Annotated in this window: 54 protein-coding genes and 4 tRNA genes (1 of these 58 cut by a window edge); 40 read left to right on the top strand and 18 right to left on the bottom strand. The window is 66.4% G+C overall.

The annotated features are described in order from the left end of the window. The 14 genes from ABIC51_RS33260 to nagZ form a co-directional block, all read left to right on the top strand. On the top strand, positions 1-17 hold the final stretch of the coding sequence (locus tag ABIC51_RS33260) for a hypothetical protein (protein WP_048022972.1). It extends 448 nt beyond the left edge of the window; the window shows 17 of its 465 coding nt (coding positions 449-465); its start codon lies beyond the left edge, outside the window; it ends in the stop codon at positions 15-17. Positions 18-108: 91 nt separating this feature from the next. Further along, on the top strand, positions 109-708 hold the full coding sequence (rpoE, locus tag ABIC51_RS33255) for an RNA polymerase sigma factor RpoE (protein WP_006490873.1): 600 nt from the start codon (positions 109-111) through the stop codon (positions 706-708). Between the two features lie 86 nt (positions 709-794). Next, a complete protein-coding gene (locus ABIC51_RS33250; protein ID WP_027788009.1) occupies positions 795-1412 on the top strand; it encodes a sigma-E factor negative regulatory protein in 618 nt (205 codons plus the stop codon). Positions 1413-1417: 5 nt separating this feature from the next. After that, a complete protein-coding gene (locus ABIC51_RS33245) occupies positions 1418-2470 on the top strand; it encodes a MucB/RseB C-terminal domain-containing protein (RefSeq protein ID WP_124534484.1) in 1053 nt (350 codons plus the stop codon). A gap of 16 nt (positions 2471-2486) precedes the next feature. Continuing rightward, complete coding sequence (locus ABIC51_RS33240; RefSeq protein ID WP_146253473.1) at positions 2487-3977, top strand: DegQ family serine endoprotease; 1491 nt, start codon at positions 2487-2489, stop codon at positions 3975-3977. 7 nt (positions 3978-3984) lie between these two features. Then, the gene (locus tag ABIC51_RS33235) at positions 3985-4221 is read left to right on the top strand and encodes a glutaredoxin family protein (RefSeq protein WP_027788006.1); all 237 of its coding nucleotides are present in this window, start codon (positions 3985-3987) and stop codon (positions 4219-4221) included. Between the two features lie 199 nt (positions 4222-4420). After that, positions 4421-6214: a translation elongation factor 4 gene (gene lepA, locus ABIC51_RS33230; RefSeq protein WP_021159691.1), complete on the top strand. Its 1794-nt coding sequence runs from the start codon at positions 4421-4423 to the stop codon at positions 6212-6214. A gap of 16 nt (positions 6215-6230) precedes the next feature. Next, complete coding sequence (lepB, locus tag ABIC51_RS33225) at positions 6231-7124, top strand: signal peptidase I (protein WP_027788005.1); 894 nt, start codon at positions 6231-6233, stop codon at positions 7122-7124. Positions 7125-7277: 153 nt separating this feature from the next. Beyond that, positions 7278-8525: a ribonuclease III gene (gene rnc / locus ABIC51_RS33220; protein ID WP_175897843.1), complete on the top strand. Its 1248-nt coding sequence runs from the start codon at positions 7278-7280 to the stop codon at positions 8523-8525. Positions 8526-8585: 60 nt separating this feature from the next. Then, a complete protein-coding gene (gene era, locus ABIC51_RS33215; RefSeq protein WP_027788003.1) occupies positions 8586-9485 on the top strand; it encodes a GTPase Era in 900 nt (299 codons plus the stop codon). After that, a complete protein-coding gene (gene recO / locus ABIC51_RS33210; RefSeq protein ID WP_021159687.1) occupies positions 9472-10308 on the top strand; it encodes a DNA repair protein RecO in 837 nt (278 codons plus the stop codon). The genes era and recO overlap by 14 nt, the downstream gene beginning before the upstream one ends. Next, complete coding sequence (gene pdxJ, locus ABIC51_RS33205; RefSeq protein ID WP_021159686.1) at positions 10305-11081, top strand: pyridoxine 5'-phosphate synthase; 777 nt, start codon at positions 10305-10307, stop codon at positions 11079-11081. The genes recO and pdxJ overlap by 4 nt, the downstream gene beginning before the upstream one ends. 72 nt (positions 11082-11153) lie before the next feature. Beyond that, positions 11154-11582, top strand: a complete 429-nt coding sequence (gene acpS, locus ABIC51_RS33200) for a holo-ACP synthase (protein WP_175897842.1) — start codon at positions 11154-11156, stop codon at positions 11580-11582. A 16-nt stretch (positions 11583-11598) separates the two neighbouring features. Further along, positions 11599-12627: a beta-N-acetylhexosaminidase gene (gene nagZ / locus ABIC51_RS33195; RefSeq protein WP_021159684.1), complete on the top strand. Its 1029-nt coding sequence runs from the start codon at positions 11599-11601 to the stop codon at positions 12625-12627. Between the two features lie 193 nt (positions 12628-12820). On the opposite strand, the gene ABIC51_RS33190 is transcribed toward nagZ, so the two are convergent. From ABIC51_RS33190 to earP, 3 genes are all read right to left on the bottom strand, one after another. Beyond that, entirely contained in the window at positions 12821-14206 is a 1386-nt protein-coding gene (locus ABIC51_RS33190; protein ID WP_027788001.1) for a sigma-54-dependent transcriptional regulator, read from the bottom strand. 269 nt (positions 14207-14475) lie between these two features. After that, positions 14476-15033 (bottom strand): elongation factor P, encoded by a 558-nt coding sequence (gene efp / locus ABIC51_RS33185; protein WP_011351421.1) that lies wholly within the window; start codon positions 15031-15033, stop codon positions 14476-14478. Between the two features lie 128 nt (positions 15034-15161). After that, complete coding sequence (earP, locus tag ABIC51_RS33180) at positions 15162-16346, bottom strand: elongation factor P maturation arginine rhamnosyltransferase EarP (RefSeq protein WP_146253476.1); 1185 nt, start codon at positions 16344-16346, stop codon at positions 15162-15164. A 76-nt stretch (positions 16347-16422) separates the two neighbouring features. On the opposite strand from earP, the gene uvrC reads away from it, so the two are divergent. From uvrC to ABIC51_RS33145, 7 genes are all read left to right on the top strand, one after another. Next, positions 16423-18456, top strand: a complete 2034-nt coding sequence (uvrC, locus tag ABIC51_RS33175) for an excinuclease ABC subunit UvrC (RefSeq protein ID WP_175897841.1) — start codon at positions 16423-16425, stop codon at positions 18454-18456. Between the two features lie 90 nt (positions 18457-18546). Next, positions 18547-19134, top strand: a complete 588-nt coding sequence (gene pgsA, locus ABIC51_RS33170) for a CDP-diacylglycerol--glycerol-3-phosphate 3-phosphatidyltransferase (RefSeq protein ID WP_021163085.1) — start codon at positions 18547-18549, stop codon at positions 19132-19134. Between the two features lie 145 nt (positions 19135-19279). Further along, a tRNA-Gly gene (locus ABIC51_RS33165) sits at positions 19280-19355 on the top strand. A gap of 53 nt (positions 19356-19408) precedes the next feature. Continuing rightward, positions 19409-19484, top strand: a tRNA-Gly gene (locus ABIC51_RS33160). Positions 19485-19535: 51 nt separating this feature from the next. Continuing rightward, positions 19536-19611 (top strand) — tRNA-Gly (locus tag ABIC51_RS33155). Positions 19612-19711: 100 nt separating this feature from the next. Next, positions 19712-19785 (top strand) — tRNA-Cys (locus ABIC51_RS33150). A 172-nt stretch (positions 19786-19957) separates the two neighbouring features. Beyond that, entirely contained in the window at positions 19958-20401 is a 444-nt protein-coding gene (locus ABIC51_RS33145) for a GNAT family N-acetyltransferase (protein ID WP_060196099.1), read from the top strand. A 115-nt stretch (positions 20402-20516) separates the two neighbouring features. Here ABIC51_RS33145 and ABIC51_RS33140 read toward each other — a convergent pair whose 3' ends face one another. After that, entirely contained in the window at positions 20517-21065 is a 549-nt protein-coding gene (locus ABIC51_RS33140) for a GNAT family N-acetyltransferase (RefSeq protein ID WP_059695459.1), read from the bottom strand. Positions 21066-21123: 58 nt separating this feature from the next. Further along, positions 21124-21744, bottom strand: coding sequence for a helix-turn-helix domain-containing protein (locus ABIC51_RS33135; protein WP_059695460.1), 621 nt, complete (start codon positions 21742-21744; stop codon positions 21124-21126). Between the two features lie 153 nt (positions 21745-21897). Between ABIC51_RS33135 and ABIC51_RS33130 the strand changes: the two genes are divergently transcribed. Then, positions 21898-22134: a ParD-like family protein gene (locus tag ABIC51_RS33130; RefSeq protein ID WP_027787995.1), complete on the top strand. Its 237-nt coding sequence runs from the start codon at positions 21898-21900 to the stop codon at positions 22132-22134. Continuing rightward, positions 22134-22940, top strand: a complete 807-nt coding sequence (gene map / locus ABIC51_RS33125; RefSeq protein WP_175897802.1) for a type I methionyl aminopeptidase — start codon at positions 22134-22136, stop codon at positions 22938-22940. Before ABIC51_RS33130 ends, map begins: the two co-directional genes overlap by 1 nt. Before the next feature lie 154 nt (positions 22941-23094). Here the strand turns inward: map and msrC are convergent, their stop codons facing one another. Both msrC and ABIC51_RS33115 read right to left on the bottom strand, forming a co-directional pair. Beyond that, positions 23095-23598: a free L-methionine (R)-S-oxide reductase MsrC gene (gene msrC, locus ABIC51_RS33120; RefSeq protein ID WP_021163091.1), complete on the bottom strand. Its 504-nt coding sequence runs from the start codon at positions 23596-23598 to the stop codon at positions 23095-23097. Between the two features lie 102 nt (positions 23599-23700). Further along, complete coding sequence (locus tag ABIC51_RS33115) at positions 23701-24618, bottom strand: LysR family transcriptional regulator (protein WP_021163092.1); 918 nt, start codon at positions 24616-24618, stop codon at positions 23701-23703. Between the two features lie 109 nt (positions 24619-24727). Between ABIC51_RS33115 and ABIC51_RS33110 the strand changes: the two genes are divergently transcribed. Both ABIC51_RS33110 and ABIC51_RS33105 read left to right on the top strand, forming a co-directional pair. Further along, positions 24728-25600 carry a pirin family protein gene (locus ABIC51_RS33110; protein ID WP_027787992.1) on the top strand — a complete coding sequence of 291 codons (873 nt, stop codon included), beginning with the start codon at positions 24728-24730 and terminating at the stop codon, positions 25598-25600. 127 nt (positions 25601-25727) lie between these two features. Further along, positions 25728-26213 (top strand): GNAT family N-acetyltransferase, encoded by a 486-nt coding sequence (locus ABIC51_RS33105; protein ID WP_027787991.1) that lies wholly within the window; start codon positions 25728-25730, stop codon positions 26211-26213. A 22-nt stretch (positions 26214-26235) separates the two neighbouring features. On the opposite strand, the gene ABIC51_RS33100 is transcribed toward ABIC51_RS33105, so the two are convergent. Genes ABIC51_RS33100 through ABIC51_RS33090 form a run of 3 tightly spaced genes read right to left on the bottom strand, consistent with a single transcriptional unit; the run spans position 26236 to position 28212 of the window. Further along, positions 26236-27105: a cytochrome c oxidase assembly protein gene (locus ABIC51_RS33100; protein ID WP_021163095.1), complete on the bottom strand. Its 870-nt coding sequence runs from the start codon at positions 27103-27105 to the stop codon at positions 26236-26238. A 10-nt stretch (positions 27106-27115) separates the two neighbouring features. Continuing rightward, positions 27116-27562 (bottom strand): copper chaperone PCu(A)C, encoded by a 447-nt coding sequence (locus tag ABIC51_RS33095; protein ID WP_027787990.1) that lies wholly within the window; start codon positions 27560-27562, stop codon positions 27116-27118. 14 nt (positions 27563-27576) lie between these two features. Then, positions 27577-28212, bottom strand: a complete 636-nt coding sequence (locus tag ABIC51_RS33090) for an SCO family protein (protein ID WP_060196109.1) — start codon at positions 28210-28212, stop codon at positions 27577-27579. Between the two features lie 282 nt (positions 28213-28494). Between ABIC51_RS33090 and otsB the strand changes: the two genes are divergently transcribed. Continuing rightward, the gene (gene otsB / locus ABIC51_RS33085; RefSeq protein ID WP_027787988.1) at positions 28495-29247 is read left to right on the top strand and encodes a trehalose-phosphatase; all 753 of its coding nucleotides are present in this window, start codon (positions 28495-28497) and stop codon (positions 29245-29247) included. After that, positions 29244-30623: an alpha,alpha-trehalose-phosphate synthase (UDP-forming) gene (gene otsA / locus ABIC51_RS33080; protein ID WP_027787987.1), complete on the top strand. Its 1380-nt coding sequence runs from the start codon at positions 29244-29246 to the stop codon at positions 30621-30623. The genes otsB and otsA overlap by 4 nt, the downstream gene beginning before the upstream one ends. Positions 30624-30701: 78 nt before the next feature. Here the strand turns inward: otsA and ABIC51_RS33075 are convergent, their stop codons facing one another. Further along, the gene (locus ABIC51_RS33075) at positions 30702-32534 is read right to left on the bottom strand and encodes an ABC transporter ATP-binding protein (RefSeq protein WP_027787986.1); all 1833 of its coding nucleotides are present in this window, start codon (positions 32532-32534) and stop codon (positions 30702-30704) included. A 564-nt stretch (positions 32535-33098) separates the two neighbouring features. Here ABIC51_RS33075 and ABIC51_RS33070 point away from each other — a divergent pair. Both ABIC51_RS33070 and ABIC51_RS33065 read left to right on the top strand, forming a co-directional pair. Continuing rightward, positions 33099-34163: a glycosyltransferase family 4 protein gene (locus tag ABIC51_RS33070; RefSeq protein ID WP_027787985.1), complete on the top strand. Its 1065-nt coding sequence runs from the start codon at positions 33099-33101 to the stop codon at positions 34161-34163. Between the two features lie 234 nt (positions 34164-34397). Then, complete coding sequence (locus ABIC51_RS33065) at positions 34398-35204, top strand: hypothetical protein (RefSeq protein WP_021163102.1); 807 nt, start codon at positions 34398-34400, stop codon at positions 35202-35204. Positions 35205-35443: 239 nt separating this feature from the next. On the opposite strand, the gene gudD is transcribed toward ABIC51_RS33065, so the two are convergent. Next, positions 35444-36796 carry a glucarate dehydratase gene (gene gudD / locus ABIC51_RS33060; RefSeq protein WP_027787984.1) on the bottom strand — a complete coding sequence of 451 codons (1353 nt, stop codon included), beginning with the start codon at positions 36794-36796 and terminating at the stop codon, positions 35444-35446. Positions 36797-37155: 359 nt separating this feature from the next. On the opposite strand from gudD, the gene ABIC51_RS33055 reads away from it, so the two are divergent. Beyond that, positions 37156-37917 carry a FadR/GntR family transcriptional regulator gene (locus ABIC51_RS33055; protein ID WP_027787983.1) on the top strand — a complete coding sequence of 254 codons (762 nt, stop codon included), beginning with the start codon at positions 37156-37158 and terminating at the stop codon, positions 37915-37917. Positions 37918-38041: 124 nt separating this feature from the next. Here ABIC51_RS33055 and ABIC51_RS33050 read toward each other — a convergent pair whose 3' ends face one another. The 3 genes from ABIC51_RS33050 to pdxY all read right to left on the bottom strand — a co-directional run bounded on the left by ABIC51_RS33050 (position 38042) and on the right by pdxY (position 42884). Further along, on the bottom strand, positions 38042-39190 hold the full coding sequence (locus ABIC51_RS33050) for a branched-chain amino acid ABC transporter substrate-binding protein (protein WP_027787982.1): 1149 nt from the start codon (positions 39188-39190) through the stop codon (positions 38042-38044). Positions 39191-39567: 377 nt separating this feature from the next. Further along, entirely contained in the window at positions 39568-41712 is a 2145-nt protein-coding gene (locus tag ABIC51_RS33045; RefSeq protein WP_027787981.1) for a phosphocholine-specific phospholipase C, read from the bottom strand. Between the two features lie 311 nt (positions 41713-42023). Beyond that, positions 42024-42884, bottom strand: coding sequence for a pyridoxal kinase PdxY (pdxY, locus tag ABIC51_RS33040; RefSeq protein WP_027787980.1), 861 nt, complete (start codon positions 42882-42884; stop codon positions 42024-42026). 173 nt (positions 42885-43057) lie between these two features. Between pdxY and ABIC51_RS33035 the strand changes: the two genes are divergently transcribed. After that, the gene (locus ABIC51_RS33035) at positions 43058-44119 is read left to right on the top strand and encodes an alpha/beta fold hydrolase (RefSeq protein ID WP_027787979.1); all 1062 of its coding nucleotides are present in this window, start codon (positions 43058-43060) and stop codon (positions 44117-44119) included. A gap of 27 nt (positions 44120-44146) precedes the next feature. Here ABIC51_RS33035 and ABIC51_RS33030 read toward each other — a convergent pair whose 3' ends face one another. After that, a complete protein-coding gene (locus tag ABIC51_RS33030) occupies positions 44147-45145 on the bottom strand; it encodes an LLM class flavin-dependent oxidoreductase (RefSeq protein ID WP_027787978.1) in 999 nt (332 codons plus the stop codon). 641 nt (positions 45146-45786) lie between these two features. On the opposite strand from ABIC51_RS33030, the gene hpnI reads away from it, so the two are divergent. The 9 genes from hpnI (at position 45787) to ABIC51_RS32985 (ending at position 54671) form a co-directional block, all read left to right on the top strand. Continuing rightward, a complete protein-coding gene (hpnI, locus tag ABIC51_RS33025) occupies positions 45787-46962 on the top strand; it encodes a bacteriohopanetetrol glucosamine biosynthesis glycosyltransferase HpnI (protein ID WP_027787977.1) in 1176 nt (391 codons plus the stop codon). Positions 46963-47119: 157 nt separating this feature from the next. Beyond that, entirely contained in the window at positions 47120-48541 is a 1422-nt protein-coding gene (gene hpnJ / locus ABIC51_RS33020; protein ID WP_027787976.1) for a hopanoid biosynthesis associated radical SAM protein HpnJ, read from the top strand. 3 nt (positions 48542-48544) lie between these two features. Further along, positions 48545-49429, top strand: coding sequence for a hopanoid biosynthesis-associated protein HpnK (hpnK, locus tag ABIC51_RS33015; protein ID WP_027787975.1), 885 nt, complete (start codon positions 48545-48547; stop codon positions 49427-49429). Next, a complete protein-coding gene (locus ABIC51_RS33010; RefSeq protein ID WP_354006827.1) occupies positions 49426-50469 on the top strand; it encodes a lysylphosphatidylglycerol synthase domain-containing protein in 1044 nt (347 codons plus the stop codon). The genes hpnK and ABIC51_RS33010 overlap by 4 nt, the downstream gene beginning before the upstream one ends. 87 nt (positions 50470-50556) lie before the next feature. Continuing rightward, positions 50557-51114: a lipoprotein gene (locus tag ABIC51_RS33005; RefSeq protein WP_021163189.1), complete on the top strand. Its 558-nt coding sequence runs from the start codon at positions 50557-50559 to the stop codon at positions 51112-51114. 273 nt (positions 51115-51387) lie between these two features. Further along, positions 51388-52077 (top strand): ABC transporter permease, encoded by a 690-nt coding sequence (locus tag ABIC51_RS33000; protein ID WP_021163190.1) that lies wholly within the window; start codon positions 51388-51390, stop codon positions 52075-52077. Continuing rightward, complete coding sequence (locus ABIC51_RS32995; protein ID WP_011351456.1) at positions 52074-52787, top strand: ABC transporter permease; 714 nt, start codon at positions 52074-52076, stop codon at positions 52785-52787. The genes ABIC51_RS33000 and ABIC51_RS32995 overlap by 4 nt, the downstream gene beginning before the upstream one ends. Before the next feature lie 20 nt (positions 52788-52807). Next, positions 52808-53608: an ABC transporter ATP-binding protein gene (locus ABIC51_RS32990; protein WP_021163192.1), complete on the top strand. Its 801-nt coding sequence runs from the start codon at positions 52808-52810 to the stop codon at positions 53606-53608. 22 nt (positions 53609-53630) lie between these two features. Continuing rightward, entirely contained in the window at positions 53631-54671 is a 1041-nt protein-coding gene (locus tag ABIC51_RS32985) for a GlxA family transcriptional regulator (RefSeq protein WP_027787973.1), read from the top strand. 413 nt (positions 54672-55084) lie between these two features. On the opposite strand, the gene ABIC51_RS32980 is transcribed toward ABIC51_RS32985, so the two are convergent. Both ABIC51_RS32980 and ABIC51_RS32975 read right to left on the bottom strand, forming a co-directional pair. Then, on the bottom strand, positions 55085-55420 hold the full coding sequence (locus tag ABIC51_RS32980; RefSeq protein WP_027787972.1) for a hypothetical protein: 336 nt from the start codon (positions 55418-55420) through the stop codon (positions 55085-55087). Continuing rightward, positions 55417-56034 (bottom strand): type VI secretion system amidase effector protein Tae4, encoded by a 618-nt coding sequence (locus tag ABIC51_RS32975; protein ID WP_027787971.1) that lies wholly within the window; start codon positions 56032-56034, stop codon positions 55417-55419. Before ABIC51_RS32975 ends, ABIC51_RS32980 begins: the two co-directional genes overlap by 4 nt. Positions 56035-56143: the final 109 nt, after the last annotated feature.

The raw sequence follows: 56143 nt of genomic DNA, 5'->3' as shown, positions 1-56143 counted from the left end.
CGGTGGGGCGGGCATGACGGCGGCGCGGTTACGTACCGTAACCAGCGTCCGGCGCGGGAACGTTACAATGACGCTCCGCGTTGCATCCCTAGTTAACGGATTTGTCAGGTGAGTGAAAAAGAAATCGATCAGGCTCTGGTCGAACGCGTACAGAAGGGCGACAAGGCGGCGTTCGAACTCCTGGTCTCCAAATACCACCGCAAGATCATTCGGCTGATCTCGCGCCTCGTGCGGGATCCCGCCGAGGTCGAGGATGTGGCCCAGGACGCGTTCATCAAGGCGTATCGTGCGCTGCCGCAATTCCGCGGCGAATCGGCGTTCTATACGTGGTTGTACCGAATTGCCGTCAACACGGCGAAGAACTACCTTGCGACGCAAGGCCGCCGGGCGCCGACCTCGACCGAGGCCGATGCGGAGGAAGCGGAAACTTTCTCCGACGCAGACCAACTAAGGGATATCAACACGCCTGAGTCGATGTTGATGAGCAAGCAGATTGCCGAGACGGTCAACGCTGCCATGGCTCTGCTGCCCGAGGAACTGCGCCAGGCAATTACGCTGCGCGAGATCGAGGGCCTGAGCTACGAAGAGATCGCGGAAATGATGGGCTGTCCGATCGGGACGGTCCGGTCGCGGATCTTCCGTGCACGCGAGGCAATCGCTGCCAAATTGCGTCCGCTGCTCGATACGCCCGAAGGCAAGCGCTGGTAAGCGCGACAGGCGGAGCGACGCGGGTCGGGGTCTAGTTACGGTTAGAGTCGTGAAGTCACGACGGGGTGTGCAAGATGGGGAGCATCATGGGGTCGGTCAATACGCAGTCGCAAGCGTGCTCGCGCGGCGAGCGCCTTTCCGCGCTGGTCGACGGCGAAATGTTCGATGGCCCGGACAACGGGCAGTTTCTGGCTGAGCTCAACCGCGCGGATCGCGCTGCGTGGGCCCATTACCACCTGATCGGCGATGCGCTGCGCTCGGACGAACTGGCGCTGTCGCCCGCGCTGAGCGTCGCGTTCACCGCGCGCATGTCGGCTGCGCTCGAAAGCGAGCCGCACCTGCTCGCGCCGGCGGCAGCGCCCGTCGCGCGCAAGCTGCTGTCGCTGCGCCGGCGCGTCGTGCCCGCGTTCGCGGTTGCCGCCGCGGCGGCCACGCTGACGTGGATCGTCGTCCCGCAAATGCAGACGGCCGGTGCCCCGGGCGCCGTCCAGGTCGCGTCGGCCGGTGCGCCGCAAGGCGGCAACCTGCAGCGCGTGACGGTTGCGCAGGCATCGGCCCAGCCGGGGCTGCAGGACGTCAACATCATCCGCGACGCCAGCCTCGACCAATACCTTGAAGCGCACCAGCAATTCGCGCAGCAGCCCGTCGTCACGGGTTCGATGCCGCTGATCCGCGCTGCCGTGACCACCACGCCAGGCCAATAAACCCGATGCGGACATTGCAGTTGAATCAAGCCATCTCCGGATGGAAGCGGCTGCCGGCCCTCCTGCTTTGCGCAGCCGCCCTGTTGTCCGTTCAATCCCTTCCTGCCAGCGCCCAGCAACCGGACGATCCCGTCGCGACCCGCAAGGGTGCCGCGGACTGGCTCGACCGCGTCCAGCAAGCGGCGCAGCAGCAGAGCTACGAAGGCACGTTCGTCTATCAGCGCGGCGGGTATGTGCAGTCGTCGCGCATTGCGCACGTCGCGTCCCGCGACGGCGAGTTCGAACGCATCGAGACGCTCGACGGCAAGCCGCGCAAGCTGCTGCGCCACAACGACGAGCTGTACACGTTCGTACCCGAGCGCAAGCTGTGCGTGGTCGAGCGCCGTCAGACGCGCGACTCGTTCCCCGCGCTGCTCGGCGCGAGCGGCGAGCACGTGATGTCCGTCTACGACGCGAAGTCGCTCGGCAAGGATCGTGTCGCGGGGATCGACGCGCAGGTCGTCGAGCTCGTGCCGAAGGACGCATACCGCTTCACGTACAAGCTGTGGGCCGATGCGCGCACGGGGCTGCTGCTGCGTTCGCAGACGCTCGATGCGAACGATCACGTGCTCGAGCAGATCGCGTTCTCGCAATTGCAGACGGGCGGCGCAAACGGCGACAAGGCCGCGATCGCGGCCGGCATGCGCAACCTGAGCGGCTGGACGGTCGTACGTCCGCCGGTCGCGACGGTCGACATGGAAGCGCAGGGCTGGCAACTCGCACCGAGTGTCGCCGGTTTCCAGAAGATTCGTGAGGTGCGCCGGCCGATGGCCGCGCGCGACGCGGGTGAGCCGCCGATTCCGGTCGATCAGGCCGTCTTCACCGATGGTCTCGCGACGATCTCGGTTTTCATCGAGCCGGCCGAAAAGAATACGCGCAAGGAAGGCGCGGGCAGCACCGGTGCAACGAACGTTCTCGTGAAGCGCCGCGGCGACTACTGGATCACCGTGCTCGGCGAAGTGCCGCCGGCTACGTTGCAGCAGTTCGCGTCTGCCATAGAATACAAGGCTTCCAAGTAACGCTACGGCTTCCGACATGATGAAACTCACGCTGCGCAAATGGCTCGCGGCGGCGGCGCTGTCTGCCTGCCTGCCGCTCGTGCCACATACCGCGGTCGCGGTGACGGCTCCCGCTGCCAGCCTGCCCGACTTCGCCGATCTGGTCGAAAAGGTCGGGCCGGCCGTCGTGAACATCCGGACCACCGCCAACGTGCCGACGAGCAGCGGCCCGCGCGGGATGCTCCCGCCGGGCTTCGACAACGGCGACATGTCGGAATTCTTCCGGCGCTTCTTCGGCATTCCGCTGCCGCAGGCGCCCGGCAATGGTGGCGGCAACCCGAAGAACGCGCCGGCGCCGGACAATCCGCCCGACACCGAACAGAATCGCGGCGTCGGCTCGGGTTTCATCGTGTCGGCCGACGGTTACGTGATGACCAATGCGCACGTCGTCGACGATGCGGACACCATCTACGTGACGCTGACCGACAAGCGCGAATTCAAGGCGAAGCTGATCGGCGTCGACGATCGCACGGACGTCGCGGTCGTCAAGATCCAGGCGTCGAACCTGCCGGTCGTCGCGATCGGCGATTCGAACAAGGTGCGTGTCGGCGAGTGGGTCGTCGCGATCGGTTCGCCGTTCGGCCTCGACAACACGGTGACGGCCGGCATCGTCAGCTCGAAGAGCCGCAACACGGGCGACTACCTGCCGTTCATCCAGACCGACGTCGCCGTGAACCCCGGCAACTCGGGCGGCCCGCTGATCAACATGCAGGGCGAGGTGATCGGCATCAACTCGCAGATCTACAGCCGTACCGGCGGCTTCATGGGCATCTCGTTCGCGATTCCGATCGACGAGGCGATGCGCGTGGCCGACCAGCTGAAGGCGACGGGCAAGGTCACGCGCGGCCGGATCGCGGTGGCGATCGGCGAAGTGACGAAGGACGTGGCCGACTCGATCGGGCTGCCGAAGGCGGAGGGCGCGCTCGTCAGCAGCGTCGAGCCGGGCGGTCCGGCCGACAAGGCGGGCATCCAGCCGGGCGACATCATCCTGAAGTTCAATGGCCGTTCGGTCGACACGGCGTCGGATCTGCCGCGCATGGTCGGCGACACGAAGCCGGGCACGAAGGCGACGGTCAGCTTGTGGCGCAAGGGTCAGGCACGCGATCTGCCGATCACGATCGCGGAAACCCCGGCCGAATCGACGGCGAAGGCCGAGCAGCGCAAGAACGCGCCGCAGAAGCCGCGCCAGGCCAACTCGCTCGGTCTGACGGTCAGCGACCTGACGGCGGAGCAGATGAAGACGCTGAAGCTGAAGAACGGCGTGCAGATCGACGGCGTCGACGGCCCGGCCGCCCGTGCGGGCTTGCAGCGCGGCGACATCGTGCTGCGTGTCGGCGACACCGACATCACGAACGCGAAGCAGTTCGCCGAAGTGACCGCGCAGCTCGATCCGCAGAAGGCGGTCGCGGTACTCGTGCGGCGCGGCGACAATACGCAGTTCGTGCCCGTGCGGCCGCGCCAGAAATAACGCGCCGATGTTCACGCTCTACGGCCGCGGCTGGTGCCACCTGTGCGACGACATGCGCGACGCCCTGGCGCCGGTGGCGGCCGAATTCGGTGTTGCGGTCGATTACATCGACATCGATACCGATGCGGCACTCGTCGCCCGCTACGACGAGGACGTGCCCGTGCTGCTGCTGGACGGTGCGGAAGTGTGCCGCCACCGGTTCGACGCCGCGAAGGTGCACGACGCGCTCGCGGCCCGGCGCTGAAGCCGGGCTGCTGCCTAGCGGCGGCGCCTGGCACCGGGCTTTGCCCGGCGGGCGGCCCCGGTAGGGTGCCGCGCGGGCCGGCGTCGGAAATACCGCCCGGCGAAGGCCTTTTCGGCTAAAATAAGCCGTTTTTTCACCGACTTACACAAGGCGTGCTCAGCGGTCGTCGAGCGCGCCTTTTTCGCTTGATCGGCACTGAATGGATCATATTCGCAATTTCTCGATCATCGCGCACATCGACCATGGCAAGTCGACGCTCGCGGATCGCATCATCCAGGTATGCGGCGGCCTCGCCGACCGTGAAATGGAAGCGCAGGTGCTCGACTCGATGGATATCGAGCGCGAGCGCGGCATCACGATCAAGGCGCAGACAGCCGCGCTGTCCTATCGCGCGCGCGACGGCAAGGTCTACAACCTGAACCTGATCGACACGCCGGGGCACGTCGACTTCTCGTACGAAGTCAGCCGTTCGCTGTCCGCGTGCGAAGGCGCGCTGCTGGTCGTCGATGCGAGCCAGGGCGTCGAGGCGCAGACGGTCGCGAACTGCTATACGGCGATCGAGCTCGGCGTCGAGGTCGTTCCCGTGCTGAACAAGATCGACCTGCCGGCCGCGAACCCCGAGAACGCGATCGAGGAGATCGAGGACGTGATCGGCATCGACGCGACCGACGCGACGCGCTGCAGCGCGAAGACGGGCCTCGGCGTCGAGGACGTCCTCGAAGCGCTGATCGCGAAGGTGCCGCCGCCGAAGGGCGATCCGGCCGCGCCGCTGCAGGCGCTGATCATCGACTCGTGGTTCGACAACTACGTCGGCGTCGTGATGCTGGTGCGCATCGTCAACGGCACGCTGCGTCCGAAGGACAAGATCAAGATGATGGCGACCGGCGCGCAGTATCCGGTCGAGCACGTCGGCGTGTTCACGCCGAAATCGCGCAATCTCGAATCGCTGTCGGCGGGGCAGGTCGGCTTCATCATCGCCGGCATCAAGGAACTGACGGCCGCGAAGGTCGGCGATACCGTCACGCATGCGACCAAGGCTGCCGCCGAGCCGCTGCCGGGCTTCAAGGAAGTGAAGCCGCAGGTGTTCGCGGGGCTGTATCCGGTTGAAGCGAACCAGTACGACGCGCTGCGCGAATCGCTCGAGAAGCTGAAGCTGAACGACGCGTCGCTGCAGTACGAGCCGGAAGTGTCGCAGGCACTCGGTTTCGGTTTCCGCTGCGGCTTCCTCGGGCTGCTGCACATGGAAATCGTGCAGGAGCGGCTCGAGCGCGAGTTCGACATGGATCTCATCACGACCGCACCGACGGTCGTCTACGAGGTCGTGCAGAGCGACGGCTCGACGATCATGGTCGAGAACCCGGCGAAGATGCCGGAGCCCGGCCGCATCGCCGAAGTGCGCGAGCCGATCGTCACCGTGAACCTGTACATGCCGCAGGACTACGTGGGCTCGGTGATCACGCTGTGCGAGCAGAAGCGCGGCTCGCAGATCAACATGCAGTATCACGGCCGCCAGGTACAGCTCACGTACGAGATCCCGATGGCCGAGATCGTGCTCGATTTCTTCGATCGCCTGAAGTCGGTGTCGCGCGGCTACGCGTCGATGGACTACGAGTTCAAGGAATACCGTTCGTCGGACGTCGTGAAGGTCGACATGCTGATCAACGGCGACAAGGTCGATGCGCTGTCGATCATCGTGCACCGCTCGCAGTCGCAATACCGCGGCCGCGAAGTGGCCGCGAAGATGCGCGAGATCATCCCGCGCCAGATGTACGACGTGGCGATCCAGGCCGCGATCGGCGCGCACATCGTTGCGCGCGAGAACATCAAGGCGCTGCGCAAGAACGTGCTTGCGAAGTGCTACGGCGGCGACATCACGCGAAAGAAGAAGCTGCTCGAAAAGCAGAAGGAAGGCAAGAAACGGATGAAGCAGGTGGGTTCGGTCGAGATCCCGCAGGAAGCGTTCCTTGCGATCTTGCGCGTCGAAGACAAATAACAGGACTGTTCCTTTTATGAATTTTGCGCTGATTCTTTTTGTGCTCGTCATCTTGACGGGCGTAGCGTGGGTGCTGGACAAACTGGTGTTCCTGCCGCAGCGACGCAAGGCGGCCGACTCGGCGATCGAGGAGTTCGATCGCCAGCAGTCGCGCATCGACAAGCGTTTCGCGGATGAAAACGCGGTGCAGACGCGTTCGAAGCTGCGCGACGAAAAGCTGCGCCAGCCATGGTGGCTCGAGTACACCGCGAGCTTCTTCCCGGTGATCCTGGCGGTGTTCGTCGTGCGTTCGTTCGTCGTCGAGCCGTTCAAGATTCCGTCGGGCTCGATGGTGCCGACGCTGCTCGTCGGCGACTTCATCCTCGTCAACAAGTTCGAATACGGGCTGCGCCTGCCGGTGACGAACACGAAGATCACGCAGGGCAGCCCGCTGTCGCGCGGCGACGTCGTCGTGTTCCGCTATCCGAAGGATGAGTCGGTCGACTACATCAAGCGCGTGATCGGCCTGCCGGGCGACACCGTCGCATATCAGGACAAGCAGCTCACGATCAACGGCCAGCCGGTGCCCGAAACGCCGCTGCCCGATTTCTTCGACGACGAGCGCCAGAATTACGCGAAGCAGTTCGAGGAAACGATCGGCAACAAGAAGAACGCGATCCTCAACAACCCGGCCGTGCCGCCGTTCGTGATGGGCGCATACGACTATCCGTTTCGCGACAACTGCACGTACAACAGCCGCGGCGTGATCTGCAAGGTGCCGCCCGGTCACTACTTCATGATGGGCGACAACCGCGACAACAGTGCGGACAGCCGCTACTGGGGTTTCGTGCCGGACCAGAACATCGTCGGCCGCGCGTTCTTCATCTGGATGAACTTCAGCGACCTCAAGCGCATCGGTTCCTTCAACTGATCGCATCCGGGTCACTCGCAATACGCGACGCACGGGCCGCGTCGCGTATTGCCGAACTACTTTAAGAACCGGCGGTAACACCGCCTCGTCACGCCTTTTCGCGTCCGGCCGTGCCGTTTCGGCCCGACCGGCGCCCGCGTTATACTCCTGCACATGCCCCTATCCCAGTTGGAAAGCCGGCTGCGCTACGAATTTCGCAATGCGGAATTGTTGCGCCAGGCTTTGACCCATCGTAGTCACAGTGCCACGCACAACGAACGGCTCGAGTTTCTCGGCGATTCCGTTCTGAATTGCGCGGTGGCTGCCCTTTTGTTCCAGCGTTTCAGCAAGCTGGACGAAGGCGATCTGTCGCGCGTACGCGCCAACCTCGTCAAACAGCAGTCGCTGTACGAAATTGCTCAGGCCCTGAATATCTCGGACGGGCTGCGGCTCGGCGAGGGGGAGTTGCGCAGCGGCGGGTTCCGCCGCCCGTCGATCCTCGCGGACGCGTTCGAAGCCATCATCGGGGCGGTGTTCCTCGATGGCGGCTTCGAAGCCGCCCAAGGGGTCATCAAGCGCCTCTATATCCCGATTCTCGACCACATCGATCCGCGCACGCTCGGCAAGGACGCGAAGACGCTGCTGCAGGAATACCTGCAGGGGCACAAGATCGCGCTGCCGACCTACACGGTGGTCGCGACGCATGGTGCGGCGCACAATCAGCAATTCGAAGTCGAATGCACGGTGCCGAAGCTCGACGTGAAGGTGTCGGGCTCCGGGGCGAGCCGGCGCGCGGCCGAGCAGGCCGCCGCGAAGAAGGCGCTCGACGAGGTGATGGCGGCCGCGCCGATGCTGGCCGCCAAGCCGAAGCGCTCGAAAAACGCACGCGGGTCGAAGCATGTCGAGCCCGAAATCGTACCGGGCGTGAAGGGCGTGCAGGAAGCACTCGACCTGCGCTCGCCGGAGCGCAAGGAACGCGCGGCGGCGCGCGAGGCGAGGGCGGCTGGTGCAGCGCCCGCGGCAACCGCGGCGGCCGCAGCGACCGGTAATGAGCCGGCCGCGGCGCCGATGGCCGCGATTCGCGCGGCGCATGTCGACGCATCTGCCGAGAAGGGTGAGCGGGCGGCGAAGCCGGCGGTCGACAAGGCTGCTGAAAAGCCGGCCGAGAAGCCGGCCGAGCGACCCGACAAGTCCGCGGAGAAGCCCGCTGAAGCCGTGCCCGCCGCACGCGCAGCCGACAAGCCGGCTGCGCAGGCCGCCGATCCGGCCCCCGCGTCTGCCGACAAGACTTCCGCCGGTACCGACTCCGCTTCGCGCACGGCTGCGCGCACGCGCGACACGGCGGCACCGGATTCCGAGACGCCGCCGGGCGGCGTGAGCCTCGCTGCCGCGCAGGCGCGCGTGGCCGATGCCGACCACTGAATTGCCCATCGATCGTGCCGCGCGCCGCGCGGCCGTTTCCGAACCTGTCTCCCAAACGATATGAACACTCCCGCTCCTACCGGTTTCCGTTGCGGCATGATCGCGATCGTGGGCCGCCCGAACGTCGGCAAGTCGACGTTGATGAACGCACTCGTCGGCCAGAAGATCAGCATCACGTCGCGCAAGGCGCAGACGACCCGCCACCGCATCACCGGCATCAATACGTTCGACGACGCGCAATTCGTGTTCGTCGACACGCCGGGCTTCCAGACCCGCCACAGCACCGCGCTGAACCGTTCGCTGAACCGCGCGGTCACGTCGACGCTCACGTCGGTCGACGTGATCCTGTTCGTGATCGAGGCCGGCCGTTTCGGGCCCGACGACCAGAAGGTGCTCGACCTGATCCCGCCGGGCATGCCGACGCTGCTGATCGCGAACAAGATCGACCGCGTGACCGACAAGGCGTCGCTGTTCCCGTTCATGCAGCAGATGAGCACGCTGCGCGAATTCACCGAACTCGTGCCGCTGTCGGCGCAGCGTCCGGAAGACATCAAGCGCCTGCTGGACACGATCAAGCCGTACCTGCCGGAAGGCGAGCCGATCTACGGCGAGGACGAGCTGACCGACCGCAGCTCGCGTTTCCTCGCCGCCGAAATCCTGCGCGAGAAGGTGTTCCGCTGGACCGGCGACGAACTGCCGTACACGAGCACCGTGCTGATCGACAAGTTCGAGGAGGAAGGGCGCCTGAAGCGCATCTTCGCGACGATCCTCGTCGAGCGCGATTCGCACAAGGCGATGGTGATCGGCAAGAAGGGCGAGAAGCTCAAGCAGATCAGCACCGAGGCGCGGATGGACATGGAGAAGCTGTTCGACGGCCCCGTGTACCTCGAGACCTTCGTGAAGGTGAAGAGCGGCTGGGCCGACAACGAGGCAGGGCTGCGCGCCTATGGGTACGAATGACGCACTGACGTCGACCGAAGACGCGGTGACGGCCGGCGCGAACGACGCGCCGCTGCCGGCACCGCCCGAACCGCCGCGCAAGGCGCGGCGCGCGACGTCTCGCACGTCCGATTTCCGCGTCGCCGAGCAGCCGGCGTTCGTGCTGCACAGTTACCCGTATCGTGAAACGAGCCTGATCGTCGACGTGCTGACGCGCGATCACGGCCGGCTCGCGCTCGTCGCGAAGGGCGCGAAGCGCCCGCACTCCGCGCTGCGCGGCGTACTGCAGACTTTCCAGCCGCTGCTGCTGTCGTGGTCGGGCAAATCCGAGGTGCGCACGCTCACGGGCGCCGAGTGGGTCGGCGGGATGCTGCCGCTCGGCGGCGACGGGCTGCTGTGCGGCTTCTACGCGAACGAGCTGCTCGTGAAATTCTGCGCGCGCGAGGATCCCCAGCCGCCGCTCTTCAACCACTACGTGCTGACCCTCACGCGCCTTGCCCACGGCGAGCCCGCGGTGCAGGTACTGCGCTCGTTCGAGCGCGTGCTGTTGCGCGAGACCGGCTACGCGATGGCGCTGAACCGCACGGTCGCGCGCCGCGCGGTCGAGCCCGACCGCCGCTACGTGTTCGATCCCGAGCGCGGCGTGCGCAACGCGGACGACGAAGTTCCGTCGCACTGGCCGGTCATTTCCGGGCAGACGTTGCTCGACATGGAGCAGGACGATTACCATCGAGCCCAGACGGTTGCGCAAAGCAAGACGCTGATGCGCTTCCTGCTGAACACCTATCTCGGCGGTACGCCGCTTGCCACGCGTCAGATCCTGATCGACCTGCAAAACCTATGAGCTTCTTCCTGACAACGCCCACCGCCATCGACCTCGGCGTGAACATCGACCACGTCGCGACGCTGCGCAATGCGCGCGGCACGACCTATCCCGATCCGATCCGCGCCGCGCTCGCCGCCGAGGAAGCCGGCGCCGACGCGATCACGCTGCATCTGCGCGAGGATCGTCGCCACATCGTCGATGCGGATGTGCGCAAGCTGCGCCCGCTGCTGAAGACGCGCATGAATCTCGAATGCGCGGTGACGGCCGAGATGCTCGATATCGCCTGCGAAGTGCGCCCGCACGACGCGTGCCTCGTGCCCGAAAAGCGCGAGGAACTGACGACCGAAGGCGGTCTCGATGTCGCCGGCCGCTTCGAGGCCGTGCGTGCGGCGTGCAAGCAGCTTGCCGACGTGGGCGTGCGCGTGTCGCTGTTCATCGACCCGGACGAGACGCAGATCCGTGCCGCGCACGAAGCAGGCGCGCCGGTGATCGAGCTGCATACGGGCCGTTATGCCGAAGCGCACGACGAAGCCGAGCAGCAGCGCGAATACGAGCGCATCGTCGCGGGCGTACAGGCCGGTGCGCAGCTTGGCCTGAAGGTCAATGCCGGTCACGGGCTGCACTACACGAACGTGCAGCAGATCGCCGCGATCGACGGCATCGTCGAGCTGAACATCGGCCATGCGATCGTCGCGCACGCGATTTTCGCGGGCTGGGACAATGCGGTGCGCGAAATGAAGGCGATCATGGTCGCCGCACGCGTTGCCGCGCTGCATGGCGGCGCGCGTTGAAGATGAAAGGCCGCTGCGCATCGCGCGTCATGCCTGACCCGGCTCAGCCGGGCCACACCGGCGCGTACTGACATGGCGATCTACGGTATCGGTACCGACATCGCACAGGTGAGCCGCGTCGCGGCCGTGCTCGAACGCACGGGCGGCCGGTTTGCCGAGAAGGTGCTGGGCCCCGACGAACTGCGCGTGTTCCATGCGCGCCGCGCCCGCTCCGAGGCGCGCGGCATCGCGTTCCTCGCGACGCGCTTTTCCGCGAAGGAAGCGTTCTCGAAGGCGATCGGGCTCGGCATGCACTGGCCGATGACGTGGCGTGCGCTGCAGACCCTCAATCACCCGAGCGGCGAGCCGTACGTGGTCGCGTCGGGCGAGCTGGCCGACTGGCTTGCCGCCCGCGGCATCACGGCACGCGTGACGGTCAGCGACGAGCGCGACTACGCGGTGTCGTTCGTGATCGCCGAGACGGACGCCGTGCCTGCCCCTGTTTCCCGAACCTCCTCCTGACGGAATTCCCGATTCGATGAAAACGACTCCCGGCCCGGTCATGCTCGACGTCGTTGGCACGGCCCTGTCGCGCGACGATGCGCGGCGCCTCGCGCATCCGAATACCGGCGGCGTGATCCTGTTCGCGCGGCACTTCCAGAACCGTGCGCAACTGACCGCGCTGACCGACTCGATCCGCGCGGTGCGCGAAGACATCCTGATCGCTGTCGATCACGAAGGCGGGCGCGTGCAGCGTTTCCGCACCGACGGCTTCACCGTGCTGCCCGCGATGCGGCGTCTCGGCGAGCTGTGGGATCGCGACGTGCTGCTCGCGACGAAGGTCGCGACGGCCGTCGGCTATATCCTGGCCGCGGAATTGCGCGCATGCGGGATCGACATGAGTTTCACCCCCGTGCTCGACCTCGATTACGGGCACTCGAAAGTGATCGGCGATCGCGCGTTTCATCGCGATGCGCGCGTCGTCACGCTGCTCGCGAAGAGCCTGAACCACGGGCTGTCGCTCGCCGGGATGGCGAACTGCGGCAAGCATTTCCCGGGGCACGGCTTCGCGGAGGCCGACTCGCACGTCGCGCTGCCGACCGACGACCGCACGCTCGATGCGATCCTCAAGCAGGACGTCGCGCCTTACGACTGGCTCGGCTTGTCGCTGTCCGCGGTGATTCCCGCGCACGTGATCTACACGCAGGTCGACAAGCGGCCGGCCGGTTTTTCGCGCGTGTGGCTGCAGGACATCCTGCGCGGGCGGCTCGGCTTCACCGGCGCGATCTTCAGCGACGACCTGTCGATGGAAGCCGCGCGCGAAGGCGGCACGCTCACGCAGGCGGCCGACGCCGCGCTCGCTGCCGGTTGCGACATGGTGCTCGTCTGCAACCAGCCGGACGCGGCCGAGGTCGTGCTGAACGGGTTGAAAGCGCGGGCAACGGACGAGTCGGTGCGACGCCTCAAGCGGATGCGCGCGCGCGGCAAGGCACCCAAGTGGGACAAGCTGATCGCGCAGCCCGAATACCTGCAGGCGCAGGCGCTGTTGAGCAGCGCACTGGCATGAGCGGGGAGGGGATGGCGCGACGTGTGCCATTCCCCGGTCGCCGAAACAAAAAGCCGCGCAGTTGCGCGGCTTTTTCATGAGTTACTGCAGGTGCGAACCGGGTAGCGTCACGAGTCAAGCGGGCGGGGACGGTGATTCTCTTGGCGCAACTAACGGTCTGATTCCGCCAGTGCCTGCAAGCATCGACGCCCGCTCAGTTCACCTTCATCCGCTGCAGCTTGTTGTACAGCGTCTTCGGGCTGATGCCGAGCAGCGTGGCCGCGCGGTGGCGCGTACCGCCGACCGCATCGAGGGTCGCGCGGATCAGCAGATCCTCGACGTCGGACAGCGGCGTGCCGACCTTGATCTGCACGCTGCTGCCGTTCAGCGCGGCGCCGGCCGAGAAACTCGGCTCGCCCGCGCGCAGCGTCTCGATGAAATCGCCCGATGCGTCGTACGCGAAGCGCACGCGTTCCTGCAGTTCGCGCACGTTGCCCGGCCATTCGTAGGACAGGCATTCGCGCACGAAGCCCGGTGCCGCGCGTTTGTCGGTCGTGCTGCGGCCGGTTGCGCGCGCTTCGCGGTTCAGCTCGTCGATCAGCGCGTCGCCGATCGCGAGTGCATCGCCGTCGCGCTCGCGCAGCGGCGGCATCGTGATCGACGCCGCGTCGAGGCGCAACCACAGATCCTCGCGCAGCGTACCGTTCGCGACCGCTTCGCGCGCCGGGCGGCGGGTGGTCGCGATCAGCCGGAAATCGCTCGTGATCGAACTCGTGCCGCCGATCCGCATGAAGTTCTGCGAATCGAGTGCATGCAGCAGCGCTTCTTGCAGCACGAGCGGCAGCGCGGTGATTTCGTCGAGGAACAGCGTGCCGCCGCCGGCCTGCTCGAACAGGCCCGATTCGCGGCGCTCGGCGCCGTCGAACGCGCCGCGCTCATGGCCGAACAGTACGCTGTCGAGCGATGCGCCGTGCCGACCGGCCTGCGCGATCGTCCTGCAGTCGAACGACACGAACGGCCCCTTGCGGCGCCGGCTCAGGTCGTGCAGCGTGCGCGCGGCCAGCTTCTTGCCGGTACCGGCTTCGCCGGAGAACAGGACGGCCGTTTCGGTGCGCGCGTTGTGCTCGATCATGTCGTACACGTGCTGCATCGCGTCGCTGCGGCCGACCAGTGCGCCGAAGCGGCCGAGATGGCGCAGCGATGCGCGCAACGACTGCACTTCGTCGATCAGTTCGTAGGGGCGGGGAATCCGCGCGAGCAGACTGCGCAGGCGCGGAATGTTGATCGGCTTCAGCAGGTAGTCCCAGATGCCGTGACGCAGGCCCTCGATGGCGCTCTCGACCGTCGCATTGCCCGTCAGCACGATGACGGGCAGCGAGCCGTTCGGCTGTTGCTGCGGCAGGTGCTGGAGCAGGTCGAACCCGCTGCCGTCCGGCAGGTTCAGGTCGACGAGCACGACATCGGGAATCGAACGGCCGAGCGCCGTGCGCGCTTCGGCGAGCGACGTGGCCGTGTCGACCGAGAAGCCGTCCGCGGCGAGCAGCGCGGTGAGGCCGGACAGACTGTTGGGATCGTCTTCGACAATCAGGGCGTGTGGCATGGTGGACGCGAGTCGAGTCAAGAGAGGCGGGCTGTCGGTCATCGGGGCCGCAGCCGCATGTCAGATTAAAGACTGATTTTATGCCCCGCTGAACGCGTAACGAGCATTATTTCTCCGGCGCTATAAAACAGTTACCGATGATACAAATTGAATATCTTTACCGGTGGCTTTTGTGCTTTACATGAGCCTGGCCCGCGCTCGCTTGTTGGCGCCGGACAAACAAAAAGCGCCCCGAAGGGCGCTTTGTTCGATGCGGGCATCGCCGGCGATTACGCGCGGCTGCGGTATTCGTTCGTGCGCGTATCGATTTCGATCTTGTCGCCGGTGTTGCAGAACAGCGGCACTTGCAGTTCGAAGCCCGTTGCGAGCTTGGCGTTCTTCAGCACCTTGCCCGACGACGTGTCGCCCTTGACTGCCGGTTCCGTGTAGGTGATCTCGCGAACGAGGACCGTCGGCAGTTCGACCGAGATCGCCTTCTCGTTGTAGAACACGACTTCGCAAGCCATGCCGTCTTCGAGGTAGTTCAGCGCTTCGCCCATCATTTCGGCTTCGACTTCGAACTGGTTGTAGTCGGCGTCCATGAACACGTACATCGGGTCGGCGAAGTACGAGTACGTCACTTCCTTGCGGTCGAGCACGACGACGTCGAACTTGTCGTCAGCCTTGTAGACCGCTTCCTGGCCTGCATTCGTCAGCAGGTTCTTCATCTTCATCTTGACGACGGCGGAGTTACGGCCCGACTTGTTGTATTCAGCCTTGGCGATGACCCATGCGTCGCTGCCGATCTGCACGACGTTGCCTACGCGGAGTTCCTGTGCGGTTTTCATAAAAAACTGTCCTGATCAAATCAAATAAATAGGTGCCTGAGCGTTGCACAACGGGTGAGGCGCCAAGCAGACGCGTTCCGGTGGGCGCCAAAAGCAAGCGCTTGCGCGGTCGGCCGTCGGATAACCGATTATTTTAACTGAGATTTTGCGTAATCCGCCAGCTTTCCCGTGAGATCGCCGACGGCCGCGAGCGCATCGGCCCAGCGGGCCGCGTTGGCGTCCAGTGCGGCGCGGTGCTGCCAGAAATCCGCCCAGTCGGGCGTGCCGGCGCCGTTCCAGGCATGCCAGAACCGCTCGAGCGCCGCGCGCGGCGCGTCGGCGAGGCCGGCCGACAGGTGCGCGAGCGCGGCGTCGAGCTTCGGCAGGTGCACGTCGTCGGCCTGCGGATAGATGTGCCACACGAACGGCTTGCGTGCCCACTGCGCGCGGACGAACGAATCCTCGCCGCGCACGAAATTGATGTCGGCCACCCACAGCAATGGATCGTAGTCAGCCTGGGGGACGAACGCGAGCCCGTGAGCCGTCAGGTTGCCGCTGTGCGCATGCGTGCCCGCGTCGAACGACTCGACCCCGAAAAAACGCGCGACGGCAGGCGACACGCGGCCGGCCGGCACGAGCGCGACGACCGGCGACGGGCCGTCGCGCCACTGCGCGAGCAGCGCGTCGACGGCCGGATTCTCGTACGCGAACAGGCTGACGACCGTCGTGCCGGCAGCCGGCGGCGCGCCGCCGGTCGCGCGCCGCCACCATGCGTCGCGCGCCGCCGCGTCGGCTTCGAAGGCCGCGCGGCGCGAATCGAGGTCGTGCTCCTTCAGGACGCCGCCGGTGCCGGCCGACAGGCCGGGGAAGAAGAACGTCTTCAGCAGCGGGTAGCGCGGATGCGGCGACGGGCGCAGATGGAAGTCGGCGACCCAGTCCTCGGCGCTCAGGTATTCGAGGTTGATCCACACCGGGCGGCGCGCGCGGCGCGCCATCGCCGCGAGATACGCGCCGGGCAACTCGCACGCGAACGCTTCGATCACGACATCGGCGATCTCCAGCGCGTCGCCGACTTCCGCATGCCAGTGCTCGACCACGATCGTGTCGACCGTCTGCCGACCCGCGTCGGGATCGACCCCGGGCAGCAGGCGCGAGAACGTGCGCAGGTCGTCGATGAACAGGCGAACCTGCCAGCCGTGCTCGTGCGCGAGCTGGCGCGCGAGGCGCCAGCAGACGCCGATGTCGCCGAAATTGTCGATCACGGTGCAGAAGAGGTCGCAGGCGATCGGTTCGCCCGGCGCGGCGGGCAGGGGGGCAGCGGTGGTGCGTGGCATCGAAGCGGGCCGGTGAATGCTCTAAACTGGCGATTCTAATAGACCCGTTCCGCGTTACAAGGCGCCCGGATCACGCATGACATCCCCTGAAGCTTCCGATACCCCGTTCGAACCGAAGAAGATCCTTGCGCAGTTGCCGCACATGCCGGGCGTCTATCGCTATTACGACACGACGGGCGCCGTGCTCTATGTCGGCAAGGCACGCGACCTGAAGAAGCGTGTATCGAGCTATTTCACGAAGACGCAGCTGTCACCGCGCATCGCGATGATGGTCACGCGCATCGCGCGCATCGAGACGACCGTCACGCGTTCGGAGGCCGAAGCGCTGCTGCTCGAGAACAACCTGATCAAGGCGCTCGCGCCGCGCTACAACATCCTGTTTCGCGACGACAAGTCGTATCCGTACCTGAAGCTCACCGCGCACCGCTTTCCGCGCATGGCCTATTACCGCGGCTCGGTCGACAAGCAGAACCAGTATTTCGGGCCGTTCCCGAGCGCCTGGGCCGTGCGCGAGAGCATCCAGATCCTGCAGCGCGTGTTCCAGTTGCGCACTTGCGAGGATTCGGTCTTCAACAACCGCACGCGGCCGTGCCTGCTGCATCAGATCGGGCGCTGCACGGCGCCGTGCGTCGGCGCGATCTCCGACGAGGATTACGCGATCGACGTGTCGAACGCCGCGCGTTTTCTGCTCGGCCGGCAGTCCGAAGTGATGAAGGAGCTCGAGCAGAAGATGCACGCGTTCGCGTCCGAGCTGAAATTCGAGCAGGCGGCGGCCGTGCGCAACCAGATGAGCTCGCTCGCGACGGTGCTGCACCAGCAGGCGATCGAGGTCGGCAGCGACAGCGACGTCGACATCCTGGCGGTGGTCGCGCAGGGCGGGCGCGTGTGCGTGAATCTTGCGATGGTGCGCGGCGGCCGGCATCTCGGCGACAAGGCGTATTTCCCGACGCACGTCGAAAGCGCGCTGACGCTCGCCGAAGGCGGTCTCGGCGACGAGTCCGAACTGCCGGAGGCGGCCGCCGCGCCGGCCGACGCATTACCCGACCTGCCCGCCGAAGAATCCGGCCGCGCGCGCGGCGACGCGGCGGCGTCGGTCGAGGCCGAGGTGCTCGACGCGTTCATCGCTCAGCACTATCTCGGCAATCGCGTGCCGCCCGTGCTGGTCGTGAGCCATGCGCCCGCGAGCCGCGACCTGCTCGAGTTGCTGTCCGAGCAGGCCGGCCACAAGGTGTCGCTGGTGCGGCAGCCGCAGGGGCAGCGGCGCGCGTGGCTGTCGATGGCCGAGCAGAATGCGCAGATCGCGCTCATGCGGCTGCTGTCCGAGCAGGGCTCGCAGCAGGCGCGCACGCGTGCGCTCGCGGAGACGCTCAGCTACGAATGCGACGATCTCGCGACGCTGCGGATCGAATGCTTCGACATCAGTCATACGATGGGCGAGGCGACGCAGGCGTCGTGCGTCGTCTACCACCATCACAAGATGCAGTCGGGCGAGTACCGTCGCTACAACATCACCGGGATTAGGCCGGGCGACGACTACGCGGCGATGCGGCAGGTGCTCACGCGCCGCTACGAGAAGATGGTCGAGCAGGCGGCCCAGGCGGCGGCTGTCGACGAAGCGGCCGGCATCGACGGCGAGTCGACGCGCCAGGCCGAGGCGTCGAGCCTGCTGCCGAACATCGTGCTGATCGACGGCGGCAAGGGTCAGGTCGAAATCGCGCGCCAGGTGTTCACCGAGCTCGGCCTCGATACGTCGATGCTGGTCGGCGTCGCGAAGGGCGAGGGGCGCAAGGTCGGCCTCGAGACGCTCGTGTTCGCGGACGGCCGCACGCCGCTCGAACTCGGCAAGGAGAGCGCCGCGCTGATGCTCGTCGCACAGATTCGCGACGAGGCGCACCGCTTCGCGATCACCGGCATGCGCGCGAAGCGGGCGAAGGCGCGCCAGACGTCACGGCTCGAGGAGCTCGAGGGCGTGGGCGCGAAGCGCCGGCAGCGGCTGCTCGCGCGGTTCGGCGGGTTGCGCGGTGTCGTTGCCGCGAGCGTCGAGGAACTCGCGAGCGTCGAGGGCATCTCGCATGCGCTCGCCGAGCAGATCTACAAGCAGCTTCACTGACGCGGCCGTGCGGCCGGCTGCCTTGCCAGCGTTCTTGTGGCAGGCCGGTCGACACGGCACAATTGCGAATCCTTTACTGTCCCGCATGCCATGCCGTTCAATTTCCCGATTTTCCTGACGTGGGTACGGATCGTGCTGATTCCGCTCGTCGTCGGCGTGTTCTATCTGCCGGACACGGTGATGGGCGGCGCGCACCGCAATCTCGCGGCGGCGGCGATCTTCATTCTCGCCGCGCTGACCGATTGGTTCGACGGGTTTCTAGCCCGCAAGTGGAACCAGACGTCGTCGTTCGGCGCCTTTCTCGATCCGGTGGCGGACAAGCTGATGGTGACGGCGGCGCTGCTGATCCTCGTGCAGATTTCGCGCGTCGATGCGGCGATCGCGCTCGTGATCGTCGGCCGCGAGATCGCGATTTCGGCGCTGCGCGAATGGATGGCTCAGATCGGCGCGTCGAAGAGCGTGGCGGTGAATCAGCTCGGCAAGTTCAAGACCGCATGCCAGATGGTCGCGATTCCGATGCTGCTGTTCTACGGGCCGCTGCCGCTCGGCATCGCCACGATCGATACGCGCGTGTGGGGCGAGTGGCTGATGTATCTCGCGGCGGTGCTGACGATCTGGTCGATGCTGTACTACATGAAGCTCGCGTGGCCGCAAATTCGCGAGCGCGGCGGCGCGTGATGCGTGTCACGCGTTCGGTCGAGCAGGTTTTTTGGAAAAAGGGCTGGAAAAGCCCTTGACACACGAATGTGCCTTCGACATAATCTCGCTTCTCCGCTGCACGACGAAGTAAGTGTGTGACGGGGAAGCAGTAGCGCAGCAATATGCGGGAGTAGCTCAGTTGGTAGAGCGCAACCTTGCCAAGGTTGAGGTCGCGAGTTCGAGACTCGTCTCCCGCTCCAGATTTTTTCTGGCAGCGTGTAGTACGGCAAAGCGCTGCAGATGCAGGACACATGCGGGAGTAGCTCAGTTGGTAGAGCGCAACCTTGCCAAGGTTGAGGTCGCGAGTTCGAGACTCGTCTCCCGCTCCAGATTTTTCTGGCAGCGTGTGGTACGGCGAAGCGCTGCAGATGCAGGACAATGCGGGAGTAGCTCAGTTGGTAGAGCGCAACCTTGCCAAGGTTGAGGTCGCGAGTTCGAGACTCGTCTCCCGCTCCAAGTAATGGGGAAGCCACGCTTCCCTTTTTATTTGATGGACCTCCGGTCCTCGAATAAAAAATCTGTCTCTTGCCTCACGGCATCCGGACAGTCCGCTTTTGGCGCGATAGCAAAGCGGTTATGCAGCGGCCTGCAAAGCCGTTTAGGCCGGTTCGACTCCGGCTCGCGCCTCCAAGTAAGAAGAGAAAAAGCCCCGCTTCGGCGGGGCTTTTCTTTTTTCCGCGCCCGTTGCGGAGATGGTTCGTGAGACGGGCGAGATGGATGCGGTAGCATGACGCGACGCCGCGGGCGTTCGAGCCCTGCGCGAAACGTCGAGGCTATCGATGCAGAAACCTGGTGAGGCGGATTGAACACCCCGGAGCCCGAAACGAGGGAGGCGCGGCTTTCCGACTGCACCGCAATCGCGAGGCTGTTGTGCCAGCTCGGATATGACGTCACGTCCGCGCTGATCCATGAAAAATTGCTGTCGCTGGCCGACAAGTCGAGTGACCGGGTCTGCGTGGCGATTCTGAATGGCGAGATTGTCGGCAGTATCAGCCTGCATATCCTTCCGCTCTTTCACGCGGCCGGTAATCTCGGGCGCATTACGAGCATGGTCGTCGACGAGCGTCACCGGGGATGCGGAATCGGCGCTGCGCTGATGGCGGACGCGCAACGTTGGTTCGAGCGCGGCCGATGCGTGAAGCTGGAGGTGACGAGTGGTGACCAACGTCCGGACGCCCACCGTTTTTATACGCATCACGGTTTCGCGCGCGACGGGCAGCGTCTTTCCAGGAAAATGCGCACGTAGCGCATGTTTGAAAACAAAAGCCCGCTGCGAGCGGGCTTTTTGATTTCGGCAGATGCAGCGGGATTCTCGAGCAGGCTTCGGCCATGCGATGCCGCTCGTCCATCGCGACATCCGCTCAGCCGTCCACCGGTTGCGCAGGCGTGTCGAGCGTCAACTGATAGAACGCCGCATCGAGCCAGCGGCCGAACTTGAAGCCCGCTTCCTTGATCGTGCCCGAGTGCACGAATCCCAGCTTCGCATGCAGTGCGATGCTCCCCGCATTGGCCGCATCGATGCAGCCGACCAGTACGTGTACTTCCGCTTCCCGCGCGCGCCGGACGACTTCGCGCAGCAGCACTTCGCCAAGCCCGCGGCCACGCTGGTCGTGATGCACGTACACGCTGTGTTCGACCGTGTACTTGAACGCGGGAAACGCGCGGAACGTGCCCCAGCTCGCGAAGCCGAGCAGCGTGCCCGACGCGTCGACCGCGCCGATGACCGGGAAGCCGCCTGCGCGTTTCGCCGCGAACCACGCGACCATCGCTTCCGGCGGACGCGGCTTGTAGTCGTACAGCGCGGTCGAGTTCGCGATCGCGTCGTTCAGGATCTCGAGAATGGCCGGCGCATGCTCGGCCTCGCTGCAATCGATCAGGCGCACGTCGTCGCGCTGTTTCTGGGAATTCATACGGACTCCTGTGGGCAGTAAGTGGGTCGCGCGCACGGCTGCTGCGACGACGCGTTCATCAGAGGGTGCGCATACCGGCGGCGGACGCGTCGCAGACCACGACGACATAACGCGCGGCGTGCGGCGACGGATTGCTGAAAATCAGCGGCTGGTCGAGCCGCATGGCCAGGCAGTCGCCTTCGTGAAGTTCGTGAAGCGTTTCGCCGAGCGTGACGTCGACGCGGCCGCTGATGATCCACACCTGCTGATGCAACGCGCTTTCGCGCCCGCCACTGTCGTACGCGACGCGCGCACCGGGCGGGAAATCCACCTCGACGAGCTGGATCGGCGACGGCCAGCCAGCCGGGGAGAGGTTGCGGCGCACATAACCGGACGCCGGATCCCGCCATTCGGCCTGCTGCGCGCGGCGTGCCAGCGGCTGCGCGGGCGCGTCGTCGTGGTCGCCGCCGAACAGCCCGGCCAGCGACACGCCGAGACCGGCTGCCAGCTTGTCGAGCACGACGGCCGTCGGGCTGGCCGATGCACGTTCGATGAGCGAGATCATCGAACGGCTGACGCCGGAGCGCGCAGCCAGCGCATCGAGCGTGTAGCCTCGTACGGTGCGCAGGTCGCGTACGCGCCGGGCGATGCGTTCGTTGATGCCGGTGTCGTCGGCAGCGGCGGTGACGGATTCTTTCATGGTGGATTTATTTTCCAGCAAACTGGAATTCAGTGTCAACGCTGGTGACGGGCTGGCGGCCGGCCGACGGCTCAACGAAATCCGCATGGCTTGCCCGTCAGCCGACCGCAGCGTAATATACGAACCGACTACGTTTCGTTTAATTGGGGATATATGGGCATCATCAAGATTTCCGAGCACATGCACGAGCGGCTTCGCTCGACCAGCACGGCGCTGAGCCGCTCGATCAACGCACAGGCCGAGCACTGGCTGCGCGTCGGGATGCTGGCGGAACTCAATCCGGCGCTGTCCTACGGCGACATCTGCCGGATGCTGATCGAGGCCGAAGCGCGGGGCGGCGACGCGGGGACGGCGGAACCGGTCGAACACGCCATCGAGCAGGTGGCGTAATGGCGAAGCGAGACATCCCGATCCGCGGCATGGCGGAAATCGCCAAGTCGCGCGAAGCCGCGAAGCTGGCGTCGCAGGTGCTGACGATGATCACCGAGCACGTGAAGCCGGGCGTCACCACCGACGAACTGGACGCACGCTGCCGCGAATACATCGTCGACGTGCTCGGCGCGATCCCGGCGAACATCGGCTACCACGGTTATCCGAAGACGCTGTGCACGTCGGTCAACCACGTGGTGTGTCACGGTATCCCGACGTCGCGGCCGTTGCGCGACGGCGACATCGTGAACCTCGACATCGCGGTGATCAAGGACGGCTGGTTTGGCGATACGAGCCGCATGTATTTCGTCGGCGAACCGAACGAACTCGCGCGGCGCCTCGTCGCGACGACCTATGAGGCGATGCATGCGGGCATCCGCGCGGTACGCCCGGGCGCCACGCTCGGCGACGTCGGCTACGCGATCCAGCAGGTCGCGCATCGCGAAGGATTCAGCGTGGTTCGCGAGTACTGCGGGCACGGCATCGGCGACGTCTATCACGACGAGCCGCAGGTGCTTCACTACGGCCGCCCGGGCACCGGCGTACCGCTGCGGCCGGGGATGATCTTCACGATCGAGCCGATGCTCAACGCGGGCAAACGCGACACGCGCATGCTGGGGGACGGTTGGACGGTCGTCACGAAGGACCATTCGTTGTCGGCCCAATGGGAGCACATGGTCGTGGTGACGGAAACGGGCTTCGAGGTGCTGACCGAGGATGTGAAGCCGCAAGCGTTCCCGGCGCTGTCCGGCACGCATGCTGCCTGACGCGTAAAGTGCGCCGCGAAGGGCGGTGCGGCGGCACAGTGAAACGGGCTCCTTTGCGGAGCCCGTTTCGTTCGAGGTCATGCGGCGCGATTCATACGTGAACGCGGCGACCTGCCGCGCGCCGCGCAGTGGATGAACGCGGCTCAGCAGCCGCTCAACCGCGCGCCTTCTGCCAGGCGGATTCGACGAATACGCGGCAGAGCGCCTCCATCCCCTGGCGGTCTTCTTCGTCGAAGCGCGCGGCTACCGGGCTGTCGACGTCCCACACGCCGATCAGCGTGCCGTCGCCGGCCACCAGCGGCACGACGATTTCCGATTCCGACGCGGCGTCGCACGCGATATGGCCGGGGAAGTCATGCACGTCGCGCACGACCTGCGTCTCGCGCGTCTGCGCAGCCGTGCCGCACACGCCCTTGCCGAGCGCGATCCGCACGCAGGCGGGCTTGCCCTGGAACGGCCCGACCACGAGCTCCGTCCCGTCGAAGAAGTAGAAGCCGGCCCAGTTGAGACGGTCGAGCGAGTGGTAGACCAGCGCGGCGAAGTTGGCCGCGTTCGCGGTCAGGTCGCGTTCGGATTCGACGAGCGCGCGTGCTTGCTCGACGAGCGTCGCGTATTGATCGGCCTTGGAGGCGTTGGGGTCGTTGGACAGCGTGAACATGGCGGAAAAGCGATCAGGGTTGTGGAATGCGCGATGCGCGTACCGCAGTCTACGGCACGCACGCACGGTTTGCAGCGCGCGGTTGCGCGTGACGCGGCAAGCTCAGTCGGGTTCGAGTTCGGCAAACCGCGCGGCCAGAAAATCGAGCAGCGCGCGCACGGCGGGCAGCAGCCCCCGGCGCGACGCGAACACGGCATGCACGATCTCGCGGCGCGGTGCCCAGTCGGGCAGCACGGTTACCAGCGCGCCGCGCGCGACCTCGTCGCGCACCATCATCGTCGGCAACTGCACGATGCCGACACCCGCGACGGCCGCCGCGCGCAACGCGAGCATGCCGCCGGTCACAAAGCGCGGCAGGTGGTGGATTTCCGCATGCGCGCCGTCGGGCCCGCGCAGCCGCCACACGTGCGTGGACTGCGGGACGCCGTGATCGAGGCTCGGCAGGCGCGCGAGATCGGCGGGAACGGCCGGTGCGCCATGCTCGCGCAGCAGCGCGGGGCTCGCGACGAGGCACTGGCCGCGCTCGGCCAGCACGCGCAGCGCGAGATCGCTGTCCTCGAGCGGCGGCGGGCGTACGCGGATCGCGACGTCGATCCCTTCGCCGACCACGTCGACGCGCCGGTTGGTCGCTTCCAGATGAATCTCGACGCGCGGGCACGCGACCATGAACGCGGCGATCATCTCGCCGACGAGCGAATCGAGCAGCACAATCGGGCAACTGACGCGCACGATGCCACGCGGCTCCTCGTGCAGCAGCGCGATCGCCTCGTCGGCCGCATCGGCCTCGACGAGCATCGCGCGGCAATGCGCGTAGTAGGTCTGGCCGACGTCGGTAACGGTGAATCGGCGCGTCGAGCGCTGAATCAGCCGCATCCCGAGCCGCGCCTCGAGCAGCGCGATGCGGCGGCTCAGCTTCGATTTCGGCATGTCCAGCGCACGCCCGGCCGGTGCGAAGCCGCCGTGTTCGACGACCTGCACGAAATAATAGAGATCGTTCAGATCCCGCGCTTTATCGTTCATGAAATGGAACGCTGAGTGCGATTTTGGCAGTCTACCGGATCGATCGTTCCACCTCTATATTCCTGTCCAGGATGCGAAACACGTGTTTCGCCGCAATTCGGAGAAGGCAATGAAGAAGATCCAGGGTGTGTACAGTGCGCCGCGCGGCCATTGGGTCGGCGACGGTTTCCCGGTGCGTTCGATGTTCAGCTACCAGTCCCACGGCGCGCATCTGAGCCCGTTCCTGCTGCTCGACTATGCCGGCCCGGCCACGTTCGAGCCGGGCTCGGCCTCGGCGCCGCGCGGTGTCGGCCAGCATCCGCACCGCGGGTTCGAGACGGTGACGATCGTCTATGACGGCGAGGTCGCGCACCGCGACTCGACCGGCGCGGGCGGCGTGATCGGCCCGGGTGACGTGCAGTGGATGACGGCCGCGAGCGGGATCCTGCACGAGGAATTCCACTCGGAAGGGTTCACGAAGCGTGGCGGCCCGCTCGAGATGGTCCAGCTGTGGGTGAACCTGCCCGCCAGGGACAAGATGGGGGCGCCCGGCTACCAGACGCTGCTGGACGCGGACATCCCCGTGGTCGAGCTGCCGGACGGCGCGGGGCGAGCGCGGATCATCGCGGGCGAGCTCGACGGGCGGCGCGGCCCGGCCCGCACGCATACGCCGATCGACGTATGGGACGTGCGGCTCGTGGCCGGCGGCCATGCGCGGTTCCCGGTCGCCGAAGGGCGCACGCTCGCGGTGGTCGTGCTGAGCGGTACCGTGCAGGTGAACGGCGAGACGGTCGCCCGCGAAGCGCAGTTCGTGCAGCTCGGCCGCGATGGCAGCGACGTCGAGATCGAAGCGAACGGCGACGCGAAGCTGCTGATCCTGAGCGGCGAACCGATCGACGAGCCCGTCGTCGGATACGGGCCGTTCGTGATGAACTCGCAAGCGGAGATCCGCACCGCGATCGAGGACTTCAACAACGGCCGCTTCGGCCAGATGCCGGCATGACGGACAGGCCCCGCGCAATGCGGGGCCTTTTTTTCGGGTGCGGGCAGCCGGTCGCGCGGCGCGTGCGCTTCGGGGCATAATCGACGATTGCCGCGCGCCGGCCGGCGCGCCCGAATCAGGACCGACCATGAACGCATCCGCCGCATCCCCGAGCGCCGCCGATCTCGACTGGCGCTGGAAATCCTTCGACGCGCTGACGGCGCGCGAAGTCTATTCGATCCTCGAAGCCCGCAGCGCCGTGTTCGTCGTCGAGCAGAATTGCGTGTATCGCGACATCGACGACGCGGACCAGGCCGCGTGGCACCTGGCTGCATTCGATCCGGCCGGGCGCCTCGCCGGCTATCTGCGCGTGCTGTTGCCGGATGCGCAGAACACCGATGTCCGCATCGGCCGCGTGCTGACGACCGCCGCGTTTCGCGGCGCCGGCCTGGGCAACGGGCTGCTGTCGCGCGCGCTCGAGCATATTCGCGCGCAGTGGCCGGATACGCCGGTGAGCCTGCATGCGCAGGCTCACTTGCAGCGTTTTTACGGGGCATTCGGCTTCGCGCCGAGCTCGGACGTGCACGACGAGGACGGCATCCCGCACGTGTGGATGAGCAGCGCACGCGCGTAATGCGCGCCGCGCCGCGCGGCAGTCAGTGCGCGGCGCGCGCGACCGACGGCGCGTCCGCGCGCTGCGCGGCCCGTTCGCCGATCAGGCGGCCGCGGGCGGACAGCCGCAGCCAGTGCCGCAGCGCGATCAGCGCGCCGATCACGCTCATCATCGAGCCGGGAATCCACAGCAGCAGGCCGCCGATCTGCTGGTCGCGCAGCGGGCTCAGCCACGTGAACGCGCGGCCGCAGATCGAGTAGATCGGATACAGCTCGTGCGGCGTGAAGAAGATCAGCGCGCCGAGTGCGATCTGCGGCGGGATCGCCGCGACGACGATCAGGATCCGGCGGCCCGGCGACAGCCGCGCAGGCGGCGCGGGGCGCGGATCGACGACGAGCCACCAGAACAGCAGCCCGTCGATCACCATGCTCCAGTTCATCACGCGATAGAGACGCCAGTCGAGCATCGCGATGAAGTGGATCGGCGACAGCAGCCAGAAATAGATCAGCCCGACGAACAGCACGACCGCGACGACGGGATGGAACACCACGTCGAGTGTCGCGCGCACGGGCGCCCACGCGAGGGCGGGGCGCACGAAGCGCTGCCGCCAGCGAAACGGGATGCCCGCGCGAATCGCCGCGCCCGGATAGGACAGCGCGATGAAGAACGGCCCGAGGTGGTGCAGCACGAGGTGCTGCGCGCGGTGCAGGAAGAACTCGTGTTCGAAGAAATAGTCGAGCCGTGTATGCAGTGCGATGTAGAGCGCCGTCAGCCCGAACCAGAACGAGAACTGCCGCAGCGGCGACACCTTCGCCTTCTTCACGCCGCGCGCGAACAGCACGGCAGCGGTGAGCACCGCGATCACCACGGTCGGCGACGGTTCCCACGGATCGAGCCAGTACAGGAGGTTCATCGCGCGCGCATCACTTCGCCTGGGCCGGCGATTTCACGGCGAACGGCGCATCGACCGTTTCGCCGTCGGAGAATTTCAGGCGCAGGTGCACGGTGTCGCCCGGCTTGATCGCGTGCTTCGGCTCCTCGAGCATGAAGTGGTAGCCGCCCGGCGCGATGTCGACCTTGCCGCGCGCCGGAACCGTCAGCTTGTCGACCATTTCCATTTTCTGCGTCGAGCCGTTCGAGACGGTCTGGTGCAGCATCGCCATCCCGTAGTCGGGGCTGTCGACGTCGACGAGATCGACCGGCTTGTCGCCCGTGTTCACGATCGTCACGTAGCCGCCGGCCGGCAGCTTGTTCGGCAGCCAGCGCACCCAGGCGTTCTGCGCGGTGATCGCGCCGGCGGCATAGGCGTGGGTGCCGGCGCACAGCGCGGCGAGGAGGGCGAGCGTCTTGAGTGTCGTCTTCGTCTTCATGTCGTGAGAGGAATTCAGGTGGTGGAGGCGGTGTCGATGATCCGGCGCACATCGGCGGCGATGGCGTCGGGCGAGTCGCGGTCGGTCGCAAGCAGGCGGGCGCGGCCGGTTGCGTCGAAGATGTAGACGGCCGAGCTGTGCGTGACTTCGTAGCCGCCGGACGGATCGCGCTGTTCCATCTGGTACGCGACGCGATAGCGCTTCGCGAGCGATTCTATCTGGCGGTCGGTGCCGGTCAGGCCGCGCGCATGCGCGGCGTCGAACGCGGCGACATACGATTGCATCGCCTGCGGCGTGTCGCGCGCAGGATCGACCGAGACGAACAGGATGCGCACGTCGTTGGCCTGCGGGCCGAGCTTCGCCAGCACTTCCATCAGCCGTGCCATCGTTTCGGGGCAGACGTCGGGGCAGTGCGTGTAGCCGAAGTAGACGAGCGCGACCTGGCCGTGGAACGCATCGGCGTCGACGGGATGGCCGTCGCCGCCCGTCAGTGTGAACGACAGGTCGGGCAGGTGGCCGGTGACGTTGGTCAGGTTCCAGCGCGGCTCGTCGTGCGTGCACGCGGCGAGCGCCACGGCGGCGGCGAGGGCCGCGGCCGTGCGGATGAGGCGGGAGAAGCGCCGGTGCGGCGCTGGGCGGGCAGACGACATCCTGGGGCTCGATCGGACGGAAAGGTGACCGGCCGGCGCGATGCCATGCGTCGCGCGGCAGGCGGTTGCGACTGTAGCGCAATTCGCGCGCCCGCGTCCTTTCGAAACCCGTACGGGGCGGGCGAGCGGGGCAATATGTCGCAGTTGACGCAATCGGCGGCGCGCGGCCGGCGATGCGCCGGTTTCGCCCATCTCGGTGCGCAGGCGCGGTAAGATGCGCACAATTCCATCGCGCAGCGGCGGTGCGGCGTTTGCCGGGCCGCCTCTCAGACTATCGAATCGATGCAATCCGTTCCGGCTTCCCTGTCCCTGACCGATACCGCGTTCTTCTTCGACTTCGACGGCACGCTCGTCGAACTGGCGCCGACGCCCGACAGCATTCACGTTCCGCCGTCGCTGCTGACGCTGCTCGACGAGCTGCGGCGCCGCTCGCACGGTGCGGTCGCGATCGTGTCCGGGCGCGGTATCGACAACCTCGACACGTTCCTCAAGATGCCCGGCCTGCCGATCGCCGGCCTGCACGGCGCGGAGCGCCGCGATGCGAACGGCGACACGCAGCGCATCGGCTTCAACGACGAACGCCTGCTGCGCATCGAGCGCGAGCTGGCGGCCGTCGTCGACCGTCATCCGGGCATGCTGCTCGAAATCAAGGGCGCGGCCGTTGCGCTGCACTACCGCAACGCGCCCGAGCGCGAGGCGGCTGCGCGGGCGGCCGCCGAGCGCCTCGTCGCCGACTATGCCGATGCGTATGTGCTGCAGCCCGGCAAGATGGTGTTCGAGATCAAGCCGAAGGGGGTCGACAAAGGGCGCGCGCTGGCCGCGTTCCTCGACGAGCCCCCGTTCGCGGGCCGCGTGCCGCTGTTCGCGGGCGACGACCTGACCGACGAGAAGGGCTTCGCGGTGGTCAACGCGCGCGGCGGCCTGTCGATCAAGGTCGGCGCGGGCGAGACGTCCGCCCGCACGAGGCTCGATTCGGTCGACGCGCTGCATGAGCAGATCGCGCACTGGCTCGGTGCGGGGCAGCCGCACGCATGAGTCGCCTCATCATCGTTTCAAACCGCGTCGCACCGATTTCGGAAGGCGAACCGGCGGCAGGCGGCCTCGCGATCGGTGTCTACGATGCGCTGAAGGAGACGGGCGGCATGTGGTTCGGCTGGAGCGGCGAGGTCGTCGCGTCCGGCGCGCCGCAGATTCGCGTCGAGGAGCACGGGCCGGTCACGTTCGCGACCATCGGCCTGTCGCGGCGCGACTACGACCAGTATTACCGCGGCTTCTCGAACGCGACGCTGTGGCCCGCGTTTCACTACCGCACCGACCTGATCCAGTACGACCGTCACGAGTTCGAAGGCTATAGCCGGGTGAACGTGTGGCTCGCGCAGCAGCTCGTGCCGCTGCTGCAGGACGACGACGTGATCTGGGTGCACGACTATCACCTGATCCCGTTCGCGCGCGCGCTGCGCGCGGCCGGCGTGAAGAACCGCATCGGTTTCTTCCTGCACATCCCGTTTCCCGCCGCGCAGGTGCTCGTCAACGTGCCGCCGCATCGCGACCTGGTCGAATCGCTGTGCGCGTTCGACCTGCTCGGCTTCCAGACCGAACCCGACCTGCGCGCATTCTGCGATTACGTCGAATCCGAAGCGGACGGCGTGATCGAGCGCGACGGCCACCTGGTGACGGTGCGCGCATTCGGCCGGACGCTGCGCGCGGCCGCGTATCCGATCGGCGTGCATCCGGACGAGATCGCGTCGCTCGCGCAGGCCGGCGAGCACGGCAAGGCGGTGCGCACGCTCGCGACGTCGCTGCGGGGCCGCAAGCTGATCATGAGCGTCGACCGGCTCGATTACTCGAAGGGGCTCGTCGAGCGCTTCCGCGCGTTCGAGAAGTTGCTCGAGCACGAGCCGTCGCATCGCAATCGCGTGTCGTTCCTGCAGATCGCGCCGTCGACCCGTGCGGAGCTGCGCGCGTACCAGGACATCCGCCTGCAGCTCGAAGGAGAGTCGGGGCGCATCAACGGACGCTTCGCCGAGCTCGACTGGGCACCGATTCTCTATATCCATCGCCAGTACGACCGCCAGCTGCTCGCGGCGCTGTACCGGCTCGCGCGGGTCGGCTACGTGACACCGTTGCGTGACGGGATGAACCTCGTCGCGAAGGAGTACGTATCCGCGCAGGATCCGGACGATCCGGGCGTGCTCGTGCTGTCGCGCTTCGCGGGCGCCGCGCGCGAGCTGACGGGGGCGCTGATCGTCAATCCGATCGATATCGACGGGATGGCCGATGCGTTGTCGCAGGCGCTGACGATGCCGCTCGCCGAGCGGCGCGCGCGTTATACGGACATGATTGCGCAGCTTCGCGAGAACAACGTGTCGGTGTGGCGCGACAACTTCCTGCGCGATCTGCAGCACGCGTAACCGACGCCTCCCGCCGGAAATGAAAAAGCCGCAGTGCGAGCAGCGCTGCGGCTTTTTTGCTGGCTGCGGGCCGGTGCGTCAGGCCACGCGTTCGCCGGTCGGCGTGCTGCCGTCGGGCGCCGCGTGATGGCGGCCGTGCTGCTTCGCGAGCAGGTCGCGGTACAGGCCGGGGCGGTTGCGCAGCACGTCGGGCGGCCCGTCGTCGATGACCTTGCCGTTGTTCATCACGATGATCCGGTCGAAGTTGCGCAGCGTCGACAGGCGGTGCGCGATCGCGATCACCGTGCGACCGACCATCAGGCGGTCGAGCGCGCTCTGGATCGCTTCCTCGGATGCGCTGTCGAGCGCGGACGTCGCTTCGTCGAGCAGCAGGATCGGCGCGTTCTTCAGGATCGCGCGCGCGATCGCGATGCGCTGGCGCTGGCCGCCCGACAGCTTGACGCCGCGGTCGCCGACGATCGTGTCATAGCCTTCCGGCATCGCTTCGATGAACTCCGCGCAGCGCGCGTCGCGCGCGGCCGCGAGCACTTCGTCGCGGGTCGCATCGGGGCGGCCGTATGCGATGTTGTCGTAGATCGTCCGGTGCAGCAGCGAGATGTCCTGCGGCACGAGCGCGATCGCGTGGCGCAGGCTGTCCTGCGTGATCGTCTTCACGTCCTGGCCGTCCACCTGCACGACGCCGTCCTGCGTGTCGTAGAAGCGCTGCAGCAGCGCGAGCACGGTCGACTTGCCGGCGCCCGACTTGCCGATCAGGCCGACGCGCTGGCCCGGCTCGATATGGAGATCGAAGTGGTCGAGGATCGCGCGACGGTGCGGATACGCGAACGTCACGCGCTCGAAGTCGACGCGGCCGCCCTTGGCCGACAGCGGCTGGGCGTCCGAGCGATCGGGCATCCCGTGCGGCTCGAGCAACGTCTTGACGGCTTCGGACAGGCGCGCGACGTGCTGGGTGACGTCGACGAGCGCGACCGCGAGGTCGCGCGTGCCGTGCAGGATCGTGAAGCCGAGCGAGCTGACGAGCACGATGTCGCCGGACGTCGCGCGGCCCTGGTCCCACAGCCACAGCGCCCAGCCGAGCAGGCCGGCGGACAGCATCGCGGTGATCACCGCGTGCAGCAGGCGCAGCTTTTCGAGATAGAGCAGGCTTTGCTGGCGCGCATCCATCTCGGCCTTGACCGTCGCGCCGAAGCGCTTCTGTTCGCGCAGCGTCATCCCGAACGCACGCACGAGGCCCATGTTGCCGATCACGTCGACGAGTTCGCCGTCGACCGCGGCGGCCTTCGCCGCGAACGCATGGTGGCGGGCCGAGCCGCGCCCGGCGAGCTTGAACAGGATCACGGACAGCACGGCCGAACAGCCGAGCAGGCCGGCGGCCATCATCGGATTGACGACGATGATCATCAGGATCGCGCCCATCACCGCGATGCACGGCGGCAGCACGTTCCACGCCATCGTGTTCTCCGACGTGTAGACGGCGTTCGACGTGGCCGTGATGCGGCTCGCGAGCGTGCCCGGTTGCTTTTCGGAGTAGTAGGTCGGCGAATGGCCGATCAGGTACTGGAACAGGTCGCGCCGCAGGTCGCCGGTGACCGCGACGAACGTATGCGCGGCGACCCAGCCGCCGACGCGCCACAGCAGGTTGTCGGCCGCGATCAGCCCGACGAGCAGCGCGAATGCGCTCCACAGCGGGCCGGGGTGATGACGCCCGGTCGCCAGCACGTCGATCAGGTGCTTGATCGCGTATTGCGAGCCGAGCGCGCAGCCGACGGCGGCCAGCACGCTGCAGAGCACGATCAGGTGGGCAACGGGATGCAGGCGGATGTAGCGGAACAGGAACGCGATCGGCCGGTGCGCGTAGCTCGACAGCTTCGCGTTGTGGGCGTTGCGCTGGGCAGGGGTGAGAGATTCCAAAATATGCGTGCGGTGATTCGGTGATTGAGCGTGGCGGCGGGATCGCTTGCCGGCGTTCGCCCGGACTGAATAATCCGGCATTGTAAACAAGGCCGTGCGCTGCGCTGCGCGAATCTTGCCTCGGCCAGGGGTGCGCGATCGATTTTGAGATAAAATCCGGCATCCCGTCCTGTCTCATGTGCCGGAATCACGCTGCCGGCAGTCACGGGGGCAAGGAATGCCAAAAGGGCCTTCCACTCTAGAACGGACACCCAAGTCCGCGGGTTGCAAAGTGTTGCACCTTTGTAACAAAGTAAAGTGTTTGAAATGTTGTGCGCCGTATCGGGATTAACCCTAGATAATCGGCTCCGGGTTCGATTCCAGGTTTTTTACGAACCCCTGTCAACGGGTCTTCGTTTCAAACGTTCTATGCCTGTCGCGTCGCCGACGCTCCTTGAGCAGCGCGGGTTTGACGCCCCCGGCAGGCTGATTCGTCCGACTTTTCGGACGAAATGCATCCAGCCCGGACCGCCGGCAGGTTGCCGACCCATACCTGGTTTTTAGCCGATTTTTTAGGAGTTACGCATGCGAATCGCCCAAATCGCTCCGTTGCACGAAGCGGTGCCCCCGAAACTGTACGGTGGTACCGAGCGAGTGGTGTCCTACCTGACCGAAGCACTTGTCGAGATGGGGCATGACGTTACGCTCTTCGCGAGCGGCGATTCGCAAACCTCCGCGAAGCTCGAGGCGTGCTGGCCGCAGGCGCTGCGCCTCGACCCGACGATCCGCGACGTGATGGCCCCGCATATGCTGCTCCTCGAGCAGGTGCGCCGCCGCGCGGAAGAGTTCGACGTCCTGCACTGCCACATCGATTACTACCCGTTCTCGCTGTTCTCGCGCCAGCCGGTCCCGCATCTGACGACGATGCACGGCCGTCTCGACCTGCCGGAACTGCAGCCGATCTTCAACGCGTTCAGCGACGTGCCGGTCGTGTCGATCTCCGACAACCAGCGCATCCCGCTGCCGCAGGCGAACTGGCTGTCGACCGTTTATCACGGCCTGCCGGAAAACCTGCTGACGCCGATCCCGAACGTGAAGCCGAGCTACCTCGCGTTCCTCGGCCGCATCTCGCCGGAGAAGCGCGTCGACACGGCGATCCGCATCGCCGAGCAGGCCGGCCTGCCGATCAAGATCGCCGCGAAGCTCGACAAGGCTGACCGCGCGTACTACGAAGAGAAGATCAAGCCGCTGTTCGCGCTGCCGCACGTCGAGTACATCGGCGAAATCAGCGAAGCCGAGAAGACGGAATTCCTGGGCAACGCGCACGCGCTGCTGTTCCCGATCGACTGGCCGGAGCCCTTCGGCCTGGTGATGATCGAGGCGATGGCCTGCGGCACGCCGGTGATCGCGTTCAAGCGCGGCTCGGTGCCGGAAGTGATCGACAACGGCGTGTCGGGCTTCGTCGTCGAAGACGAGCTGTCGGCCGTCGCGGCGCTCAAGCGCCTCGATACGCTGCCGCGCGAGAAGGTCCGCGCCGCGTTCGAAGCACGCTTCTCGTCGAAGGTGATGGCGCAGAACTACGTGAAGGGCTACGAGGAACTGCTGCGCCAGAAGCGTCGCACGGTGCTCCGCGAAGTCAACGCAGGCTGATTGCGGGCCGCCGCCTGGCGGCGCGCGGCTCGCTAACGACGCCCCGTCCGGGTTTCCGGCGGGGCGTTGTCACATCCGCAGCGCGGATCTGTTGTATTCTCGCCGCGCCCGACGCCGCGAACGGCCCTCGAAGCGGCCCGGCATGGCATCCAGCCATCTGTCCAGACGGTAATGTCCCTATAATGGCCGTGCCGTGAAATCCGGCCCCGCACGAATATCCAGAGGAGAGCAGTCTTGGCGAGAACGAAATCCACGCGCGCAGCGCCGGCCCCCGGCGCCGGTGTGATCTTCGCGTTGCGTGCGATCGGTCTCGTGCTGCTCGCGCGCTGGCTGTTCTCGATGTCCCAGATGGGTTATCGCTCGTCGCTGTCCGCGATGGTGTCGTCGCCCTGGGCGTTCGTCTACCTCCTGCTGATCTTCCTGCTGCTCGCGCTGCCGGGTGCCGTCGCGCGCGCCGAGCGGCCGTTCCATCCGCTGCCGCAGTGGCTGCGCCAGGCGCTGCGCGTCTTCGCGCTGATCGGTTTCCTGTTCGCGGTCTGGTCGATCGGCATGTTCGTCTGGGTGGACGGCTGGCGCCTCGCGCTGCATGCCGTGACGGCGACCAACGGCTGGCTCGTTGCGGCCCCGGCGCTTTATGCGGCGATCGTCTGGATCTGCCGTCCGCGGCCGCTGTGGCGGACCAACGTGGCGGCCCGCCGCTTCGCGGTCGGCCGTTATGCGATTTCGCTCGACGTGCTGACGCGCACCGCGATCGTCTGGATGGAAAGCCGCAAGGTCGGTCAGTACGACGCGCGCGAACTGTCGGTGCGCTGGCCCGGCCGTACGGCGCCTGCCGCCGGCGAAGGGGCGACGGGCGGACAGCCCTCGGTCGTGCCGCCGCGCCGCGGCGGCCTGTTCAATCGACCGAAGGTCGAGCTGCTGTGGGATTCGCCGGCGGCCGTCGGCCATAACCGGCAGATCGTCATGCGCGCGCCGCTCGCGACCGAAGGCGACCGCGTCGCGGTGCTCGCGCTCGACGCCGCGCTCAAGCAGATCGTCTGACAAGTCCCGCGCACGGCGGGCGGGCGCGGGGGATTGGGGCGGCCGGCTAGGTGCGGACGGCCAAGACCGGCCAGGCCCGGCCGAGTCTCGATATGGCCGGCCCGGTTCGCATCGCCATCCCGATCCGGATCCTGTTCGACTCGAGCGGCGTTTTCCGCCAGACACCCGCCAGCCAGGCCTCGCCGCTCCTATCCAGCCCGTCTCGGCCGGGCGATTCAGCCGCCCGGTCCGTTCCGCGCTCAGCGCACGAGGCAGGGGCGCTTGTTGTTGAAAGTCCACCCCGGAATCAGGTACTGCATCGCCGCCGCGTCGTCGCGGGCGCCGAGCCCGTGCTGCTTGTACAGTTCGTGCGCGACCGCGACGGCATCCATGTCGATATCGATGCCGAGACCCGGCCGCTTCGGCACCTCCACCAGCCCGTTCTCGATCTTCAGCGGCTCGCGCGTCAGCCGCTCGCCGTCCTGCCAGATCCAGTGCGTGTCGATCGCGGTGACCTGGCCCGGTGCGGCGGCCGCGACATGCGTGAACATCGCGAGCGACACGTCGAAGTGGTTGTTCGAGTGCGAGCCCCACGTGAGGCCCCAGTCGCGACACATCTGCGCGACGCGCACCGAACCCTGCATCGTCCAGAAGTGCGGATCGGCGAGCGGGATGTCGACCGCCTGCAACTGCACCGCGTGGCCCATCTGCCGCCAGTCGGTCGCAATCATGTTGGTTGCCGTCGGCAGCCCCGTCGCACGGCGGAATTCGGCCATCACCTCGCGGCCCGAGTAGCCGTTCTCGGCGCCGCACGGATCTTCCGCGTAGGCGAGCACGTGATGCTGGTCGCGACACAGCCGCACGGCCTCGTCGAGCGACCATGCGCCGTTCGGGTCGAGCGTCACGCGCGCGTCGGGGAAGCGCTCGGCGAGCGCCGTCACGGCCTCGATCTCGCTCGCACCTTCGAATACGCCGCCCTTCAGCTTGAAGTCGTTGAAGCCGTAGCGCGCATGCGCGGCCTCGGCGAGCCGCACGACGGCCTCGGGCGTCAGCGCGGCTGCGTCGCGCACACGCGTCCAGTCGTCGGTCGCGCCGCTGCCGTCGCGGTAGGGCAGCGCGGTCTTCGTGCGATCGCCGACGTAGAACAGGTAGCCGAGCATTTCGACGCGCTCGCGTTGCTGGCCCTCGCCGAGCAGCGCGGCGACCGGCACGCCGAGATGCTGGCCCAGCAGGTCGAGCAGCGCGGCCTCGAGCGCGGTGACCGCGTGGATCGTCGTGCGCAGGTCGAAGGTCTGCAGACCGCGGCCGCTCGCGTCGCGGTCGGCGAAGGTGCGCCGCACGTCGTTGAGCACCGCATGGTAATTGCCGACCGGCTGGCCGACGACGAGCGCACGCGCATCGTCGAGCGTGCGGCGGATGCTTTCGCCGCCGGGCACTTCGCCGACGCCGGTCCGGCCCGCGCTGTCCTTCAGGATCACGAGGTTGCGGGTGAAGAACGGGCCGTGTGCGCCGCTCAGGTTGAGCAGCATGCTGTCGTGGCCGGCGACCGGGATCGCTTGCAGGTCGACGATGCGCGGCGTGTCGTGGGAGGGCGAGGCAGTGACGGCGTTCATGGGCGGCGATGGCAGAAGGGTGGGCAATGCCGTGCGGCAAAAGCTTTGCCGCGCGCGGCAGGAGGTGCGATCATTCGACAACCGACGTGCGCGGCGCGCAAGCCCCCGCAGGTCGATGCAACCCGGAACGGGGTGGGAGCGACAACCTGACCAGCGGAGCGCAGAACGCGAAAGCTGGCTGATCGTAAGGCATGGGACCAGGCAGTGCCGGCGTGCGCGCTTGAGTCGACAGGAGATCCGTGTTTTGATCATCAGTCGTCGGATGACTTGTGACGCAGTATAATGAATCATCGGCTTTCGCTCAAACCCCGCGTAAACCCTCGGCTCACATTACGATCATTCAAAAAGGAACCGGCCTCATGTCCGTGCCTACGCTTCCCGCAGCGCCGCGCCGTCGCGCACGCAGCCTCGCACAAGATGTCGTCGACGCGCTGACCGCGCAGATCGAAAACGGCACGCTGCGTCCCGGCGACAAGCTGCCGACCGAAACCGAAGTCATGGCGGCGCAGGGCGTGAGCCGTACGGTCGTGCGCGAGGCCATCTCGCGGATGCAGGCGAGCGGCCTCATCGAGACGCGCCACGGTATCGGCAGCTTCGTGCTGGAGCCGTCGCGCCGCCAGACGCTCGGGATCGACCCGGCGACGATCACGACGCTGCGCGACGTGCTCGCGGTGCTGGAACTGCGCATCAGCCTCGAGAGCGAATGCGCGAGCCTCGCCGCGCAGCGCGCGAACGAAACCGATCTGGTCGCGCTGCGGCGCGCGCTCGACGCGATCGCAACGGGGGCGGGCGGCGGCCGCGACACGGCGCAGCTCGACTTCCAGTTCCACCTGCAGATCGCGCAATCCACCGGCAACCGCTATTTCGTCGACATCATGACGCAGCTCGGCACGTCGATCATCCCGCGCACGCGCGTGAATTCGGCCCGCTTTGCCGGTGACGATCTGGAGCGGTACGTCGGCCGGCTGAACCACGAGCACGAGGACATCTACGAGGCGATCGCGCGCCACGACCCGGAGGCCGCACGCGCCGCGATGCGCACGCACCTCACCAACAGCCGCGAGCGGCTGCGCCGCGCGCACGAGGCGGCCGAGGCCGAGCGCGACACGCAGGCCGGCTGATGCACCGGGCGGTGCGTCCGCCCGGTCGAATCGCGTCAACATCAGTCGTCATACGAGATCGATATCCGGTCATCGATCACCGGGGCCGGGCGGCGTGTCCGCCGCCGGCCGCCGGCACCGCCGATCAGCCTCCCTTCGTCGTGATCGTCTTCCACGCGCCGCTCTTCACCTGGTACAGCGTCGACATCCCGCTCTTCAGCGAGCCGTCGTTCGCGAACGAGATGCGGCCGGTGACGCCTTCGAAGTCGATCTTCTTCAGCGCCGGACGATAGACCTTCGGGTCGGTCGAGCTGGCCGCCTGCATCGCCTTGATCGCCGCCCACGCGGCGTCGTAGCCGAACTGCGCGTACGACAGCACGTCGACCCCGAAGCGCTTCCTGAAGCGCTGTTCGAAATCCTTCCCTTGCGGCAGCTCGTCGAGCGGCCGGCCGTATTCCCATGCCATCGCGCCTTCGGCGGCCGGGCCCGCGATCTTGATGAACTCGTTGTCCTTCACGCCGCCGCCGCCGACGAACTGCGCGTTCAGCCCGAGCTGGCGCATCTGCTTGATGAAGTTCGCGGCGAGCGAATCGAGCCCGCCGAAGAAGATCAGGTCGGGATTCTTGGCCTTCAGGCTCGTGATCTGCGCGCGAAAGTCGACCGCCTGGTTGCTGGTGAATTCACGGCCGATGAGGTTCCCGCCGGCGGCTTTCACGGCCTTCTCGAACTCGTCGGCCTCGCCCTGGCCGAACGCGGTGCGGTCGTCGATGATCGCGATGCGCTTCGCCTTCGTCACGTCGACCGCGTACTTGCCCGCGTTGCCGGCGTTCTGGCCGTCGGTCGCGATCACCATGAACATGTTCGCCAGCCCGCGCGAGGTGAGCGTCGGGTTGGTCGCCGCCGGATCGATCACCGGGATGCCGGCCTTGTCGTAGACGACCGAGGCCGGAATCGTCGTCCCCGAGTTGAAATGGCCGACCACGACCGACACGTTCTGGTCGACGAGCGCCTGCGCGGCCTGCACGCCGATGCGCGGGTCGGCCTGGTCGTCCTGTACGACGAGGTTGAAGTGCGCGGGCTTGCCGGCGATCTGCACCTTCTGCGCGGCGGCATCGTCGAGCGCGAGCTGCACGCCGTTCTGCAGGTCCTTGCCGTAGCCGGCGTTCACGCCCGTGAGCGGCGCGGCGAAACCGACCTTCACGTCGGTCGTGTCGGCAGCCCGGGCGGCCTGTTGCGAGAGGAGGGCAAGCGCGGATGCAATCGACACCGACAGCAGGGAATGACGGAATTTCATGTTGTTCCTCTTGTTCGATACCTGCGAGTAAGTACCGCACACGCTCGGGATGGCTGAACGCGTGCGACGGGCGGGCGGTTCGACCGCTTCTCGGAATCGGGCGGGGAGGTCGGCATCGTGATCCTCGGAAGAATCTCCCGTCAGGCTCGGCGAAGAGCCCCGATCGTTTCGATATATAGGTCGCCGATATGCGTGGGTCTTGGCAATTTGCCGCGCATTCGATGCGGATTTGCGCATAGCTTCCGCGCGTGCGGAGGCAGCCGGTATCGGGAGTTTCCCGTCGCGAACGGAGCGGGCGGTGAGGAGGAGCGGAAGCGGAAGCGTGGGGCAGGGAAGCGGCGCGGCCCGCCGGGGCCGCGCCGCCTCACGTGAGGCCGTCAGTCGGACAGCGCGTCCGATGCGGCTTCGGCATCGTCGTGCGATGCGTGCGTGCGGATCAGCGGATCGCTGGTGCTCGGGCGGCCCGTCTCGACGTGGCCCGCGAAGCGGCGCAGGAAGCCGAGCAGCCGGCCGTCGCTGACGGTCAGGTCGTACCAGCCGTGGCTGCCGCGCAGATCCCAGTAGTCGTCGATCTGCTGGCCCGGCGCGAGATCGAACGTGCGCGCGCGGCCGTGGCCGTATGCGTTCGTGACCTTGAGCCGCACCGCCTTGTGGCCGCGGTTCATCAGGCGCAGCGTGATGTTGCCGTTCGCGACGTCATAGCCGTAGATCACCTCGGGGTTCACGTTCGCGCTGCCGACGCCGGTCGCGAACGGGCCGCGGAAATGGCAGTAGAAGCCGTTCGGGCCGTACACGTCGAGGTCGTACAGGCCGAGCGACGCCGCGGCGCTCCACGTGTCGGCGATCCGCTTGCCGGCTTCGACCGTGTACGCCCACGGGCCGTCGAGGCGGTTGCGCGACTGCACCTGGAACGCGGCGCCCGCCCGGCCCGTGTTCGCGAAGGTCAGCCGGAACAGGCCGTTGACCGATTCGACGCGGCCGTGCACGAACAGCTCGTAAGGCAGCGCGCGCGCCGGCCGCAGTCCGGCCTCCTGCTTCGGCAGCTTCTGGAGCACCGGCGGCACGGGGATGTAGTCGGGGTGGCGCAGGCGGTCGGGCGGCGCGTAGCCGCTCGTATCCGGCAGCGTCGGCCAGCCGGCGTCGGCCGTCGCGAAATCGAACGCGGCGGTCAGGTCGCCGCACACCGCGCGACGCCACGGCGACACGTTGCCCGCCTTGACCGGGTATTGCGCGCCGAAACGCGCCTCGATGAATTGCAGCAGCGACGTGTGATCGAAGGTCTGCGAGCAGACCCAGCCGCCTTTCGTCCACGGCGACACGACGAGCATCGGCACGCGCGGCCCGAGCCCGTACGGGCCGGCCATGTGCGATGCGTCGCCGGGGAACACCTCGTTGGTCGTCGCGACCGTCGACAGCCCGTTGTCGCGCGACTGCGGCGCGAACGGCGGCTGCACGTGGTCGAAGAAGCCGTCGTTTTCGTCGTACGTGATGAAGAGCGCGGTCTTGCTCCACACGTCCGGATTCGACACGAGCGCCTTCAGCACCTGCTCGATGTACCACGCACCGTAGTTCGCCGGCCAGTTCGGGTGCTCGGAATACGCTTCCGGCGCGCAGATCCACGACACCTGCGGCAGCGTGCCGTTCTTCACGTCCTGCTGCAGGATGTCGAACAGCGTGCCGCCGGCGCTGATGTTGGTGCCGGTGCGTGCCTTGTCGTACAGCGGCGTGCCGGGCAGCGCGGTGCGGTACTGGTTGAAGTAGAGCAGCGAGTTGTCGCCGTAGTTGCCGATGTACGGGTTCTGCGTCCAGCCCCACGAGCCGTTCGCGTCGAGCCCCGTGCCGATGTCCTGGTAGATCTTCCACGACACGCCGGCCTGTTCGAGCACTTCCGGATAGGTCGTCCAGCCGTAGCCCTTTTCCTCGTTGCCGAGCACCGGGCCGCCGCCCGTGCCGTCGTTGCCGACGTAGCCCGTCCACATGTAGTAGCGGTTCGGGTCGGTCGAGCTCGGGATCGCGCAGTGGTACGCGTCGCAGATCGTGAACGCGTCGGCGAGCTGGTAGTGGAACGGGATGTCGTCGCGCTTCAGGTACGCCATCGTCGTGGTGCCCTTGTTCGGCACCCACTGGTCGTAGCGGCCCTTGTTCCATGCCGCGTGCATGTCCTGCCAGCCGTGCGGCAGGTCCTGCAGGAACTGCAGGCCGAGCTTGTCCGCGCCCGGATGGAACGGCAGCAGCTCGGCCGGGCCGACCGGCTGGTGGAACACCGACTTGCCGTTCGCGAGGCGCAGCGGGCGCGGGTCACCGAAGCCGCGGACACCGCGCATCGTGCCGAAGTAGTGGTCGAACGAGCGGTTCTCCTGCATCAGGATCACGATGTGTTCGATATCGCGGATGGTGCCGGTGCGGCGGTTCGCGGGAATCGCGAGCGCATCGCGGATCACGGGCGGGAACAGGTTCAGCGCGGCGGCGCCGGCGGTGCCGGCAGCGACGCGCAGGAAGTCACGACGGTTCGATCGGGTCATGGTCGTTATCGTGGGGTAAAAGGGAGAGCCGATTGGCGGGACCTGCTGAAAGGGCGCACTCGGGTCGCAGGATGCGGCTGCGCCGGGTGGTGCCGCCGCGAGCATAGCGAGGAATCAGTGTCATTCATATGAAGTCCGGAAACGTTTGCATCCGCGTCGAAGCGATATCGACGCTGCGTCGGGGCATATCGCGAACGGTCGTGGTGATGCAGGGGGTAGAGCGGGAAAGCGGGGCAACAGGACAGCAGGAAAGCAGGACAACGGGAAAGCGCGGGACGCGCGCCGCTGAAGCGGCGGGCGATGCCGGTACGTCAGGCGTCCGTCACCCACGCGCCGAACCATTCGCTCGGGCGTGCGATCTCGTCCTGCGCGGCGACGAGTTCGAGCTCGTAGCGGCGTGCATCGTAGGTCGCCTTCACGACCGCATGCACGGCTGCGAGCGTGTGCTCGAACGCGGCGCGCACGGAGTCGCCGCGCAGCCGGCATGCGACGAAGATCGCGCTGGTCAGGTCGCCGACGCCGACCGGATGGCGCGGAAACGCGTACAGCGGGCGCTGGCCGATCCATGCCTCGGTTTCGGTGACGGCGAGCATGTTGAAGCGATCGGCCGGGCTGTTGCGGTCGTGCAGGTGCTTGACGAGGATGATTTGCGGGCCGCGCCGGATCAGCGCGCGGCATGCTTCGACGGCTTCTGCGACGGTTTCGATGCGCCGCCCGACCAGCTTCTGCAGTTCGGTGTGGTTCGGCGACATGCCGTCGGCGAGCGCAGGCATTTCCTGGACCATGAATTCCTCGACGCCGGGCTCGGGCCGGATGCCGCCCGTCTGGCCCATCGCCGGATCGCAGAAGTACCACGCGTTCGGGTTCATCGCCTTCACCGAGCGGACGATCTCGACGGCCGCGCGGGCCTGCGGCGGCGAGCCGAGGAAGCCGGACAGCACGGCGTCGCAGCGCTTGAGCGCGCCGATCGCGGCGATGCCGTCGACGAGCTGCTCCATCTTCGCGGCATCGATCGCGCTGCCCGCCCAATGGCCGTACTGCATGTGATTCGACAACTGGACGGTATTGAGCGGCCAGACGTTGACGCCGAGGCGCTGCATCGGGAACACGGCCGCACTGTTGCCGGCATGGCCGTAGATGACGTGCGACTGAATGCTGAGGACGTTTTTCATGGGAATCGCCTGCACGCGTTTCAGGGTCACGTCACACGATACCCGAGTTCGTCGCGCGCGCGGAAGTCGCGCGGCCCCGGAGTGTTGCGCGCCGTCGTCAGCGCGACCGCGTAGAATCGCGTGGCGCGAGGCGGCCCGGCTGCCCGCGTGCGTCTCCAATCACCGTGATCGCCATGCTTTCGATTCGCAAGATGTTGTATGCCGTGCGCGCCGTCGTGCTCGGCGCGGGTGTCGCCGCCGCGTGCGCCATGCCTGTCGCGGCGGCCGCCGCATCGCCCGCCGGCAACGACGGGCCCGTGTACGGCCCGCGCCTGGAAGGGTTCACCTATCCGGCACCCGTGCGGGTGTATACGTTCGTGTCGCAACGCGAAACGCTCGAGATGGCCTATCTCGACGTGCCGCCGGCGCACCCGAACGGCCGCACCGTCGTGCTGCTGCACGGGAAGAACTTCTGCGCGGCGACCTGGGAGGACACGATCGGCGTGCTGAGCCGTGCCGGCTATCGCGTGATCGCACCGGACCAGATCGGCTTCTGCAAGTCGTCGAAGCCCGATCGCTACCAGTACAGCTTCCAGCAACTGGCGCGCAACACGCACGCGCTGCTCGAATCGGTGGGGGTGAAGTCGGCGACGATCGTCGGCCACTCGACGGGCGGGATGCTCGCGATGCGCTACGCGCTGATGTATCCGAAGGCGACCGAGCAGCTCGTGCTCGTGAACCCGATCGGCCTCGAGGACTGGAAGGCGCTCGGCGTGCCGCCGCTGCCGGTCGACTACTGGTATGCGCGCGAGCAGAAGACCACGGCCGACAGCATCCGCCGCTATGAGCAGGGCACGTACTACGCGGGCAAATGGTCGCCGTCGTACGAGCGCTGGGTGCAGATGCTGGCCGGGATGTACCGTGGCGCCGGCCGCGATGCAGTCGCCTGGAACTCCGCGCTGATCTACGACATGATCCTCACGCAGCCGGTGGTCTACGAACTCGGCGCGATCCGCGTGCCGACGCTGCTGATGATCGGCGACAAGGACACGACCGCGATCGGCAAGGACGTGTCGCCGCCCGACGTGCATGCGAAGCTCGGCCGCTACCCGGAACTCGCGAAGCGGACGCAGGCCGCGATCCCCGGCGCGCAACTCGTCGAATTCCCCGCGCTCGGGCACGCGCCGCAGATCCAGGACCCGGACGCGTTTCACAAGGCGCTGCTCGACGGGCTGGAGGCCGTGCACCCGCAGTGACGCGGGGGCGGCCGCGGGCGTGTGCCGTCAGCGCACCTCGCTCGCGAGCTCGTCGCGGATCTGCGCGGTCAGTTCGAACGAACGCAGCCGTGCCGCGTGATCGTAGATCTGCGCGGTGACGATCAGCTCGTCGGCCCCCGTCTGCGCGATGCGGTCGCGCAGCTTGTCGCGCACGGTGTCGCGCGAGCCGACCGCCGCGAACGACAGCGAATGCGCGACGGTCGCGAGCTCGAGCTCGTTGGCCTCGAGCACGTCGACGGGCGGCGGCAGCTTGCCCGGCGTGCCGCGCCGCAGATTGATGAACTGCTGCTGCAGCGACGTGAACAGGCGCCGCGCCTCGTCGTCGGTATCGGCGACGAACACGTTGACGCCGACCATCGCATGCGGCTTCGGCCACGCGGCCGACGGCCGGTACTGCGCACGATAGATCTCGAGCGCGCGCATCAGATAATCCGGCGCGAAGTGCGACGCGAACGCGAACGGCAGCCCGAGCATCGCGGCCAGCTGCGCGCTGAACAAACTCGAACCGAGCAGCCACACGGGTACGTCGAGCCCCGCGCCGGGCACCGCGCGCACGCGCTGGCCGGGCACCGGCTCCGCGAAATAGCGCTGCAGCTCGGCGACATCGTCCGGAAACGAATCGGCGCTGCCGATCAGGTCGCGGCGTAGCGCGCGCGACGTGGTCTGGTCGGTGCCGGGCGCGCGGCCGAGGCCGAGGTCGATGCGCCCCGGATACAGCGACGCGAGTGTGCCGAACTGCTCGGCGATCACGAGCGGCGCGTGGTTCGGCAGCATGATGCCGCCCGACCCGACGCGGATCGTCTGCGTGGCGCCCGCGACATGGCCGATCACGACGGCCGTTGCCGCGCTCGCGATGCCGGGCATGTTGTGATGCTCGGCGAGCCAGTAGCGCAGGTAACCCCAGCGTTCCGCGTGCTGCGCGAGATCGACGGTATTGCGGAAAGCCTGGGAGGCGTCGGCGCCGGCTGGAATGGGGGCGAGATCGAGTACGGAAAACGGAGTCATCGGTTGGCCTTCGAACAGGGGGGGGCGGGGTGATGCGCTTACGCAACAAATGCCAGGGATTTTGCCAAAGGGTTCCGGAACCTGCTGAGGGCGGCGCGATACCCATGCGCCTTTCAGGGGTGCAAGGCTGAATCCGGCGATCGTTGCGAAAATCAATCCAATCGACGATTAATTACCAATCTTTACGGCGATTGGATGTGAATCCGCATCGACGTACAAATTTGCACGAAACGATTGATTTTCAAGACTGCAATACGCCTGCAAACCGCTTACGCTAACGTGAACGCGGGTGCGCTCAAATGGTTCGCCGACTGCGCAGCTTTGCCGGAATTGCACAAGTCCGTTTCTCGGAGCGCCGAGCGCGGGGTGCCGCAGACTGCTAAAATCCGGCGCCTGCCCATGTTGTGCCGAAGGTAGCCATACGAGTCTTCCCGCATCTCGTCCGGGTTTCGCGCGGAGGTGCCCCACGCGAAGCCGGGCATGGCCACACCCGAAGGATGGGGCGAGCCTCCCTCATATACAGACGCTGCTGGAACAAGGAGTCGGGTCGTGCCCGCGTTCGTCGTTGTCGGAATACCGAATCACGCTCAATCGCGCTCAAGCGTTTTCCATGGCGTTCAGGTCGCCGGGAGGCCTCGCGCATGACGGCAACCGCAACGATGCTCGACTGGCTCCTGATCGTCTTTACGCTGGCCGCGGCCGGCTATGCGCTCGTCGCCGCGTTCGCGCCGCGGCCGCGTACGCCGCGCACGGCCGCGCGCGACGGCTTCGAGCCGGTCAGCGTGCTCAAGCCGCTGTGCGGCGCGGAGCCGCACCTGTACGAAAACCTCGCGACGTTCTGCGAGCAGCGTCATCCGCGTTACGAAGTACTGTTTGGCGTCGCGTCGGCGGCCGATCCGGCCGTCGCCGTGGTCGAACGGCTGCGCGCCGATTACCCCGAGTGCGACATCACGCTCGTGATCGATGCGCGCGTGCACGGCAAGAACCTGAAGGTCAGCAACCTGATCAACCTCGCCGAACGCGCGAAATACGGCCGCATCGTGATCGCGGACAGCGACATCGCGGTGACGCGCGATTATCTGGAGCGCGTGACGGCACCGCTCGCCGACGTGTCGGTCGGCGTCGTCACGTGCCTGTATCATGCGCGCAGCGTCGGCGGGTTCTGGACGCGAATCGGCGCGCAGTTCGTCGACGCCTGGTTCGCGCCGTCGGTCCGGATCACGCATCTCGGCCGCTCGAGCCGCTTCGGCTTCGGCGCGACGCTCGCGCTGACGCGCGACACGCTCGACCGGATCGGCGGCTTTCCCGTGCTGAAGGACGAACTGGCCGACGATTTCTGGCTGGCCGAGCTGCCGCGCCGCCTCGGGCGCCGCACCGTGCTGTCGGAGGTCGAGGTCGCGACCGACGTGATCGAGCCGTCGTTCGGGCCGCTTTGGCACCGCGAGACGCGCTGGCTGCGCACGATCCGTTCGCTGAACCCGGCCGGTTTCGCGTTCCTGTTCATTACGTTCACCGTGCCGTGGCTCGCGATCGGCGCGGCGCTCGCGCTGCGCCTCGACGGCACCTTCGCCGGCTCGCTGGCGGGCTGGGCGGCCGTGGTGGGCGCGTTCGGGCGGCTCGTGCTGCACGCGCGCGGCGAGGACGGCTGGCGCGCATTCTGGCGCGACTTGCCGCTCGTCGCGGTGCGCGACACGCTGCTCGCACTCGAGTGGCTCGCGGCCGTGTTCGGCACGCATGTCGTGTGGCGCGGCGCGAGGATGACGGTCGTCGGCGGCGAGCGCGCGACGGCGGCCGTGGAAGCAGTGGACGGCCGCTAGGGCCGTTCCGGTCGAACCCGGCCCGAGGGCCGAGACGCGCTGCGCGGCGTGGCCGCGCGGCGCGACATGACAGAGAGGCGGGCGCCGGCAGGGCGGCCCGCGGTTTTTTGACTGAATCGTTGTAACGAAACGAACTATGCAGGCTACCGGAGCATTCATGAAAACGCTGTTCTTGCAGGCCCCTTCGTATGACGGCTTCGACGGCGGAGCCGGCTCGCGCTATCAGGCGAAGCGCGAAATCCGTTCCTTCTGGTATCCGACGTGGCTCGCGCAGCCGGCCGCGCTCGTGCCGGGCAGCCGCGTCGTCGACGCGCCGGCCGACGGCCTGTCGGTCGAGGAAACGCTGAAGATCGCCAACGACTACGACCTCGTGATCATCCACACGAGCACGCCGTCGTTCCCGACCGACGCGATGTTCGCGCAGGATCTCAAGAAGATGAAGCCGTCGATGCTGGTCGGCATGGTCGGCGCGAAGGTGATGGTCGATCCGCACAACTCGCTCACGGCGAGCGAGGCGATCGACTTCGTGTGCCGCGAGGAATTCGACTACACCTGCAAGGAAATCGCCGAAGGCAAGCCGTTCGCCGAGATCAAGGGCTTGAGCTGGCGCGCGAAGGACGGCTCGATCGAGCACAACGAAGCGCGTCCGATCCTCGAGAACATGGACGAACTGCCGTTCGTCGCGCCCGTCTACAAGCGCGACCTGAAGATCGACAACTACTTCATCGGCTACCTGAACTACCCGTACGTGTCGATCTACACGGGCCGCGGCTGCAAGTCGCGCTGCACGTTCTGCCTGTGGCCGCAGACGGTCAGCGGCCATCGCTACCGCACGCGCTCGGTCGAGAACGTGCTCGCGGAAGCGAAGTGGATCCGCGACAACATGCCGGAAGTGAAGGAACTGATGTTCGACGACGACACCTTCACCGACGACCTGCCGCGCGCCGAAGCGATCGCGATCGGCCTGGGCAAGCTCGGCATGACGTGGTCGTGCAACGCGAAGGCCAACGTGCCGTACAAGTCGCTCAAGATCATGAAGGAAAACGGCCTGCGCCTGCTGCTGGTCGGCTTCGAATCCGGCGACGACCAGATCCTCGTGAACATCAAGAAGGGCGTGCGCACCGATTTCGCGCGCCGCTTCAGCGCGGACTGCAAGAAGCTCGGCATCAAGATCCACGGCACCTTCATCCTCGGCCTGCCGGGCGAGACGCAGGAGACCATCAAGAAGACGATCGAGTACGCGAAGGAAATCAATCCGCACACGATCCAGGTCTCGCTCGCCGCGCCGTATCCGGGCACGACGCTCTACAAGCAGGCCGTGGAGAACGGCTGGATGGAAGAGAACAAGACCATCAACCTGGTGAGCAAGGAAGGTGTGCAGCTCGCGGCGATCGGCTACGCGCACCTGTCGCGCGACGAGATCTATCACCACCTCGAGCAGTTCTATCGCCAGTTCTACTTCCGTCCGTCGAAGATCTGGGAGATCGTGCGCGAGATGCTGACGAGCTGGGACATGATGAAGCGCCGCCTGCGCGAAGGCGTCGAGTTCTTCCGCTTCCTGCGCGCGCACGAGGCGTAATCCGTGGCGACGCAGCGGGCGGCGCGGGCGCTGATCTTCACCGCGGACGACTTCGGGCTGCACCCGCGCGTCAACGCGGCAGTCGAACGCGCGCACCGCGACGGCGTGCTGAACGCCGCGAGCCTGATGGTCGGCGCGAGCGCCGCACCGGATGCGATCGAGCGCGCGCGGCGGCTGCCGTCGCTCGCGGTCGGCCTGCATCTCGTGCTCGCGGACGGGCCGGCCACGCTGCCCGCGCATGAGATTCCCGCACTCGTCGGCCCCGATGGGCGGTTCGGCGACGCGATGGCGAAGGACGGCTGCCGCTTCTTCTTCCTGCCGCACGTGCGGGCGCAGCTGCGCCGCGAGATTCGCGCGCAGTTCGACGCGTTCGCGGCGAGCGGCCTGCCGCTCGACCACGTGAACGCGCACAAGCATTTCCACCTGCATCCGACCGTGCTGTCGCTGATCATCGAGATCGGCCGCGACTACGGGCTGCGCGCGGTGCGGCTGCCGTACGAGACGAGCGCGCCCGCGCTGCTCAAGCCGTGGATCGCGCTCGTGCGCGCGCGGCTCGACCGGGCGGGGCTCGCGCACAACGACTACGTGGTCGGGATCGAGCATACGGGCGCGATGGACGAGGCCGTGCTGCTCGACGCGCTGGCCAAGCTGCCGCCGGGCGTCGGCGAGATCTACTGCCATCCGGCCGAGGCCGGCGACGGCCCGATCACGCCGACGATGGCCGGCTACCGTCCGGTGGACGAACTCGATGCGCTGCTGTCGCCGCGCGTCGCGGCCGCGCTGAAGGCCGCGGGCGTCGCGACCGGCGGTTTTGCCGACGTGTTCGGCCAGCCGGCGTCGCGGCGCGGCGGGCAGGCGGCGCGCGCACCGGGAGCGCAGCCGTCATGATCAAGTGGATCAAATGGCTCGGCTGGCCGCTCGGCATCGGCATCCTGCTGGCGCTGGGGCTGCACGAAGGCATCGGCGACGTGTCGCAGATGCTCGCGCGCGCCGGTTACGCGCTGCTGTGGCTCGTACCGTTCCACGCGCTGCCGCTGCTGCTCGACGCTTACGCGTGGCACCTGCTGCTCGACAAGCGCTCGTCGCTGCCGTTCCTCTGGTGGATCGCGACCGTGCGCGAAGCCGTGAACCGGCTGCTGCCGGTGGTCGGGATCGGCGGCGAGCTGGTCGGCATCCGGCTCGCGCGCTGGCAGGTGCCCGACGCGAGCCGCGTGACGGCGTCGGTGATCGTCGAGGTGCTCGTGACGATCGTCGTCCAGTATGCGTTTGCCGCGCTCGGCCTCGTGCTGCTGCTCGCGACGACGGACAACATGGGCGGCGGCACGATCGGCCTCGCGCTGCTGCTGACGCTGCCGCTGCCGGTGCTCGGCGTCGTGCTGATGCGCCGCGGCGGGATCTTCCACGCGATCGAGCGTTTCGCGGGCCGCCTGCTCGGCGATTCGCACCGGCTGCTGCAGGGCGTCGACGGCAAGCGCCTCGATGCCGACATCGATACGCTGATGTCGCGCACGGGCCTGTTGTTCAGCGCGTTCTTCTGGCAGCTGGCCGGCTACGTGCTCGGCGCGCTCGAGATCTACTGGGCGCTCGCGCTGCTCGGCCATCCGGTGTCGATCGGCGGCGCGATCGCGATCGAGGCGATGACGCAGGCCGTGCGCCATGCGGCGTTCATGGTGCCGGGCGGCCTCGGCGTGCAGGAGGCGACCGTCGTGCTGCTCGCGCAGATGTTCGGCGTCGACCGCGAGACGGCGCTGTCGCTCGCGCTGGTCAAGCGTGGCCGCGAGGTGCTGTTCGGCTGCCTCGCGCTCGGTTCGTGGCAGCTTGCCGAACTCGTGCGCACGCGCCGCAGCATCGGTGCGCCGCCGGCCGTGCCGCGCGCGCCGCACGCGACGGGCCGCGTGGCCGAATCCGAAACCGAAACGATGCATTGACCACGAGACGGGCCGCGCGCCCGTCTCGCGCTTTTGGCGTCGCGCGGGTATCCTTGCCGCGTGTTTTCTCGACGCGCATTTCTTCCGATGAATTTCCGTTTCCGGCTGCTCCCCGTGACGATGCTGGCCGCCGCGCTGGCGCTGACCGGCTGCGACGACAAGCAAGGCAACCTCGACGTGCAACGTATCAGGGACTTCTTCAACGCGATCAAGCCCGCGCCGCTGCTGCTGAAGGGGCTGAAGGCCGGCGAATCGACCGAGGCCGACGTGCGCGGCACGATGGGCAAACCCGAGACCGAGCGCGACTTCACCGACGGCTCGAAGCGTCTCGAATACCCGCGCGGCCCGATGGGCAACCAGACGTGGTTCGTCGACCTCGATGCGAACGGCCGCTACACGGGCGCGACGCAGGTGCTGACCGCCGAGAATTTCGCGAAAGTGCGCCCGGGGATGAACGAGGACGAGGTGCGGCGCCTGCTCGGCAAGCCCGGCGACATCGCGCAGTATCCGCTCAAGCCCGAGACGGTCTGGAGCTGGCGCTGGCTCGAGGACGGCGTCAACACCGACGCGTTCTTCAACGTCCATTTCGGCCCGGACGGGCTCGTCTACACGACTTCGCGCTCCGACATCCTGAAGGGGCGGTAAGCCCGACCGTCTTCTTCGGCGCTATATCGAAAAAGCGACCGGAAAATTGCAAAAAGTCCGCTTCCCTGGCCGTTATCCGGTTGTCAGGGAGCGGCTTTTTTCCTTTTGAAACAGCGGTGTAGGTCGCGGTTGAAAATGACGGGGCGGATTGTTGCGACGCAGCAATCGCGTGCCGGGTGATTTGAGGCAATCAATTTCGCTTGCGACTATCCGCGTCAGCCCGACGCGGGACAGGCAGACGCGTCGGCATCCATTCCAACTCTGGAGACGCGCGTGTTCCTTTACGGCTTTGGTCCTGTCCTCTGGGCCGGCACCGTGCAGACCATCGAGCTGTCGGTGCTGTCGCTCGCCACTGCGGTGGCGCTGGGGCTGATCGGCGCGGTGGCGAAGCTGTCGCACAACCGGGTGCTGCGAGCGATCGCGACCGGTTATACGACGCTGATCCGCTCGGTGCCCGATCTCGTCCTGATGCTGCTGCTGTTCTACAGCATCCAGATCTGGCTGAACCAGTTCACCGACTTCGTCGGCTGGGACCAGATCGACATCGACCCGTTCGTGGCCGGCGTGCTCACGCTCGGCTTCATCTATGGCGCGTACTTCACCGAGACGTTCCGCGGCGCGTTCCTGTCGGTGCCGCGCGGCCAGCTCGAAGCCGGTGCGGCTTACGGGATGAGCGGGATGCGCGTGTTCGTGCGGATCATGTTTCCGCAGATGATGCGTTTTGCGCTGCCGGGCATCGGCAACAACTGGCAGGTGCTCGTGAAGGCCACCGCGCTGGTGTCGATCATCGGTCTCGCGGACGTCGTGAAGGCCGCGCAGGACGCCGGCAAGAGCACGTTCAACATGTTCTTCTTCATCCTCGTCGCGGCGCTGATCTATCTCGCGATCACGACCGTTTCCAACCTCGTGCTGATCCAGCTCGAGAAGCGTTATTCCATGGGCGTGCGGCACGCAGAACTATGATCGAGATCCTCCAGGAATTCGGCCAGGCGTTCCTTTACTGGGACGGCCAGCGCCTCTCCGGCCTCGCGGTGACGCTGTGGCTGCTCGTCGCGTCGATTTCGCTCGGCTTCGTGTGCGCGGTGCCGCTCGCGGTCGCGCGCGTGTCGAAGAACAAGTGGGTGTCGACGCCGGTGCGGTTCTACACGTACGTGTTCCGCGGCACGCCGCTCTACGTGCAGTTGCTGCTGCTGTACACGGGCATGTACAGCCTCGAGTTCGTGCGGTCGCACTCGCTGCTCGACGCGTTCTTCCGCAGCGGCTTCAACTGCGCGATTCTCGCGTTCGCGCTGAACACCTGCGCATACACGACCGAGATCTTCGCGGGTGCGATCCGCGCGATTCCGCACGGCGAGGTCGAGGCGGCGCGGGCATACGGGATGTCGCCGTTCACGATGTACCGCCGCGTGATCCTGCCGTCGGCGCTGCGCCGCGCGCTGCCGCTGTACAGCAACGAGGTGATCCTGATGCTGCACGCGACCACCGTCGCGTTCACGGCGACCGTGCCGGACATCCTGAAGGTCGCACGCGATGCGAATTCCGCGACCTACATGGCGTTCCAGTCGTTCGGAATCGCCGCGCTGATCTATCTTGCGGTATCGTTCGCACTCGTCGCGGCGTTTCGCCGCGCGGAGCGCCACTGGCTCGCGTATCTCGCGGCCGCCCGTCATTGATTCACTTCGAGGAGAGCCAGTTGGCCGAGATCACTCAAACGAGCGCGTCCGCTTCCACCAAGCTTGCCGCGGTCGACATTCACAAGCGCTACGGCGACAACGAGGTGCTCAAGGGCGTATCGCTGAACGCGAAGGCCGGCGACGTCATCAGCATCATCGGCGCGAGCGGCTCGGGTAAGAGCACGTTCCTGCGCTGCATCAATTTTCTCGAGCGGCCGAATGCGGGGCAGATCGTCGTCGACGGCGAGACCGTGCGCACGAAGACCGACCGCGCCGGTGCGCTCGAAGTCGCCGATCACAAGCAGCTTCAGCGCATCCGCACGAAGCTCGCGATGGTGTTCCAGCACTTCAACCTCTGGGCACACATGAATGTGCTCGAGAACGTGATGGAAGCGCCGGTGCACGTGCTCGGCATTTCGAAGAAGGAAGCCGAGGAGCGCGCGCGCGAGTACCTGGAGAAGGTCGGCTTGCCGCCGCGCGTCGAGAAGCAGTATCCGTCGCATCTTTCCGGTGGCCAGCAGCAGCGCGTGGCGATTGCGCGCGCGCTGGCGATGCATCCGGACGTGATGCTGTTCGACGAGCCGACGTCGGCGCTCGACCCGGAACTGGTGGGCGAAGTGCTGAAAGTGATGCAGAAGCTCGCCGAGGAAGGCCGCACGATGATCGTCGTCACGCACGAGATGGGTTTCGCGCGCAACGTGTCGAATCACGTGATGTTCCTGCATCAGGGGCGGACCGAGGAAGAGGGCGATCCGAAGGAAGTGCTGGTACGCCCGCAGAGCGAGCGGCTGAAGCAGTTCCTGTCGGGCAGTCTCAAGTAACGCGACAGGGCGGGTTTCATACGTGGTACCGGTGTCTCGTCCCGCAGGCGCCACCCGCACGATGCAGGTGGCGATCGTTGCATTGCCGCCCGTGTCGATGTCGGGCGTGGGTCCGATCGTCGATGCGCTGAACCTCGCGAACGAGATCGACGGGCGGCTGCTGTATCGCTGGCAGGTGTGTTCGTGGGACGGGCGGCCCGTGCCGCTTGCCGGCGGTGCGCAGTGGCATGCCGATGCGGCGTTCAACGATGCGATCGCGTGCGACTGGGTCATCGTCGTGTCGGAGCGGTTTCAGCAGTTTGCCGACTATCGGTTGTTTCTCGCGAGTCTCGCGCGGGTCGGGCAGCGCACGCCGCTCGTGACCGGGATTCATCACGGCGTGTGGTGGCTGGCGATGGCCGGGCAGCTTTCCGGGTACCGGGTGAGCGTGAACTGGGAGACGTATCAGCAGTTCGCCGAACAGTTCGAGCGGTCGATCGTCACGCAGCAGATCTTCGAGATCGATCGGGACCGCGCGACGTGCGCGGGCGGGCAGGCTACCGTGGATTTCATGCTGGCCATGATTGGCCGGGAACATGGGGCGGACCTCGCGGAGCGGATTGCCGATGCACTCGGGGTCGGGACTTTGCGGAGCGGCGAAGAGCGGCAGCGGATTCCCTTTGTGACTGCGCCGGGCGAGCGGCATCCTCGGTTGAACGATGCGTTGCTGCTCATGGAAGCCAATGTCGAGGATCCGTTGACGACCGACGAGATCGCCGAACTCGTCGGCGTTTCACGCCGGCAGCTCGAGCGGCTCTTTCGACAGTATCTCGGGGCGATGCCCTCGAAGTATTACCTCAACCTCCGGTTGCTCAAGGCCCGGACTCAGTTGCAGCGGACCAGCAAGTCGGTTGTGCAGGTTAGCCTCGCCTGTGGGTTTTCTTCTGCTGCGCATTTTTCCAACGCGTACCGCGAGAGGTTCGGGGTCACGCCTCGGGAGGATCGGCGAGCGTGGCTCGAGAAGCAGACCGGCGGGGGCAGTGAACCGCGGGGTGGGGCGCTCGTCGAGCGTGGGAAGGATTGATTTCAGGTTTTTTTGCAGTGCGCTTGCTTTTGTCGTGAAGCACCTGTGAGCTTGTCGGTCTATTAGCGTCGCCCCTGCGCGGGGCGGCGGTTACTTTTCTTTGTCTTGCCAAAGAAAAGTAACCAAAAGAAAGGCGCTGGGAAAACGCATGACTTCCCGGTGCCATGGTTCCCGGAGTGGACACCGCCTAAGTGTCCGCGCCAGTCAGGAACACGGAGTGGTTCGAGCAATGGTTCTGACGCCACTCCCTACCCAACAGAGCGGTATACCGCCCGCAAGCTCCATCCTCGCTTCGCTTGGCTGCACGGTACTTCAAGTTGCGCGGTGATGGTGTTTGCGGTGATCTTGCCATGAGGCGTGCGACAAATGGACGACGACGGCGCACATCCGATCCTCAAGAGCAGCGATAGGGGTTAGACGGCAAGACCTAAGTAGGGGGCGACGTATGGCTTGCAATAGAACAGCGTGGCGAGCAACGTTACAACGAAAAACGCTCCACCCCAGCGACGTCCCGACCATCGTTTATACGCTACCGCGTTCAATATCGCGCATGTGATGGCGGGCCATAACAGCATGGCGAACATGCCCCACAGGAACTTCGCATGCGACGTGCAGTGTTCCATGTCGTTGCAGCCTGTCGCATGTGATTTCATCTCGGGCCAATGGATGTGATTGAGGGAGTAGATGGTCACCCATGTGACGAGCAAGCCCCATACGAACCCCAGTACAGCGAGCACCATACGTTTCATTTCACTTCCCAGAAAAGGATTTCTTTGGCACTGGCAAGGTCGGAGAACCAGTTGTTGTTTGTCAGTGGGTTTCGGAATCGCGACATACCAATGCGGAAGCGTAAGAAACTTACGACGGATGGCGTAAGCGTGTCCTTGTTCCACAAGTCGATATGACCGCCGCTCAGTACGTCGGCCGAGTCGCCATCCTGTCGCCAGTAGCCGAAAAAGTAGATGATACCGGTTCGGTTTTTCACCTTGGTTTGCCAATCTGGGCCAGTGATGTTTTCTGGTTTGCCAAGCCCCAGGAATGGACGCAGCTTTAACCATTCAGCCAGCTCGTACGCGCGTGTCGCTGTCGATTTGCCTCCAAGCATCAGACGGCCTAGCGTCTTCTTTCCCGGCATCGGCTTCAACACATTTTGCGAAAACGACTTCATGTCGCTTCCGATGCTGTGGAACGTGACGCTCATGCGAATGGCGCATTGATTCTCATATTCGCCGGTAGGGTCGTCGTAGGGGTCTTTCTTCGGGTACGCGTTCCAAAGGTCTTGAAAGGACAGCGTTTGAAGCAGTACAGATTGCTTTGATTTTGGTGTGTCGTTCGTGCGGATCTTGGTGGATGGATTAGGCATGGCTTACCCCGGTGGAGCCTATCCGAAACTTTGTGTGCGAGGCATAAACTGGCGACCAAGGAGCCACTTTTATGCCACGCAAACGCAAGGAAGAAGTGACGATCGAACC

The sequence above is a fragment of the Burkholderia sp. 572 genome (assembly GCF_040545135.1).
Lineage (GTDB): Bacteria > Pseudomonadota > Gammaproteobacteria > Burkholderiales > Burkholderiaceae > Burkholderia > Burkholderia cepacia.
This window is presented reverse-complemented; position numbering and strand designations above follow the sequence as displayed.

Bases quoted from the DNA above. Each gene is read 5' to 3' on its own strand.
- ABIC51_RS33250 (WP_027788009.1), top strand. From the start codon at position 795: ATGGGGTCGGTCAATACGCAGTCGCAAGCGTGCTCGCGCGGCGAGCGC.
- ABIC51_RS33245 (WP_124534484.1), top strand. From the start codon at position 1,418: ATGCGGACATTGCAGTTGAATCAAGCCATCTCCGGATGGAAGCGGCTG.
- ABIC51_RS33240 (WP_146253473.1), top strand. From the start codon at position 2,487: ATGATGAAACTCACGCTGCGCAAATGGCTCGCGGCGGCGGCGCTGTCT.
- ABIC51_RS33235 (WP_027788006.1), top strand. From the start codon at position 3,985: ATGTTCACGCTCTACGGCCGCGGCTGGTGCCACCTGTGCGACGACATG.
- lepA (WP_021159691.1), top strand. From the start codon at position 4,421: ATGGATCATATTCGCAATTTCTCGATCATCGCGCACATCGACCATGGC.
- lepB (WP_027788005.1), top strand. From the start codon at position 6,231: ATGAATTTTGCGCTGATTCTTTTTGTGCTCGTCATCTTGACGGGCGTA.
- rnc (WP_175897843.1), top strand. From the start codon at position 7,278: ATGCCCCTATCCCAGTTGGAAAGCCGGCTGCGCTACGAATTTCGCAAT.
- era (WP_027788003.1), top strand. From the start codon at position 8,586: ATGAACACTCCCGCTCCTACCGGTTTCCGTTGCGGCATGATCGCGATC.
- recO (WP_021159687.1), top strand. From the start codon at position 9,472: ATGGGTACGAATGACGCACTGACGTCGACCGAAGACGCGGTGACGGCC.
- pdxJ (WP_021159686.1), top strand. From the start codon at position 10,305: ATGAGCTTCTTCCTGACAACGCCCACCGCCATCGACCTCGGCGTGAAC.
- acpS (WP_175897842.1), top strand. From the start codon at position 11,154: ATGGCGATCTACGGTATCGGTACCGACATCGCACAGGTGAGCCGCGTC.
- nagZ (WP_021159684.1), top strand. From the start codon at position 11,599: ATGAAAACGACTCCCGGCCCGGTCATGCTCGACGTCGTTGGCACGGCC.
- ABIC51_RS33190 (WP_027788001.1), bottom strand. From the start codon at position 14,206: ATGCCACACGCCCTGATTGTCGAAGACGATCCCAACAGTCTGTCCGGC.
- efp (WP_011351421.1), bottom strand. From the start codon at position 15,033: ATGAAAACCGCACAGGAACTCCGCGTAGGCAACGTCGTGCAGATCGGC.
- earP (WP_146253476.1), bottom strand. From the start codon at position 16,346: ATGCCACGCACCACCGCTGCCCCCCTGCCCGCCGCGCCGGGCGAACCG.
- uvrC (WP_175897841.1), top strand. From the start codon at position 16,423: ATGACATCCCCTGAAGCTTCCGATACCCCGTTCGAACCGAAGAAGATC.
- pgsA (WP_021163085.1), top strand. From the start codon at position 18,547: ATGCCGTTCAATTTCCCGATTTTCCTGACGTGGGTACGGATCGTGCTG.
- ABIC51_RS33140 (WP_059695459.1), bottom strand. From the start codon at position 21,065: ATGAATTCCCAGAAACAGCGCGACGACGTGCGCCTGATCGATTGCAGC.
- ABIC51_RS33135 (WP_059695460.1), bottom strand. From the start codon at position 21,744: ATGAAAGAATCCGTCACCGCCGCTGCCGACGACACCGGCATCAACGAA.
- ABIC51_RS33130 (WP_027787995.1), top strand. From the start codon at position 21,898: ATGGGCATCATCAAGATTTCCGAGCACATGCACGAGCGGCTTCGCTCG.
- map (WP_175897802.1), top strand. From the start codon at position 22,134: ATGGCGAAGCGAGACATCCCGATCCGCGGCATGGCGGAAATCGCCAAG.
- msrC (WP_021163091.1), bottom strand. From the start codon at position 23,598: ATGTTCACGCTGTCCAACGACCCCAACGCCTCCAAGGCCGATCAATAC.
- ABIC51_RS33115 (WP_021163092.1), bottom strand. From the start codon at position 24,618: ATGAACGATAAAGCGCGGGATCTGAACGATCTCTATTATTTCGTGCAG.
- ABIC51_RS33110 (WP_027787992.1), top strand. From the start codon at position 24,728: ATGAAGAAGATCCAGGGTGTGTACAGTGCGCCGCGCGGCCATTGGGTC.
- ABIC51_RS33105 (WP_027787991.1), top strand. From the start codon at position 25,728: ATGAACGCATCCGCCGCATCCCCGAGCGCCGCCGATCTCGACTGGCGC.
- ABIC51_RS33100 (WP_021163095.1), bottom strand. From the start codon at position 27,105: ATGAACCTCCTGTACTGGCTCGATCCGTGGGAACCGTCGCCGACCGTG.
- ABIC51_RS33095 (WP_027787990.1), bottom strand. From the start codon at position 27,562: ATGAAGACGAAGACGACACTCAAGACGCTCGCCCTCCTCGCCGCGCTG.
- ABIC51_RS33090 (WP_060196109.1), bottom strand. From the start codon at position 28,212: ATGTCGTCTGCCCGCCCAGCGCCGCACCGGCGCTTCTCCCGCCTCATC.
- otsB (WP_027787988.1), top strand. From the start codon at position 28,495: ATGCAATCCGTTCCGGCTTCCCTGTCCCTGACCGATACCGCGTTCTTC.
- otsA (WP_027787987.1), top strand. From the start codon at position 29,244: ATGAGTCGCCTCATCATCGTTTCAAACCGCGTCGCACCGATTTCGGAA.
- ABIC51_RS33070 (WP_027787985.1), top strand. From the start codon at position 33,099: ATGCGAATCGCCCAAATCGCTCCGTTGCACGAAGCGGTGCCCCCGAAA.
- gudD (WP_027787984.1), bottom strand. From the start codon at position 36,796: ATGAACGCCGTCACTGCCTCGCCCTCCCACGACACGCCGCGCATCGTC.
- ABIC51_RS33055 (WP_027787983.1), top strand. From the start codon at position 37,156: ATGTCCGTGCCTACGCTTCCCGCAGCGCCGCGCCGTCGCGCACGCAGC.
- ABIC51_RS33050 (WP_027787982.1), bottom strand. From the start codon at position 39,190: ATGAAATTCCGTCATTCCCTGCTGTCGGTGTCGATTGCATCCGCGCTT.
- ABIC51_RS33045 (WP_027787981.1), bottom strand. From the start codon at position 41,712: ATGACCCGATCGAACCGTCGTGACTTCCTGCGCGTCGCTGCCGGCACC.
- pdxY (WP_027787980.1), bottom strand. From the start codon at position 42,884: ATGAAAAACGTCCTCAGCATTCAGTCGCACGTCATCTACGGCCATGCC.
- ABIC51_RS33035 (WP_027787979.1), top strand. From the start codon at position 43,058: ATGCTTTCGATTCGCAAGATGTTGTATGCCGTGCGCGCCGTCGTGCTC.
- ABIC51_RS33030 (WP_027787978.1), bottom strand. From the start codon at position 45,145: ATGACTCCGTTTTCCGTACTCGATCTCGCCCCCATTCCAGCCGGCGCC.
- hpnI (WP_027787977.1), top strand. From the start codon at position 45,787: ATGACGGCAACCGCAACGATGCTCGACTGGCTCCTGATCGTCTTTACG.
- hpnJ (WP_027787976.1), top strand. From the start codon at position 47,120: ATGAAAACGCTGTTCTTGCAGGCCCCTTCGTATGACGGCTTCGACGGC.
- ABIC51_RS33010 (WP_354006827.1), top strand. From the start codon at position 49,426: ATGATCAAGTGGATCAAATGGCTCGGCTGGCCGCTCGGCATCGGCATC.
- ABIC51_RS33005 (WP_021163189.1), top strand. From the start codon at position 50,557: ATGAATTTCCGTTTCCGGCTGCTCCCCGTGACGATGCTGGCCGCCGCG.
- ABIC51_RS32995 (WP_011351456.1), top strand. From the start codon at position 52,074: ATGATCGAGATCCTCCAGGAATTCGGCCAGGCGTTCCTTTACTGGGAC.
- ABIC51_RS32980 (WP_027787972.1), bottom strand. From the start codon at position 55,420: ATGAAACGTATGGTGCTCGCTGTACTGGGGTTCGTATGGGGCTTGCTC.
- ABIC51_RS32975 (WP_027787971.1), bottom strand. From the start codon at position 56,034: ATGCCTAATCCATCCACCAAGATCCGCACGAACGACACACCAAAATCA.